Source organism: Leisingera sp. CC-HEC096 (genome assembly GCF_059429235.1).
This window is the reverse complement of sequence record NZ_JCAIJS010000001.1, coordinates 2983346-3037324: the sequence shown is the minus strand read 5'-3', so window position 1 is coordinate 3037324 and position 53979 is coordinate 2983346. Positions and strand designations below refer to the sequence as shown.

The 53979-nt window shown below is 62.9% G+C and carries 60 protein-coding genes (2 of these 60 only partly in view); 38 read left to right on the top strand and 22 right to left on the bottom strand.

Annotation, left to right across the window (positions count from 1 at the left end):
- Nucleotides 1-517 carry the 5' portion of a metallophosphoesterase family protein gene (locus AC5STI_RS14615; protein ID WP_495447175.1) on the bottom strand. 212 nt of this gene lie to the left of the window's left edge, so 517 of the gene's 729 nt are visible here — the first part of the coding sequence; its start codon is at nucleotides 515-517; its stop codon lies off the left edge, out of view.
- 155 nt (nucleotides 518-672) lie between these two features.
- On the opposite strand from AC5STI_RS14615, the gene AC5STI_RS14610 reads away from it, so the two are divergent.
- The gene (locus AC5STI_RS14610) at nucleotides 673-1071 is read left to right on the top strand and encodes a hypothetical protein (protein WP_495447174.1); all 399 of its coding nucleotides are present in this window, start codon (nucleotides 673-675) and stop codon (nucleotides 1069-1071) included.
- Between the two features lie 52 nt (nucleotides 1072-1123).
- Here AC5STI_RS14610 and serA read toward each other — a convergent pair whose 3' ends face one another.
- Both serA and AC5STI_RS14600 read right to left on the bottom strand, forming a co-directional pair.
- A complete protein-coding gene (gene serA, locus AC5STI_RS14605) occupies nucleotides 1124-2719 on the bottom strand; it encodes a phosphoglycerate dehydrogenase (protein ID WP_475048895.1) in 1596 nt (531 codons plus the stop codon).
- 97 nt (nucleotides 2720-2816) lie between these two features.
- Nucleotides 2817-3971 carry a phosphoserine transaminase gene (locus AC5STI_RS14600; protein ID WP_495447173.1) on the bottom strand — a complete coding sequence of 385 codons (1155 nt, stop codon included), beginning with the start codon at nucleotides 3969-3971 and terminating at the stop codon, nucleotides 2817-2819.
- Nucleotides 3972-4250: 279 nt separating this feature from the next.
- On the opposite strand from AC5STI_RS14600, the gene serB reads away from it, so the two are divergent.
- The 4 genes from serB to AC5STI_RS14580 all read left to right on the top strand — a co-directional run bounded on the left by serB (nucleotide 4251) and on the right by AC5STI_RS14580 (nucleotide 6516).
- The gene (serB, locus tag AC5STI_RS14595) at nucleotides 4251-5126 is read left to right on the top strand and encodes a phosphoserine phosphatase SerB (protein ID WP_495447172.1); all 876 of its coding nucleotides are present in this window, start codon (nucleotides 4251-4253) and stop codon (nucleotides 5124-5126) included.
- A 264-nt stretch (nucleotides 5127-5390) separates the two neighbouring features.
- Complete coding sequence (locus AC5STI_RS14590) at nucleotides 5391-5711, top strand: ArsR/SmtB family transcription factor (protein ID WP_495447171.1); 321 nt, start codon at nucleotides 5391-5393, stop codon at nucleotides 5709-5711.
- A 13-nt stretch (nucleotides 5712-5724) separates the two neighbouring features.
- Nucleotides 5725-6162 carry an SRPBCC family protein gene (locus AC5STI_RS14585; RefSeq protein WP_475048885.1) on the top strand — a complete coding sequence of 146 codons (438 nt, stop codon included), beginning with the start codon at nucleotides 5725-5727 and terminating at the stop codon, nucleotides 6160-6162.
- Between the two features lie 33 nt (nucleotides 6163-6195).
- Nucleotides 6196-6516 carry a YciI family protein gene (locus AC5STI_RS14580; protein WP_475048882.1) on the top strand — a complete coding sequence of 107 codons (321 nt, stop codon included), beginning with the start codon at nucleotides 6196-6198 and terminating at the stop codon, nucleotides 6514-6516.
- 63 nt (nucleotides 6517-6579) lie between these two features.
- Here AC5STI_RS14580 and AC5STI_RS14575 read toward each other — a convergent pair whose 3' ends face one another.
- The gene (locus AC5STI_RS14575; RefSeq protein WP_495447170.1) at nucleotides 6580-7578 is read right to left on the bottom strand and encodes an asparaginase; all 999 of its coding nucleotides are present in this window, start codon (nucleotides 7576-7578) and stop codon (nucleotides 6580-6582) included.
- A 181-nt stretch (nucleotides 7579-7759) separates the two neighbouring features.
- Between AC5STI_RS14575 and AC5STI_RS14570 the strand changes: the two genes are divergently transcribed.
- From AC5STI_RS14570 to rlmN, 3 genes are all read left to right on the top strand, one after another.
- Entirely contained in the window at nucleotides 7760-8290 is a 531-nt protein-coding gene (locus AC5STI_RS14570; protein WP_475048877.1) for an invasion associated locus B family protein, read from the top strand.
- 100 nt (nucleotides 8291-8390) lie between these two features.
- Nucleotides 8391-8786 (top strand): lysozyme inhibitor LprI family protein, encoded by a 396-nt coding sequence (locus tag AC5STI_RS14565; RefSeq protein WP_475048874.1) that lies wholly within the window; start codon nucleotides 8391-8393, stop codon nucleotides 8784-8786.
- Nucleotides 8787-8895: 109 nt separating this feature from the next.
- Nucleotides 8896-10083, top strand: a complete 1188-nt coding sequence (gene rlmN, locus AC5STI_RS14560) for a dual-specificity RNA methyltransferase RlmN (RefSeq protein ID WP_495447169.1) — start codon at nucleotides 8896-8898, stop codon at nucleotides 10081-10083.
- Between the two features lie 40 nt (nucleotides 10084-10123).
- Here the strand turns inward: rlmN and AC5STI_RS14555 are convergent, their stop codons facing one another.
- Nucleotides 10124-11365: a zinc-dependent metalloprotease family protein gene (locus AC5STI_RS14555; RefSeq protein ID WP_495447168.1), complete on the bottom strand. Its 1242-nt coding sequence runs from the start codon at nucleotides 11363-11365 to the stop codon at nucleotides 10124-10126.
- 333 nt (nucleotides 11366-11698) lie between these two features.
- Here AC5STI_RS14555 and AC5STI_RS14550 point away from each other — a divergent pair, with 333 nt between their 5' ends.
- Complete coding sequence (locus tag AC5STI_RS14550) at nucleotides 11699-11908, top strand: hypothetical protein (RefSeq protein WP_495447167.1); 210 nt, start codon at nucleotides 11699-11701, stop codon at nucleotides 11906-11908.
- Between the two features lie 31 nt (nucleotides 11909-11939).
- Here AC5STI_RS14550 and AC5STI_RS14545 read toward each other — a convergent pair whose 3' ends face one another.
- On the bottom strand, nucleotides 11940-12788 hold the full coding sequence (locus AC5STI_RS14545) for an LOG family protein (protein WP_495447166.1): 849 nt from the start codon (nucleotides 12786-12788) through the stop codon (nucleotides 11940-11942).
- Between the two features lie 147 nt (nucleotides 12789-12935).
- Between AC5STI_RS14545 and AC5STI_RS14540 the strand changes: the two genes are divergently transcribed.
- From AC5STI_RS14540 to AC5STI_RS14525, 4 genes are all read left to right on the top strand, one after another.
- A complete protein-coding gene (locus AC5STI_RS14540) occupies nucleotides 12936-13856 on the top strand; it encodes a threonine/serine dehydratase (RefSeq protein WP_495447165.1) in 921 nt (306 codons plus the stop codon).
- 38 nt (nucleotides 13857-13894) lie between these two features.
- Entirely contained in the window at nucleotides 13895-14494 is a 600-nt protein-coding gene (locus AC5STI_RS14535) for a GntR family transcriptional regulator (RefSeq protein WP_495447164.1), read from the top strand.
- A gap of 118 nt (nucleotides 14495-14612) precedes the next feature.
- Complete coding sequence (gene dapD / locus AC5STI_RS14530) at nucleotides 14613-15440, top strand: 2,3,4,5-tetrahydropyridine-2,6-dicarboxylate N-succinyltransferase (RefSeq protein ID WP_475048857.1); 828 nt, start codon at nucleotides 14613-14615, stop codon at nucleotides 15438-15440.
- 242 nt (nucleotides 15441-15682) lie between these two features.
- The gene (locus tag AC5STI_RS14525; protein WP_495447163.1) at nucleotides 15683-17050 is read left to right on the top strand and encodes a formimidoylglutamate deiminase; all 1368 of its coding nucleotides are present in this window, start codon (nucleotides 15683-15685) and stop codon (nucleotides 17048-17050) included.
- Here AC5STI_RS14525 and AC5STI_RS14520 read toward each other — a convergent pair.
- Entirely contained in the window at nucleotides 17047-17580 is a 534-nt protein-coding gene (locus tag AC5STI_RS14520; protein ID WP_495447162.1) for a HutD/Ves family protein, read from the bottom strand. The genes AC5STI_RS14525 and AC5STI_RS14520 overlap by 4 nt on opposite strands.
- A gap of 136 nt (nucleotides 17581-17716) precedes the next feature.
- On the opposite strand from AC5STI_RS14520, the gene AC5STI_RS14515 reads away from it, so the two are divergent.
- The gene (locus tag AC5STI_RS14515) at nucleotides 17717-18064 is read left to right on the top strand and encodes a DUF8846 family protein (protein WP_495447771.1); all 348 of its coding nucleotides are present in this window, start codon (nucleotides 17717-17719) and stop codon (nucleotides 18062-18064) included.
- Nucleotides 18065-18073: 9 nt separating this feature from the next.
- Here the strand turns inward: AC5STI_RS14515 and AC5STI_RS14510 are convergent, their stop codons facing one another.
- Nucleotides 18074-19129 (bottom strand): transporter substrate-binding domain-containing protein, encoded by a 1056-nt coding sequence (locus AC5STI_RS14510; RefSeq protein WP_475048848.1) that lies wholly within the window; start codon nucleotides 19127-19129, stop codon nucleotides 18074-18076.
- A gap of 276 nt (nucleotides 19130-19405) precedes the next feature.
- On the opposite strand from AC5STI_RS14510, the gene dapE reads away from it, so the two are divergent.
- From dapE to rnr, 3 genes are read left to right on the top strand one after another with little or no spacing between them, the layout of a single operon-like run.
- Entirely contained in the window at nucleotides 19406-20557 is a 1152-nt protein-coding gene (gene dapE / locus AC5STI_RS14505; protein ID WP_495447161.1) for a succinyl-diaminopimelate desuccinylase, read from the top strand.
- A gap of 6 nt (nucleotides 20558-20563) precedes the next feature.
- Nucleotides 20564-21244 (top strand): TIGR04282 family arsenosugar biosynthesis glycosyltransferase, encoded by a 681-nt coding sequence (locus AC5STI_RS14500; RefSeq protein ID WP_495447160.1) that lies wholly within the window; start codon nucleotides 20564-20566, stop codon nucleotides 21242-21244.
- 55 nt (nucleotides 21245-21299) lie between these two features.
- Complete coding sequence (gene rnr, locus AC5STI_RS14495; RefSeq protein ID WP_495447159.1) at nucleotides 21300-23573, top strand: ribonuclease R; 2274 nt, start codon at nucleotides 21300-21302, stop codon at nucleotides 23571-23573.
- Between the two features lie 34 nt (nucleotides 23574-23607).
- Here rnr and AC5STI_RS14490 read toward each other — a convergent pair whose 3' ends face one another.
- Both AC5STI_RS14490 and AC5STI_RS14485 read right to left on the bottom strand, forming a co-directional pair.
- Complete coding sequence (locus AC5STI_RS14490; protein ID WP_495447158.1) at nucleotides 23608-24030, bottom strand: DUF1801 domain-containing protein; 423 nt, start codon at nucleotides 24028-24030, stop codon at nucleotides 23608-23610.
- Complete coding sequence (locus tag AC5STI_RS14485; protein ID WP_495447157.1) at nucleotides 24027-24725, bottom strand: glutathione S-transferase family protein; 699 nt, start codon at nucleotides 24723-24725, stop codon at nucleotides 24027-24029. Before AC5STI_RS14485 ends, AC5STI_RS14490 begins: the two co-directional genes overlap by 4 nt.
- A gap of 84 nt (nucleotides 24726-24809) precedes the next feature.
- Between AC5STI_RS14485 and AC5STI_RS14480 the strand changes: the two genes are divergently transcribed.
- Together AC5STI_RS14480 and AC5STI_RS14475 are read left to right on the top strand one after the other, a co-directional pair.
- Complete coding sequence (locus tag AC5STI_RS14480; protein ID WP_495447156.1) at nucleotides 24810-25526, top strand: helix-turn-helix transcriptional regulator; 717 nt, start codon at nucleotides 24810-24812, stop codon at nucleotides 25524-25526.
- Between the two features lie 62 nt (nucleotides 25527-25588).
- Nucleotides 25589-26920: a lytic murein transglycosylase gene (locus tag AC5STI_RS14475; RefSeq protein ID WP_495447155.1), complete on the top strand. Its 1332-nt coding sequence runs from the start codon at nucleotides 25589-25591 to the stop codon at nucleotides 26918-26920.
- 130 nt (nucleotides 26921-27050) lie between these two features.
- Here AC5STI_RS14475 and AC5STI_RS14470 read toward each other — a convergent pair whose 3' ends face one another.
- From AC5STI_RS14470 to AC5STI_RS14445, 6 genes are all read right to left on the bottom strand, one after another.
- A complete protein-coding gene (locus AC5STI_RS14470) occupies nucleotides 27051-28226 on the bottom strand; it encodes an ABC transporter permease (RefSeq protein WP_490399475.1) in 1176 nt (391 codons plus the stop codon).
- Nucleotides 28227-28231: 5 nt separating this feature from the next.
- A complete protein-coding gene (locus AC5STI_RS14465) occupies nucleotides 28232-29860 on the bottom strand; it encodes an ABC transporter permease (RefSeq protein ID WP_490399474.1) in 1629 nt (542 codons plus the stop codon).
- An 84-nt stretch (nucleotides 29861-29944) separates the two neighbouring features.
- Nucleotides 29945-31045: an extracellular solute-binding protein gene (locus AC5STI_RS14460; protein WP_475048817.1), complete on the bottom strand. Its 1101-nt coding sequence runs from the start codon at nucleotides 31043-31045 to the stop codon at nucleotides 29945-29947.
- A gap of 77 nt (nucleotides 31046-31122) precedes the next feature.
- Nucleotides 31123-32223, bottom strand: a complete 1101-nt coding sequence (locus tag AC5STI_RS14455; protein ID WP_495447154.1) for an ABC transporter ATP-binding protein — start codon at nucleotides 32221-32223, stop codon at nucleotides 31123-31125.
- Nucleotides 32224-32590: 367 nt separating this feature from the next.
- Nucleotides 32591-33985, bottom strand: coding sequence for an aspartate aminotransferase family protein (locus AC5STI_RS14450; RefSeq protein WP_495447153.1), 1395 nt, complete (start codon nucleotides 33983-33985; stop codon nucleotides 32591-32593).
- Between the two features lie 66 nt (nucleotides 33986-34051).
- Nucleotides 34052-34738, bottom strand: coding sequence for a GntR family transcriptional regulator (locus AC5STI_RS14445; RefSeq protein WP_475048809.1), 687 nt, complete (start codon nucleotides 34736-34738; stop codon nucleotides 34052-34054).
- Between the two features lie 141 nt (nucleotides 34739-34879).
- On the opposite strand from AC5STI_RS14445, the gene AC5STI_RS14440 reads away from it, so the two are divergent.
- The 5 genes from AC5STI_RS14440 (at nucleotide 34880) to AC5STI_RS14420 (ending at nucleotide 40225) form a co-directional block, all read left to right on the top strand.
- Complete coding sequence (locus AC5STI_RS14440; protein ID WP_475048806.1) at nucleotides 34880-35968, top strand: polyamine ABC transporter substrate-binding protein; 1089 nt, start codon at nucleotides 34880-34882, stop codon at nucleotides 35966-35968.
- A 117-nt stretch (nucleotides 35969-36085) separates the two neighbouring features.
- A complete protein-coding gene (locus tag AC5STI_RS14435; RefSeq protein WP_475048803.1) occupies nucleotides 36086-37213 on the top strand; it encodes an ABC transporter ATP-binding protein in 1128 nt (375 codons plus the stop codon).
- Nucleotides 37213-38094, top strand: a complete 882-nt coding sequence (locus AC5STI_RS14430; RefSeq protein ID WP_475053067.1) for an ABC transporter permease subunit — start codon at nucleotides 37213-37215, stop codon at nucleotides 38092-38094. The genes AC5STI_RS14435 and AC5STI_RS14430 overlap by 1 nt, the downstream gene beginning before the upstream one ends.
- The gene (locus AC5STI_RS14425; protein ID WP_495447152.1) at nucleotides 38091-38906 is read left to right on the top strand and encodes an ABC transporter permease; all 816 of its coding nucleotides are present in this window, start codon (nucleotides 38091-38093) and stop codon (nucleotides 38904-38906) included. Before AC5STI_RS14430 ends, AC5STI_RS14425 begins: the two co-directional genes overlap by 4 nt.
- A complete protein-coding gene (locus AC5STI_RS14420; RefSeq protein ID WP_495447151.1) occupies nucleotides 38906-40225 on the top strand; it encodes an NAD(P)/FAD-dependent oxidoreductase in 1320 nt (439 codons plus the stop codon). Before AC5STI_RS14425 ends, AC5STI_RS14420 begins: the two co-directional genes overlap by 1 nt.
- Here the strand turns inward: AC5STI_RS14420 and AC5STI_RS14415 are convergent.
- The 3 genes from AC5STI_RS14415 to fliK form a co-directional block, all read right to left on the bottom strand.
- The gene (locus AC5STI_RS14415; RefSeq protein ID WP_495447150.1) at nucleotides 40198-41013 is read right to left on the bottom strand and encodes a phosphotransferase; all 816 of its coding nucleotides are present in this window, start codon (nucleotides 41011-41013) and stop codon (nucleotides 40198-40200) included. The genes AC5STI_RS14420 and AC5STI_RS14415 overlap by 28 nt on opposite strands.
- Before the next feature lie 109 nt (nucleotides 41014-41122).
- Nucleotides 41123-41800, bottom strand: coding sequence for a FlgD immunoglobulin-like domain containing protein (locus AC5STI_RS14410; RefSeq protein WP_495447149.1), 678 nt, complete (start codon nucleotides 41798-41800; stop codon nucleotides 41123-41125).
- Nucleotides 41801-41804: 4 nt separating this feature from the next.
- Entirely contained in the window at nucleotides 41805-43559 is a 1755-nt protein-coding gene (gene fliK / locus AC5STI_RS14405) for a flagellar hook-length control protein FliK (protein ID WP_495447148.1), read from the bottom strand.
- A gap of 127 nt (nucleotides 43560-43686) precedes the next feature.
- Here fliK and AC5STI_RS14400 point away from each other — a divergent pair, with 127 nt between their 5' ends.
- From AC5STI_RS14400 to flbT, 5 genes are all read left to right on the top strand, one after another.
- Nucleotides 43687-43980: a rod-binding protein gene (locus AC5STI_RS14400; protein ID WP_475048791.1), complete on the top strand. Its 294-nt coding sequence runs from the start codon at nucleotides 43687-43689 to the stop codon at nucleotides 43978-43980.
- The gene (locus AC5STI_RS14395) at nucleotides 43973-44332 is read left to right on the top strand and encodes a flagellar biosynthesis protein FlgN (protein ID WP_475048789.1); all 360 of its coding nucleotides are present in this window, start codon (nucleotides 43973-43975) and stop codon (nucleotides 44330-44332) included. The genes AC5STI_RS14400 and AC5STI_RS14395 overlap by 8 nt, the downstream gene beginning before the upstream one ends.
- 202 nt (nucleotides 44333-44534) lie before the next feature.
- On the top strand, nucleotides 44535-45344 hold the full coding sequence (locus tag AC5STI_RS14390; protein ID WP_495447147.1) for a flagellin: 810 nt from the start codon (nucleotides 44535-44537) through the stop codon (nucleotides 45342-45344).
- A gap of 78 nt (nucleotides 45345-45422) precedes the next feature.
- Nucleotides 45423-45794, top strand: coding sequence for a flagellar biosynthesis regulator FlaF (gene flaF, locus AC5STI_RS14385; protein WP_475048783.1), 372 nt, complete (start codon nucleotides 45423-45425; stop codon nucleotides 45792-45794).
- A gap of 2 nt (nucleotides 45795-45796) precedes the next feature.
- On the top strand, nucleotides 45797-46201 hold the full coding sequence (gene flbT, locus AC5STI_RS14380; protein ID WP_027235787.1) for a flagellar biosynthesis repressor FlbT: 405 nt from the start codon (nucleotides 45797-45799) through the stop codon (nucleotides 46199-46201).
- Between the two features lie 881 nt (nucleotides 46202-47082).
- Here the strand turns inward: flbT and AC5STI_RS14375 are convergent.
- The gene (locus AC5STI_RS14375; RefSeq protein WP_490399466.1) at nucleotides 47083-48411 is read right to left on the bottom strand and encodes a FliI/YscN family ATPase; all 1329 of its coding nucleotides are present in this window, start codon (nucleotides 48409-48411) and stop codon (nucleotides 47083-47085) included.
- 88 nt (nucleotides 48412-48499) lie between these two features.
- Here AC5STI_RS14375 and AC5STI_RS14370 point away from each other — a divergent pair, with 88 nt between their 5' ends.
- From AC5STI_RS14370 to AC5STI_RS14330, 9 genes are read left to right on the top strand one after another with little or no spacing between them, the layout of a single operon-like run.
- Nucleotides 48500-48889 carry a FlgB family protein gene (locus AC5STI_RS14370; RefSeq protein WP_475053061.1) on the top strand — a complete coding sequence of 130 codons (390 nt, stop codon included), beginning with the start codon at nucleotides 48500-48502 and terminating at the stop codon, nucleotides 48887-48889.
- A 13-nt stretch (nucleotides 48890-48902) separates the two neighbouring features.
- Entirely contained in the window at nucleotides 48903-49295 is a 393-nt protein-coding gene (gene flgC / locus AC5STI_RS14365; RefSeq protein WP_475048779.1) for a flagellar basal body rod protein FlgC, read from the top strand.
- A gap of 22 nt (nucleotides 49296-49317) precedes the next feature.
- A complete protein-coding gene (gene fliE, locus AC5STI_RS14360) occupies nucleotides 49318-49614 on the top strand; it encodes a flagellar hook-basal body complex protein FliE (RefSeq protein ID WP_475048777.1) in 297 nt (98 codons plus the stop codon).
- Nucleotides 49615-49617: 3 nt separating this feature from the next.
- Nucleotides 49618-49890, top strand: a complete 273-nt coding sequence (locus tag AC5STI_RS14355) for a flagellar biosynthetic protein FliQ (RefSeq protein ID WP_475048774.1) — start codon at nucleotides 49618-49620, stop codon at nucleotides 49888-49890.
- Nucleotides 49890-50606 (top strand): flagellar hook-basal body complex protein, encoded by a 717-nt coding sequence (locus tag AC5STI_RS14350; protein WP_495447146.1) that lies wholly within the window; start codon nucleotides 49890-49892, stop codon nucleotides 50604-50606. The genes AC5STI_RS14355 and AC5STI_RS14350 overlap by 1 nt, the downstream gene beginning before the upstream one ends.
- Nucleotides 50607-50616: 10 nt before the next feature.
- Complete coding sequence (gene flgG, locus AC5STI_RS14345; RefSeq protein ID WP_475048769.1) at nucleotides 50617-51402, top strand: flagellar basal-body rod protein FlgG; 786 nt, start codon at nucleotides 50617-50619, stop codon at nucleotides 51400-51402.
- A complete protein-coding gene (flgA, locus tag AC5STI_RS14340; RefSeq protein WP_490399465.1) occupies nucleotides 51402-51824 on the top strand; it encodes a flagellar basal body P-ring formation chaperone FlgA in 423 nt (140 codons plus the stop codon). Before flgG ends, flgA begins: the two co-directional genes overlap by 1 nt.
- Nucleotides 51824-52564 (top strand): flagellar basal body L-ring protein FlgH, encoded by a 741-nt coding sequence (gene flgH, locus AC5STI_RS14335; RefSeq protein ID WP_475048764.1) that lies wholly within the window; start codon nucleotides 51824-51826, stop codon nucleotides 52562-52564. The genes flgA and flgH overlap by 1 nt, the downstream gene beginning before the upstream one ends.
- A gap of 8 nt (nucleotides 52565-52572) precedes the next feature.
- A complete protein-coding gene (locus tag AC5STI_RS14330) occupies nucleotides 52573-53070 on the top strand; it encodes a flagellar basal body-associated FliL family protein (RefSeq protein WP_495447145.1) in 498 nt (165 codons plus the stop codon).
- Between the two features lie 82 nt (nucleotides 53071-53152).
- Here AC5STI_RS14330 and AC5STI_RS14325 read toward each other — a convergent pair whose 3' ends face one another.
- Nucleotides 53153-53551 (bottom strand): hypothetical protein, encoded by a 399-nt coding sequence (locus AC5STI_RS14325; RefSeq protein ID WP_495447144.1) that lies wholly within the window; start codon nucleotides 53549-53551, stop codon nucleotides 53153-53155.
- Nucleotides 53548-53979 carry the 3' portion of a flagellar type III secretion system protein FlhB gene (gene flhB, locus AC5STI_RS14320; protein WP_475048755.1) on the bottom strand. Its footprint extends 657 nt past the window's final position, so the window shows 432 of its 1089 coding nt (coding positions 658-1089); the start codon falls outside the window, past its right edge; its stop codon occupies nucleotides 53548-53550. The genes AC5STI_RS14325 and flhB overlap by 4 nt, the downstream gene beginning before the upstream one ends.

Genomic DNA, 53979 nt, shown 5'->3' with positions numbered 1-53979 from the left:
CCAGTTCGTCCTCATGCTGCTGGGCAAGCGGCACTCCGGGACGTATCCCGGCGTGCACAAAGGCTAGCTCCGGCGTCTCGTGCAGGGCAGGAAGGCTGCGCAGGAATTCGGCGTGCGGCGCCGGTATCACTTCCTTGGCTCTGGCGTGCAGATCGTCGAGCCGGGTGCGGTCTTCGAATGTCAGCCCGTAGCTGGCCAAGGTCTCAACTCCGCCGATCCGCTCATGCAGCCAATGGTAGCCGATCAGGAGATGCGGATCGTGGCGGGGCGTCTCCTCCAGGAACCATTCGAACATCCGGTCGTGGTTGCCTTTTAGGCAGATCCAGTCCCGGCCCTGCTCCTGGCCGGCCATCAGCCGCTCGATTACTCCGCGGCTATCGGGGCCGCGGTCGGTATAGTCGCCAAGGAAGACGATGCGGGCATCCTCGCCGCCGTCGGCTTTGATCCGCTGCAGAGCGGCATCCAGCATCTCCAGCTGGCCGTGAATGTCGCCGATGGCGTAGAGGGGGGCGGTCATGGCGGCTCCTTGCTGCGGGCTGTGGCGGATTGATGGCGCATTGCGGCGGCAGGCTCAACCCCGGGAAAAACAGGCGGGCGGCTGGCAATCCGGCACCAGTGCCGCATTTTATCCGGCAGGACAGATGCAGACAGTCAGAGCCGGGAGGGTTGATCATGGTCGGAGTTGCGCGGTGGTTCATGCTGGCGGCGGTGGTGTCGGCGCTCGGCGGCATGGTCTGGGGCATTCAGATGTCGGCAAGCCAGGACCACCTCTTGTCGCCGGCGCATGGGCATCTGAACCTGCTCGGGTGGGTCAGCTGTTCGATTTATGCGTTCTATTACCACCTGCTGCCGGCCGCGGCCGGGGGCGTGCTGCCGCGGCTGCACCTGGGCACGGCGCTGCTGGCGCTGGCGTTGCTGGTGCCGGGCATTCCGCTGGCCATTCTGGAGCGGGGTGAGGTGCTGGCGCAGGCTGGATCGGCAACGGCGCTGCTGTCGATGCTGATCTTTACCGCGGTTGTGCTGCGGCACCGGCCGGACAAAGCGGTGTTCGCGCGTCAGAAGGGGCATTGAAAGAAGCCCCCGCGGCAGTGGCGGGGGCTTCTGCAGACTTGTACCGGGACGTTTAGACGACGTCGAACTCCAGCGGCTTGATCTGGTTGAACAGGCCGGTTTCGGCAAGCTTGGCGCGGATTTCGGCCGGGACGGGCTCATCCACGTAGAGCAGCGCGATGGCCTCGCCGCCGGCCTCGGAGCGGCCCAGGGTGAAGTTGGCGATGTTGACGCCGTTGTCGCCCAGGGTATGGCCCAGGGTGCCGATGATGCCGGGCACGTCCTCGTTGGTGGTGTAGAGCATGTGCGCGCCCACATCCGCCTCGATGTTGATGCCCTTGATCTGGATGAACCGCGGCTTGCCGTCGGAGAACACGGTGCCCGCCACCGAGCGCTCGCGCTTGGAGGTGACGGCGGTCACCTTGATGTAGCCGTCGAAAGCGCCGGATTTGTCCTGGTTGGTGGTGGAGATCTGGATCCCGCGCTCCTTGGCGACCACCGGGGCGGAGACAAGGTTCACCTCGGGGTTTGCGCGCTTCATGATGCCTGCGACCACGGCGCAGTTCAGCGCGTCCAGGTTCATGCCGGCCGCGACACCGTCATAGAGGATGTTGATCGCCTTGATCGGCTCATCCGTCATCTGGCCGACGAAGCTGCCCAGGTGGTCGGCCAGCTTGATCCAGGGGCCCATGACCTTGGCTTCCTCGGCGGTGACCGAGGGCATGTTGAGCGCGTTCTCGACCGCGCCGGTCAGAAGGTAGTTGGACATCTGCTCGGCCACCTGCAGGGCGACGTTTTCCTGCGCCTCGGTGGTGGCGGCGCCCAGGTGCGGGGTGCAGACCACGTTGGGCAAGCCGAACAGGGCGTTTTCCTTGGCCGGTTCTTCCGAGAACACGTCGAAGGCGGCGCCTGCCACATGGCCGGAGGTCAGGAGTTCCGCCAGTGCGGCCTCATCCACCAGACCGCCGCGGGCGCAGTTGATGATGCGGACGCCCTTCTTGGTCTTCTCCAGGTTTTCCTTGGACAGGATGTTGCGGGTCTGGTCGGTCAGCGGCACGTGCAGGGTAATGAAATCGGCGCGGGCCAGCAGCTCGTCCAGCTCCACCTTTTCGACGCCCATCTTGTCGGCTTTCTCGGTGCTCAGGTAGGGGTCATAGGCCACCACCTTCATCTTGAGGCCGCGGGCGCGGTCGCAGACGATGCCGCCGATGTTGCCGGCGCCGATCACGCCCAGGGTCTTGGCGGTCAGCTCGGTGCCCATGAACTTGGACTTTTCCCACTTGCCGGCATGGGTGGAGGCGGAGGCCTCCGGCAGCTGGCGGGCGACCGCGAACATCATCGCAATCGCGTGTTCGGCGGTGGTGATCATGTTGCCGAACGGCGTGTTCATCACAATGACGCCGCGCTTGGAGGCGGCTTCCTTGTCGATGTTGTCGGTGCCGATGCCGGCGCGGCCGATCACCTTGAGGTTATCGGCGTTCTCCAGGATCTTTTCCGTCACCTTGGTGGCAGAGCGGATGGCGAGGCCGTCGTACTGGCCGATGATTTCCGCCAGTTTTTCCTTGTCCTTGCCCACGTCGGGCAGGAAGTCGACGTCAATGCCGCGGTCGCGGAAGATCTGGACGGCGGCCTCGGACAGCTTGTCGGAGATGAGAACTTTGGGAGCCATGGCTTAGGGTCCTTATGAATGTCCCGGGGCGGTGGGCGGAATCGCCCACCCTACGGTGTTTGCTCTGGGCAGGGTGGGCAATTTGCCCACCGCCTGTTCAAGCGGCCTCGGTTTGGGCCGCGATCTCGGCCTCAAAGGCCCATTTGATCCAGGGCATCAGCGCTGCCACGTCGGTGGCTTCCACCGTGCCGCCGCACCAGATGCGCAGGCCCGGAGGCGCGTCGCGGTAAGCACCAATGTCATAGGCCACGCCTTCGGCTTCCAGACGCTTGGCCACGGCCTTGGCAAACGCGGCGCCGTCCTGGATGCGTTCGTCGGTGAACTTGAGGCAGACCGAGGTGTTGGAGCGGTATTCCGGCTGTTCCGCCAGGAAGGCGATCCAGGGGTTGTCCTGCACGAAGCTTTGCACCGCGGCCAAGTTGGCATAGGCGCGTTCGCGCAGGCCTTCCATGCCGCCGACGGAGCGGGCCCAATCGAGCGCCAGCAGGTAATCCTCCACCGCCAGCATCGAAGGGGTGTTGATGGTCGCGCCCTGGAAGATGCCGTCGATCAGCTTGCCGCCCTTGGTCAGGCGGAAGATCTTCGGCAGCGGCCAGGCGGGGGTGTAGCTTTCCAGCCGTTCCACCGCGCGGGGGCTGAGGATGATCATGCCATGCGCCGCTTCGCCGCCCAGAACCTTCTGCCAGGAGAAGGTGGTCACATCCAGCTTGTCCCAGGGCAGATGCTGGGCAAAAGCGGCAGAGGTCGCGTCGCAGATGGTGAGCCCTTCGCGGTCCGCCGGGATCCAGTCGCCGTTGGGCACCCGCACGCCGGAGGTGGTGCCGTTCCAGGTGAAGACAACGTCATTGGTGAAGTCGACAGTGGCGAGGTCGACAATCTGGCCGTAGTCGGCGGTTTTGACGGTGGCGTCCAGCTTGAGCTGCTTCACCGCGTCGGTGACCCAGCCGGAGCCGAAGCTTTCCCAGGCCAGCATCTCGGTGCCGCGAGCGCCCAAGAGGTTCCACATTGCCATTTCCACCGCGCCGGTGTCCGACGCTGGTACGATGCCGATCTTGTAGTCTGCCGGGATATTCAGGATCTCGCGGGTGCCTTCGATCGCCGCCTTCAGCTTCTCCTTGCCCACCGCAGCACGGTGCGAGCGGCCCAGCGGCGCGCCGGCGAGTTTTGACAGGTCGAAGACGGGAGGTTTGGCGCAGGGGCCCGAGGAAAAACGCGGATTGGCCGGCCGCGATGCCGGTTGTGCAATAGCCATCAATGCTACCCTTCCAGATAAGCGCCCCTCGTTGGGGAGGGGTGTCCCGGGTACAGAGCTAGGCTGCTGCAGCGCGGCACGCAACAGAAATATTGAAATTTTGCGGCTGTTCATTCGTTTTTTGCGACATGATTTTCCACCATCGGAAACAGCCGCTCTGAAATGGCAAAATGGGCCGCTCCTTATGATCACCCCGGATTTGAACAGGTTCTTGCCGTCTGGCCGATGCCCCGGCGGCCCGCTATGACAAGGGAAATCCTGACGAAACGGAGCCCGCCGATGTTTGTTGCCAGCCTGCTTTGCAATCCCGCCAGCCCGGTGCTGGAACCCGCCCTGCCCGAATCGCTGCGCAATGCCTGGGGCGGCGGCGAGGCCATCTGGCTGGCGCCGGGCGTGGCGGCCGAGTTCACGCTGGAGCAGATGCCGGACAACCGCTGGCAGGTCTGGGAGGATCTGCAGCAGATGGGGGTGGATCTGGTGATCCAGCCGGCGGAGGGGCGCAAGAAGAAGATGCTGCTGGCCGACATGGACTCGACCATGATCCAGCAGGAATGCATTGATGAGCTGGCCGAGGAGGCGGGCGTCGGCACACGCGTGAAGGAGATCACCGCGCGGGCGATGAATGGCGAGCTGGATTTCGAGGGCGCGCTGGTCGAGCGGGTCGGTCTGCTGCAGGGGCTGCCGGAGACGGTGATCACCAAGGTTCTGAACGAGCGCATCACCCTGATGCCCGGCGGCAAGCAGCTGCTGGCGGTGATGAAGGCAAATGGCGCTTATACGGCGCTGGTCTCGGGCGGGTTCACGGCGTTTACCGCACGTGTGGCGGCGGAGCTGGGCTTTGACGAGAACCGCGCCAATACGCTGCTGGCGGCAGACGGCAGGCTGACCGGCGAAGCGGCGCGGCCGATTTTGGGCCGCGAGGCCAAGGTGGAGGCGCTGGAGCAGATCACCGCCCGGCTGGGAATTGCTGAAGCGGATGTGATTGCCGTGGGCGACGGCGCCAATGATCTGGGGATGCTGAAACGCGCAGGCGCCGGTGTTGCGCTGCACGCAAAGCCTTCGGTGGCGGCGGAATGCGATATCCGCATCAACCACGGCGACCTGACAGCGCTGCTGTTCATCCAGGGCTACACCCGGAACGACTTCCAAGGCTGAGAACGCTCCCCGGGTCAGAGTCCGGGGAGCTCCCGCGCCCGCAGGAGCGGCTGCTGGCGCAGCCGCCCCTTGGCGGCCTTGGGCCCGGCGCTGCGCATTTGCGCAGCGCCGGGCCCAACGGGAGGAGCCTGTTCGCAGAACAGGCTGTCGACGGGCGGGAGACCATCCTGCCCAAGAAGGGCAAACGGCCCGCGGTTTCAGGCGTCTCTGGTGAGGATCAAATTAACGCTTCCATTATTTAACGATAATGTTAATAATAGGAGCATGACTCCGCTTCTGAAATCTTTTGCCGCCCTGTCGGACGAAACCCGCCTGTCGATTGTCGACCAGCTGATCACCCAGGGCGAGCTGCCTGCGGGCGATCTGGCGCCGGGGGCGGGCATTTCGGCGCCTGCCATCTCGCGCCACCTGAAGGTGCTGCGCGAGGCCGGACTGGTGCGCCAGCGCGCTGACGGTACCCGGCGGCTCTATTCTGCCCGGCCCGAGGGCCTCAGGATGATTGCCGAGTGGACCCAATCCCGCAGAGCGTTCTGGGACGGAAGCCTGGACCGTCTGCAGGCGGCTTTGATGGAGGACGGCACCTGATGGAGAAAACGGCATGAGCGACCTGCAGCTGCAACGGATCTTCCCGGTCAGCCCGGAGAAGCTGTTCGATTGGGTGACCACTCCGGACAAGCTGCTGAAATGGTGGGGGCCGGAGGGAGTCAGCATTCCAGAGCATGACTTGGACCTCAGCCGCACCGGCCCGTGGTATTCGGTCATGCAGAACAGCGACGGGCAGCGGTTCCATGTTTCCGGCCAGGTGACCCATGTGGATGTGCCGAAATCCGTCGGCTTCACCTGGGCCTGGCACGAGGAGGACGGCAGCCGCGGCGCCGAGAGCCATGTGACCTTCACCATCGCCGCTGCCGGGGATGGCGCCATGCTGCTAGTCGATCACCGGGATCTAAGCGACGACGAGATCGCCGCACGCCATGAAGAAGGCTGGACCTCGACCCTGCGCAAGCTGGAGGCTCAGCTGACGGCAATCACCTGACGCACATTTCATCGCAACCAAGGGAGAAGACCAATGCCAGAGTTCATTTTTGTTTATCACGGCGGCAAAACCCCGGAGAGCGAGGAGGAAGGCGCCAAGGTGATGGAGGCCTGGAAGAGCTGGATGGGCTCGATGGGCGATGCGCTGAAAGTGCCGGGCGCGCCGGTGGGCATGTCCAAGACCGTCAGCGCCGGCGGCGTGGCGGACAATGGCGGTGCAAATCCGGTCTCGGGCTATTCGGTTGTGCAGGCGTCCAGCCAGGACGCGGCCTGCGAGATGGCCAAGGGCTGCCCGATGGTGGCAGACGGCAGCGGCTCTGTCGAAGTCGCCGAGATCATCGAGATGGAGATGTAAGGAAACGCCCCGGTGCAGAGCCGGGGCGTTTGATTCCGGAACAGCAACTCCGCCGCCTTGCTTTTAGAACAGCAGCTCCGCTGCCGGGCGGATGGACCCGCATTCCAGCCCGCGGCGGCTGTAGAGAGTCTTGTTCATGTATTTACGGGTTTCCGGGTGCTCTGCCTCCAGCACGCCAAGGCTGACCATCAGCGCGGCAATGGCGCATTCGCTGGCGCGGGTAGTGCCATCTGTGATCTTCAACGCGACGCCCAGCTTCTGTTCCGGCAGAATGGCGATGAACACCGCCTCGGCGCCGGTCTTGATCGCCACCTTGCCGCCCATCGCGCGCATCAGGTTGGTGCAGCAGCGGGTTTCGCCAGCCACCAGTTCCGGATGCGCGGTCATTGCCGCGACCAGCTGCTGCGCCGCTTCTGAGGCGCGGTCGGAGCGGTCCGCGGCGCTGGCAAACCAGGCCATGGAACGGGCCAGGCCCGTGACAGTGGTGGCAAAGTTCGGTGCCGAGCAGCCGTCGATGCCATAGCCGGGACTATCCTGGCCGGTGGTTTCCTCAAACGCAGCAAGACAGGCCTGCTGCACCGGGTGATCCACCTCGATGTATTCCGCACCTGCGCCCAGGTACTGCGTCAGGGTCAGGAAGCCCGCGTGTTTGCCGGAGCAGTTGTTGTGCACCTGGCAGGGGCTGCTGTCGGACTTGATCAGCTCGTTGCGGGCCGGAATGTCATCCGGCAGCTGCGGGCCGCAGCGGAAATCGTCGTCCCTAAGCCCCAGCTGATCGAGCCAGCTGTTCACCCGGTCCGTGTGGATGTGCGCGCCGTTGTGAGAAGCGCAGGCCAGCGCCAGCTGCTCGGACGTCAGGCCATAGCGCGCGGCGGCGCCGGAAGTGATCAGCGGCAGCGCCTGGATCATCTTGGCGGAGCTGCGCGGATAGATCACCGCACCGGGGTCGCCCCAGCTGCGCACCACCTGGCCTGACGCATCGCAAATGACGGCATGGCCCAGGTGCAGGCTTTCCAGCAGCGGGCCGCGCCAGACTTCGGCCATGGGCACAGGTTTCGGCATGATGTCTCCCCTCATGTTTTGTTGGCGAAATCCTGCCAAAACGCACTTTCGCCCGTGGTGCTTGTTACGTTAGTGTGGTTGTGTAGCGCAAGCGAGGGGATCGGGACCAGACAGCGGATGAAACGCTGCGGGCCCTTTGCTTGGTTTTGAGGTATAGAGAACAGTCTTGGAGTCGGGACAAATGGCATTGAAACTCGCCCGCGTGGCTGCGGGCCTGTGTCTGGCAGCATTGGCAACCACCGCATCTGCGCAGGAAACTTCGAAGAACCGCGTCGCCGCCAAGGTCGACTGGAGCGTGTTCGAAGGCGATAACCCTAGCGAGTGTTGGGGTGTCTCGGCACCGAAGGAAACGGTGAACACCCGCGACGGCCGTGTGGTGGCGGTGCGCCGCAGCGAGATCCAGCTGTTTGTCACCTTCCGCGAGAATGCCACCCCCAAGGGTGAAGTGAGCTTTACCGGCGGCTATCCGTTTGCGCCGGGCTCCACCGTCAACATGGCGATCGGCGACTCTGAGTTCGAACTGTTCACCGAGGGCGAATGGGCGTGGCCCGCGACCCCTGCGGATGACGCCAAGATCATCACCGCGATGAAGCGCGGCGCCGATGCGGTGCTGACCGCACGTTCGGCCCGCGGCACCCAGACCAAGGACACCTTCTCGCTGTTGGGCTTCACCGCCGCGGTGGAAGACGCCGAGAAACGCTGCAGCAAGTAAACCTTGCCCGCACGGCATTCCTGTAAACCCCGGCCGGCGCCGGGGTTTTCTTGTTTGAAAGCCGCGGGGCGCGTAGCATGGGAGGCAGGAGGTGCCTGCCATGCCGAAGTTTGCCATTCTCCCGTTCACTTGCCTTGCAGTTGCGCTGCTTGCCCTGCCCGCCCATGCCAATCCGGCACTGGAATGCGGCGACGGCAGCCAGGAGGAAGTCGGCTCCTGCGTCGCCGATGACGAGGAGGGCGTGGAAGCGGCGCTCTTCAACGCGCTGGAAGCCGCCATGGTCGCGGCTGCGGAGCGCGACAATATCAATGGCGGGACAGCGGTCGAGGCTGCGCTGATGCAGAGCCAGACCGCCTGGGAGGCGTTCCGGACTGCCCATTGCGCCTTTGCCGGCGAAGCCCATGACGTGCGCGAGGATGCCGGGATTGCAACCCGGGCCTGCTGGACCACCCTGGGCCGGGCACGGGTAGCGGAGCTGGTGCGCTTCGCCAGATAAGCACGGCCTGGCAAAGCGCCGGAAAAACTTGTTCCGAGGATTCCTTTTGATCTTCGGTCAGAATCCTATATAGAGCCGCATCCGCCCATCAGCATCGAGTTCGAAAGCCATGACCGCCAGCGCGCCGATCACCCAAGACGTATTGACCCTGCCCCGCAAGGATCCCGAGGGCGGCAAGATCAATCTTGTCGGCCTGACCCGCGAGCGGATGCGCGAGGTGCTGATCGAACACGGCACGCCGGAGAAGCAGGCCAAGATGCGGGTCGGCCAGATCTGGCAATGGATCTACCAGTGGGGCAAGCGCGACTTTGCCGAGATGACCAACCTCGCCAAAGCTTACCGCGCGCAGCTGGCGGAAACGTTTGAAATCCGCGTCCCGGAAGTGGTGAGCAAGCAGGTGTCCACGGATGGCACCCGCAAGTATCTGGTGCGCATTGCCGGCGGGCATGAGGTTGAGGTGGTCTATATCCCCGAGGATGACCGCGGCACCCTGTGCATTTCCTCCCAAGTGGGTTGCACCCTGACCTGCTCCTTCTGCCACACCGGCACCCAGAAGCTGGTGCGCAACCTGACCCCCGCGGAGATTGTCGGCCAGGTGATGATGGCGCGCGACGATCTGGATGAATGGCCAGTGCCGGGCGCACCGAAGGAAGAAACCCGGCTGCTGTCCAACATCGTGCTGATGGGCATGGGCGAGCCGCTTTATAACTTCGACAACGTGCGCGACGCGATGAAGATTGCGATGGACCCGGAAGGCATCTCCCTAAGCCGCCGCCGGATCACGCTGTCGACCTCGGGTGTGGTGCCGGAAATTGCGCGGACGGCACAGGAAATCGGCTGCCTGCTGGCAATTTCTTTCCACGCCACCACCAACGAAACCCGCGACGTTCTGGTGCCGATCAACAAGCGCTGGAACATCGACGAGCTGCTGCAGGCGCTGGCGGATTACCCCAAGGCGTCAAACTCGGAGCGGATCACTTTTGAGTACGTGATGCTTGACGGGGTGAACGACTCGGATGAGGACGCGCACCGCCTGATCGACCATATCAAGCGCTATAACATCCCGGCCAAAATCAACCTGATTCCGTTCAACGAATGGCCGGGCAGCCCTTACAAGCGATCCTCGAACAACCGGATCCGGGCCTTTGCCAATATCGTTTATCAGGCAGGTTACGCATCACCGATCCGCAAGACCCGCGGCGATGACATCATGGCGGCGTGCGGCCAGCTGAAATCGGCGACAGAACGCGCCCGCAAGAGCCGCAAGCAGATCGAGGCTGAAGCCGGGATGAAATGAGCCTGGCCCGGACCCCCGCGCGGCAGGGGCCCGGTCTGCATCAGGTGAAAAGAAAGTGGTCTTCGGTGAGCGTGCCGGTGAACCCGGTAAGCTCGATCTCGATGTAACCGTAATAGCTGATCTGCGTGCTGCCGCCGCTTTGAGTGATCACCAGATCGCTGAACTCGTCCACGGCGGTGTTGGAAAACTCGATCCTGTCGGCGCCCCGCCCAAAGTCTGTAATCACTTCCTGTTCGTAGTAATCAGCCGATACAAACACAAAAGTGTCGGCGTGCTTGCCACCGGTCAGCTGGTCCGATCCGTCGCCACCGATCAGGCGGTCCCGGCCCCTGCCGCCGATGAGCGCATCATCACCACTCCCCCCTGAGAGCGTATCCCGGCCGCCGCCGCCGACCAGCTTGTCCGCTTCGTTTGTGCTGCCGGAATAGACCCCGTCATCCATGCCGCCGATCAGGACATCGGAGTCCTTACCGCCGATCAGCGTATCCTCGCCGTAGCCGCCGGTAAGGGTGTCCAGACCGGTGCCGCCGACCAGCTTGTCATCTGCCTCGCGGCCAATCAGCGTGTCATTTCCGCCGCGGCCCAAAATCTTGGTATTCTGGCCAACTGCCAAAACGGTTTCAGCGGCAGCGCTGGTGTCGATCACGACCTTGCCGCTGGACTTAACCTGCACGCTCCACTCTGCCACGTCCGCGCTGCCGCCGTAGATATGCTGCAGCGCCTGCAGGTCAAAGGTGCCCAGCTCTGTCACGTTGTACCCGGCATAAGTGTAGGTCATCACGGTGTTTTCCTGAGTGTCCAGGTGACCTGCCAGGGTGGGGTCGCCGTCATGCGGATGCTTCAACCCAAGCGCATGGCCGATTTCGTGCAGAACAGTCTCATAGCCGTAGGATCCAGGCATCATGTTGCTGCTTTGAATCGCCAGGCGGCCCTCGTTTGTTGAGTAGCTGCTGGCCCAGGGCAGATCCGCCCACCCTGCCGCCGAACCGCCGTCATAGCCGAAGACATTGATCATGGCGGGGCCGTCTGTCTCGGCGAAGATCACACCGGACGCTTCCTCGAACTCGGCCAGGGCCCGGCGGAAGTAGTCCCGCTGCTCGCTGTTAAACGACCAATACCTGGACGCCCCGTAAGGGTCGCTGCCTGCATCACCCAAGTCACTGCTGCTGGTGAAGCTGTAGGTTACAACAGTATTGGTTCCCAGGCCTGTCACGCTGTTCCAGCGGAAATTGCTGTTGGACGTGTACGCCAGTAGCGCCGTGTAGTCTGTAACTTCGGTCATCAAGCCTCTCCACTGTTCCACCGCCGGCAACTTTTTGTTTGGAATTGTGGCCAGGATTGGCCCGCTTCCGGGCGAAATCCGTTCCTTCCGGCAGTGTTCACTTTAGTTTGCACAACCGCGGCTGCATTTCAGTGAAAATCACACGCTGTGCTGCCGCCCGGAACTGCGGAACAAGGGCGGCCACCCGCAGGCGAGATGCTGCCGCAAGCTCTCTGTTGCCGGAAAGCACCAGTCAGCTGCCGCCCAATTTTTTCCCCAGACCGGCTCGAATTCCGCCATTTGCCGGGGACAGTTTCCAAATCATGGACAAATGTTTTGAAAGGTAATCATCTTATGGCACCGTCGGACAAACAGGCCCCGCCCGTTGACCCCAGCGTTCTGGAACTGATCCGCAGCGAGCGGCAAAAGGCGCTCAGCCCGCGGGAGTGGAAATTTCGCCTGCGCGGCTATGGATATGCTGTGAAAACCGTGGAAGGGACGCCGGTTCTCACCCGGCTGACCACCGGTGACGAAATCGGCACGCTGCCGCCGGAACTGGCCTGAGCCCGGCAACAGCGAAGGTCAGCAAGCGCGCTCAGCGCTCACGCCCGGGAAGGGAATCGCGCGGCGGCGCGGGCTCCCAATTGTCGATGATCTGCACCGCTTCCTGCGCTGTGTCGACAACACGGAACAGGTCCAGATCCTGATCCGAAATGGTGCCGGCATCGGCCAGCGCCTCCCAGTTGATTATCCTGTCCCAGAATTCCTTGCCGAACAGCAGGAAGGGCACCCGTTCCATCCGGCCGGTCTGGATCAGGGTCAGGCTCTCGAACAGCTCATCCAATGTGCCAAAGCCGCCCGGGAACACGCTGATCGCCCGCGCCCGCATCAGGAAGTGCATCTTGCGGATCGCGAAATAGTGGAAGTTGAAGCTGAGGTCCGGCGTCACATAGCCGTTGGGCGCCTGCTCATGCGGCAGCACGATCGACAGGCCGATGGAATGGCCGCCCGCATCCTGAGCGCCGCGGTTGCCGGCTTCCATCACACCGGGGCCGCCGCCAGTCACCACAACATTCTGCCGTCCGCCGCTCTGCTTTGACTTTTCCGTCATCAGCCGCGCGAATTCACGCGCCTCATCATAGAAATGCGACAGATCGGCCAGCGTCTGGGTGCGCGCCTGATCCTTGTGTTCCGGGTCCGGGATGCGGGCGCCGCCGAACATCACGATGGTGCTTTCGATACCGCGTTCGTTCAGCATCAGCTCCGGTTTCAGCAGTTCCAGCTGCAGACGCACCGGGCGCAGTTCCTCGCGGTACATGAAATCCTGGTCGGCGAACGCCAGACGGTAGGCAGGCGACCGTGTCTGCGGCGTGGCGGGCACATGCTCAGCCCGGTTCCGGTCGGTATGGGCATCGCTGAAACGGCTGTGGCGGTCTTCGGTCATGGGTAATCCAGGTAAAAATAACAGGACCTTCTTTGTAACCCTCCTTGGCCGTTAGCGCCAATCAAGAATGCATCAGAACGTGCCATTCCGCTTGCGTCCGGGTCCGGCGCGGCTAAGGTTCCGGCGCAGCAGGCAGGAGGGCACCGCATGGACTGGCAGAGGGAAATCACCGCAGCGGCAGAGCGCATCCGCCCCCATGTGCAGCGCACCCCGGTGATGCAGACGCAGGGCTTCGGGCTGCCGTTTCCGGTGGAGCTGAAGCTGGAGCACATGCAGCACACCGGCAGCTTCAAGGCCCGCGGCGCCTTCAACACGCTGCTGAGCCAGGAGGTGCCCGCGGCCGGGCTGGTTGCGGCCTCGGGCGGCAATCACGGCGCTGCTGCGGCCTATGCCGCGCACCAACTGGGGCACAAGGCGCGGATCTACGTGCCGGAGATGGCGGGACCCGCCAAGATTGCCCTGATCGAGCGCACCGGTGCCGACCTGCAGGTGGTGCCCGGCGCCTATGCAAATGCGCTGGAACAGGCGCAGGCTTACGAACAGGAAACCGGCGCCATGCAGGTGCACGCCTATGACGCGCCTGCCACCGTTGCGGGCCAGGGCACCTGTTTTGCGGAATGGCAGGCCCAGGGGCTAGAGGCCGATACCCTGCTGATCGCCGTCGGCGGTGGCGGCCTGATCGGCGGCGCACTGGCCTGGTTCCAACGCGCCCGGAAGATTGTCGCGGTGGAGCCGGAAACCTCCTGCGCGCTGAACGCGGCGCTGGCGGCCGGGCAGCCTGTCGACGTGGAGGTCTCCGGTGTGGCCGCCAACGCGTTGGGCGCCAAACGCATCGGCAGCATCTGCTTTGAGCTTGCGCCAACGCAGGGCATCACCTCTCTGACTGTGCCGGACAGCGCCATTACCGAAGCCCAGACGGCGCTCTGGCGCGAGCGGCGGATCCTGGTCGAACCTGCCGGCGCAACGGCGCTGGCGGCGCTGATGTGCGGCGTCTACCGGCCGGCACCGGGCGAGCAGGTGGCGGTGCTGATCTGCGGAGGCAACATCGCCCCGGATCCGCTGGGATAATCCTTGCGGGCCGAGAGCCGCCCCGGTATCGCCATTACATGTCTGCAACCATTGCCGATACGATCTACCAGGCGCTGAGCGAGCGCATCATCACCGGCAGCCTGCCTGCCGGGGAAAAGCTGCGCCAGGACCATATCGCCCGCGAGTTCGAGGCCAGCCACGTGCCAGTGCGCGAGGCGCTCTTGCGGCTGGAGGCGCATGGGCTGGCCAAATCCGAACCCCGCCGCGGCACAAGGGTCAGCGCGCTGGACCCGTCGGAGATCCGCGAAGTGATCGAGATGCGGGTGGCGCTGGAGGTGCTGGCCCTCACCCACGCCTTCGCCCGCCTGACTGCTGAGGATATCGAGGCCGCCGAGGCCGCCCGGCTGGCCTGCGACGCGGCAGAGGACATGGCCAGCTGGGAACGCCTGAACCGCGCCTTTCACCGGGTGATCCTGGCGCCCTGCGCGATGCCGCGGCTCTTGTCCTCGATCGACGATCTGCATATCGCCGCCGCCCGGCACCTGTTCGCAAACTGGCAGCACCAGTGGACCCGCCGGGTGGACGCCGACCACGCCGCCATTGTCAGCGCGATGACCCGCCGCGATCCCGCCGCCGCCTGCGAAATCCTGCGCCGCCACCTGCGCCGGGTGCGCTGAGCCGCTGGAACCCGGCAAAACGCCGTCGGGGGCGGCAATTTGGACGCAATCCGGACATGACCTGCAGTCAGATTGCCGCTATGAAGCTGCGACTCAAACCGATGCCGGAGGAACCCCCATGTCCAACGCCCAGCTGGAAGCAGCGATCGAAGCCGCCTGGGAGGCGCGCGACACCATCACCCCCGCCACCACCGGCGAACAGCGTGAAGCCATCGAAGACACCCTGAATGCGCTCGATTCAGGCAAACTGCGGGTAGCCGAGAAGCTGGAGAGCGGCGATTGGCATGTGAACCAGTGGGCCAAGAAGGCGGTGCTCTTGGGCTTCCGCATCAAGGACATGGAAATCCAGGAAGGCGGCCCGCAGGCCGGCGGCTGGTGGGACAAGGTCGACAGCAAATTTGCCGGCTGGGGCGAAGCAGACTGGAAATCCGCAGGCTTCCGCGCGGTGCCCAACTGCGTCGTCCGCAAATCCGCCTACATCGCGCCCGGTGCAGTGCTGATGCCCTCCTTCGTGAACCTCGGCGCCTACGTCGATGAGGGCACCATGGTCGACACCTGGGCCACCGTCGGCTCCTGCGCCCAGATCGGCAAGAACGTGCACCTGTCCGGCGGTGTCGGCATCGGCGGCGTGCTGGAACCGATGCAGGCAGGCCCCACCATCATCGAGGACAACTGCTTCATCGGCGCCCGTTCCGAGGTGGTCGAAGGCTGCATCGTGCGCGAAGGCTCGGTTCTGGGCATGGGCGTGTTCATCGGCAAGTCGACCAAGATCGTCGACCGCGAGACCGGCGAAGTGATGTACGGCGAAGTGCCGCCCTACTCCGTGGTTGTGGCGGGCTCTATGCCATCGAAAAACAACATCAGCCTCTACTGCGCGGTGATCGTGAAGCGCGTTGACGAGAAGACCCGCTCCAAAACCGGCATCAACGAACTGCTGCGCGACTGATCTGTGCCGCACTTCCGAACGACAGGAACGCGCCCTATCCGGGGCGCGTTTTTTTATTGGGGCTTTGCCCCAAACCCCAGGATATTTTTAGCCAGATGAAGACTGGATCCTCTATTCATCTGGCCTGGAAATATCCCGGGGTGAGGCCGCCAGGCCGAGGGGCAGCGCCCCTCCTGTGCAAAACCCTTGCCGCGCAATAAGCCTGCCGCTAATAGTATTACATCTACACATAAGAGGGTCATATGCAGACCATATTTGCCCAGCGCGCCCGCTTGCCCGAGAGGTGGGCAGAAAACATCCGGCTGACGGTTGAGGCCGGACGGATCTCCTCCCTGGAAACCGGTGCCACGCCGCAGGCAGGCGATAGGCGGGCGGACGTGCTGCTGCCATCGCTGGGCAATCTTCATTCCCACAGCTTCCAGCGCGCGATGGCCGGCATGACGGAATACCGCGCCGCCGGGAAGGACAGCTTCTGGACCTGGCGCGAGCTGATGTACCGCTTCATGGACCGCATCACTCCGGAACAGTACGAGGCCATCGCGGCGCTGGTGTTCATGGAAATGCTGGAATCCGGTTATGCCTCGGTGGGGGAGTTCCACTATGTCCACCACCAGCCGGGCGGCGGGCATTTCGCATCGATGACCGAGCTCAGCGAACGGGTGTTTGCCGCTGCCAGGCAGACCGGCATCGGCCTCACCCATTTGCCGGTGCTTTACACCTATGGCGGGGCTGAAAAACAGGCTCTGAACGGGGGACAGCAGCGGTTTGGCAATTCGGTTGCGGAATTTTCCGAGCTCGTCGCCCGCGCCCGGGACATTGCCGCACGGGACTTGCCCGAGGATGCCAGCGTTGGCATTGCGCCGCACTCTCTGCGTGCCACTTGCCCCGAGGATCTGGCGGAAGTGCTGCAGATCCAGAACGGGCTGCCGGTGCATATCCATATCGCCGAACAGCCCAAGGAAGTGGCAGATATCAGCGATTGGCTGGGGGCGCGGCCAGTTGAATGGCTGCTGGAGAACGCTCCCGTGGATGGAAAATGGTGCCTGATCCACGCCACCCATATGACCAGTGCCGAGACCATCGGCATGGCCCGCTCCGGCGCCGTTGCGGGTCTCTGCCCGATCACCGAGGCCAACCTGGGCGACGGGCCGTTCAACGGGGTGGAATACTTGGAACACAAGGGGGCGTTCGGGGTCGGATCAGACTCTAACGTGCGGATTTCGCTGCCGGAAGAGCTGCGGACGCTGGAATATTCCCAGCGGCTGCGCGACCTGGCGCGCAATGTGCTGTTGCCGGGCGAGGGCTCGGTGGGCGAGACGCTGTACCTGGGCGCGGCCAAAGGCGGGGCGCAGGCCATGGGGCGCGATGCCGGGCGGATCGAGGAAGGCGCGCTGGCGGATCTGGTGGCGATTGACAGCGGCGCGCCCGCTCTTTGCGCACTTAAGCCGGAGCAGCTGCTGGACGGCCTCTGCTTTGCCGCGGGCGATGACACTGTGACAGACGTTTGGAGTGCCGGCCGCCATGTCGTGCAGCAGGGCCGCCACATCGCGCGGGACAGCGTGGTTGCAGGCTACAAGATGGCCGTCAAAGAGCTTCTGAGCAGTCTCTAAACAGGCAGAAACCGCACCTGGATAACAGCGCCGCCGCCGGTGACCAGCGCGCCGGCGGCGCCCTCAGTCACGATACCCTCTCCGGGGCCAAGACGGTCTGTGCCTGCCATGTCCAGGCTGCCGGAGACCACGAACAGCACTTGCCGGCTCTCCGCATCCGGAACCGGGCCCTCCGCCAGAACTCTGGGGTCTGCCGTCACTTGTGCCGGGTCGTAGATCACGTTGAACGCCCTGCAGGGCCCGTCGCGCAAGCGGCAGTCCAAATCCGCTCCGCCATCGAAGCACAGGGGCTGCAGCGGCCGGGCCTCCAGCCGAGTGCGGCCGTCCGACAGGGTGTGGCCGGCGCCTTCGACAATGCAATGGATGCGAGCGAGACCCGGAAAGGCGGAAAACGGGCCGCTTTGGGCGATATCCGCGAGGCTCAGGCGCCAGACCATCCGGTCGTCTTCGTTGTGCACGGCCAGTTCGCGGGTCACGCCGCCACCGTTCTTCCACGGCACGGCCCGGGCAGTGAGAGCGGAGATGCGCATCGGGCTGTCCTTTTGCCATTCGGATAAGCCCAGCCATAAAGCGGAGAGGTGAAATACCGCAAGCCTTCCGTTTCCCGATCATTCCACCCGCGCTATTTGATTGACCATCCCCCTGCCCCGGCGTTATGGCGGCGGCATGGAAAAGAAGAAACCCTCCCGCCAGCAAGTCTATACCCTGCTTGTCCAGATCGGCCGCAAGGACGGGGACGGCCTGCCCGACGGCGCCACCGGTGCGGCGCTGATGATCTACGCCTCCGGCGTGGACGAGGCCGAGGCGGTGCGCGAGACCGTGGCGATCCTCAAACAGGCCGATACCGCGCCGCTGGATGTCACCGGATACGGCACGCTGGAAGAGCGCGAAACCGAAGGCCACGAGATTGGTGACGAGGAACGTGCGCTGATGCAGCGGGCGCTGGAGGAAAACGCGGTAATCGTTGCGCAGATGAATCCGTTCTTCGACGGCGAGGAGCCGGTATTTCACTAACGGCAGGCCTCAGTTCTGGCTGCCGAACCATTTGCGGTAAAGGGCGTCATAGCTGCCGTCCTCCTGCATCGCCAGCAGTGCCTGGTTGACCTCCTCCACCAGCGGCGAGCCGGCCGGGAACACCAGGCCGTAGTTTTCGCGCAGGAAGGGCTGGCCGATGGTCTCACCAAAGCGGTGGCCGCCCTGCTGGACGTAGTAATTCAGCACAGGCGCATCGAAGACCACCGCCGTCACATCGCCGCGCTCGAACCCTGCCAGCATGTCCTCCAACCCGGCATAGGCGGAGTAGTCGATCTCGCGCCGGTTCAGGAACCCGGCGGCAGTGGAGCCTTCGATGGTGCCCACGGACTTGCCGTACAGATCGTTCACCGAATTGACCGAGCCGCTGATCGCCTCCACCGTCATCACCGCGGTGATCTTGGCGACAAAGACCGAGACGATGAACAGCGAAGACACCACCAGCACCACGCCGAACATGCGGCCCACGGGCGTGCGCGGCACCCGTTCCTCGAAACCGCCGTTCACCACCAGGTTCAGCGCCCACCAGAAGGAGGGAAACCACGCCTCTTTCAAGGGGCGGTCGAAATAGGGCTGGGCGCGGCGCTCGAAGGCCCACATCACCATACCGCCGCCGAACAGCAGCAGGAAGGCGATGCCGATGGCCGCGGCCAGGTCCCACGACAGCAGCGCCCGCAGCAGCGACGGCTGGCGGATTTCATCGGCCTGCACCATGATCTGGAGACCGCTTTCGAAAATCGGATGGCTGAAGTCCATCACCACTTCGCGCGAGGCGGTGATCGAGATATTGGCGGCGGCCAGGTCGGCCTCGCCGCTGCGCACCCCGTCCAGCATGTCCGAGAAACTGCCGGTGCGGCTGATGCGGTACTCCCAATCCAGACGTTCTGCCAGGACCTTGAGGAGCTCCAGCGAAAAACCGGTGTCGCGCCCCTCCTCCACCATCGAAAACGGCGGCCGGGTGACGGTATTCACCGTAAGGACCTGCGCAGACAGCAGTTGCCCCCACAGCAGGAAAATGGCAGCGGTGATCAGGCGGAGGTACAGCACGGGAACGCTCGGATGGGCCTCTTGGAAGGTTTTAACGTCCTTAGGCGGTTCGCCTTTTTCACGCAAGCGCCTTGGCGCGAACGGTCTAAAGGGTGTTGCACAGGCGTACAGGCACAGCAGTGCGGCCTGCTTGCGCCGGGACCTAGCAGACGCGCCGGTTGGGTAAACCCTTGCACGACCGCAGCTTAAGCGCCGTGCCCGTTGGCGCTGGCGTGAATTGCACCGCCTGCCGATCCGCGCTAGGCGTGTGGCCAACCGATCTTCAGGAGCCATACGATGCCGCAGACCGATCCCGCCCGCCTGACCGCCGATCTGATCCGCTGCCCTTCGGTCACGCCGGCAGAAGGCGGCGCGCTGGTGCTGCTGGAAAACCTGCTGAGCAGCGCCGGATTTGAGTGCACCCGCACCGACCGCGGAGACGTCTCCAACCTGTTCGCCCGCTGGGGCGCCAAGGGGCACGCCAAGACCTTCGGCTTCAATGGCCATACCGATGTGGTGCCCTTGGGGGATGAGGCCGCCTGGACCATGCCGCCCTTTGGCGCGGAGGAGAAAGACGGCTTTATGTACGGCCGCGGTGCCACCGACATGAAATCGGGGGTAGCCGCCTTTGCCGCTGCCGCCATTGATTTCGTCAAGGAAACGCCGCCGGACGGGTCCATCATCCTGACCATCACCGGCGACGAGGAAGGCGATGCGGTGGACGGCACCACCGCGCTGCTGGACTACATGGAGCGCGAAGGCGAGCAGATGTCGGTTTGCCTGGTGGGCGAACCCACCTGCCCCAACGAGATGGGTGAGATGATCAAGATCGGCCGCCGCGGATCGCTCACCGCCTGGTTCACGGTGACCGGTGTGCAGGGGCATTCTGCTTATCCGCACCGGGCCAACAACCCGCTGAACGCAATGGCGCGCCTGATGGACCGGCTGGCCAGCCATGAGCTGGACCAGGGCACCGAGCATTTCGACGCCTCCACCCTGGCCGTCGTCACCATCGACACCGGCAACACAGCCACCAACGTGATCCCGGCACAAAGCCGCGCCACCGTGAACATCCGGTTCAACGACGCCCATTCCGGCGCCAGCCTGACGGATTGGCTGCAGGATGAGGCGGACAAGGTCGCCGCGGAGTTCGGGCTGGAGATCGGGATGAAGGTGAAGATCTCCGGCGAGAGCTTCATCACCCCGCCCGGCGCACTGTCGGATCTGGTCGCACAGGCGGTGGAGGCGGAGACGGGGCGCAAGCCGGAGCTGTCCACCACCGGCGGCACCTCGGACGCGCGCTTCGTTAAGAACCACTGCCCGGTGGTGGAGTTCGGACTGGTCGGCAAGACGATGCATCAGGTGGACGAGCGGGTCGAGGTCACGCAGATTCATCAGCTGAAGACCATCTATGCCCGCATCCTGCAGGACTATTTTGCCAAGGCGTGACTTCACGTGAAACGCACCCTGGTGATCATGGTCAAGGAGCCGCGGCCGGGACGGGTGAAGACCCGCTTGGGCCGGGATATCGGCGTGATCCCGGCCACTTGGTGGTTCCGGCATCAATCCGCCCGGCTGATCCGGCGTCTGCACGACCCACGCTGGCAGATCGTGCTGGCGGTGGCCCCGGACCGGGCAGTGAGCTCAAAGGCCTGGCCCGCTGACATGCCACGCTTGCCGCAAGGCAGCGGCGACCTCGGGCAGCGGATGAAGCGGATGCTCATAACAGCTTCAGGTATTCAACCGTCTGGCTCGGCCGCAGGCCGGGCCGCGCCCGACCCTCCCCCTGGGAGAGCGCTTACGCACCCGCCCAAGGTCAGGCGCGCCCCTACACATGTCAGCTCCCCCGTCTGCCTGATCGGTGCCGATATCCCCGGCATCACCCGCGCCCATATCGCCCGCGCCTTTGCCGCGCTTGGCGATCATGACGCGGTCTTTGGCCCCGCAGATGACGGCGGCTACTGGCTGGTGGGCGCCAAACATCCCGCTCGTCTGCCCAATGGCCTGTTCGGCAATGTCCGCTGGTCCACTGAACACGCGCTGGCCGACACGCTGCGGACCCTGCCCGGCTGGCGCATCGCCCTGACCGATACCCTGCGCGACGTCGACACCGGCGCCGATCTGCCGCCGCGCTGACTGCTCTGCACGCTTTTCATCATGACGCCGCCCCGCCGCCGTGCTACGCGAAGGTATGAGCCGTATTCCCTCCAAGGCCGAAATCCTCGACTGGATCTCCGCCAACCCGACCCATACCTCCAAGCGCGACATCGCCAAGGCCTTTGGCATCAAGGGCGCGGACCGCATCGACCTCAAGCGCATCCTCAAGGAGCTGGAGGCGGAAGGGCATTTGCAGAAGCGCAAGAAAACCTACCGCGACCCGGACCAGCTGCCGCCGGTGACGGTGCTGCAGGTGAAGGCGCCGAACGAGGATGGCGACCTGTACGGGCGTCCGCTGGAATGGCATGGCGAGGGCGTGGAGCCGATCATTCTGATCCTGCCCAAGGCCTCCGACCCGGCCCTGGGCGAAGGCGACAAGATCCTGGTGAAGCTGCAAGCGGTGCCGGATCAGGACCACAACTTCGAGGCCCGGCTGATCCGCCGGATTGGAACCAACGCAAAACGGGTGCTGGGAATCTTCCGCGCAGGGTCCGAGGGCGGGCGGATCGTGCCGATCGACAAAGCCGCATCATCCGAATGGATGGTGGCCCCGGATGCCATCAATGGCGCCAAGGACGGGGAGCTGGTCGAGGCGGAACAGGCCGGCCCCAAGGGCCGCCTGGGCCTGCCGCGCGCCCGCATCGTGGAACGGCTGGGCGACCCCGCCGCACCCAAGGCGGTGTCGCTGATCGCCATTCATCAGCACGGCATTCCCGACCACTTCCCCGACAAGGTGATGGCAGAGGCCGACGCGGCCAAGCCGATGGGCCTGAAAGGCCGCGAGGATCTGCGCGAGCTGCCGCTGGTCACCATCGACCCGGCGGACGCGCGCGACCATGACGACGCCTGCTATGCCCATGCCGATGACGATCCCAAGAACCCGGGCGGCCATGTGATCTGGGTGGCGATTGCCGATGTTGCGGCCTATGTGCGCCCGGGCTCGGCACTCGACCGCGAGGCGCGCAAGCGCGGCAACTCCAGCTATTTCCCCGACCGGGTGGTGCCGATGCTGCCGGACCGGCTGTCGGGCGATCTGTGCTCCTTGCACGAAGGGGTGCCGCGCGCCTGTATTGCCGTGCGGATGCAGGTGGATGCCGAGGGCAACAAGCTGTCGCACACGTTCGTGCGCGGGCTGATGCGCTCTGCCGCCTCGCTGAATTACGCCGAAGTGCAGGAGGCACAGGACGGCAGCCCGAACGACAAGACCGCGCCGCTGCTGGACGATGTGATCAAGCCGCTGTTTGCCGCATATAAGGCTTTAACAAGGGCAAGAGCCGCGCGCGAGCCGCTGGATCTGGACCTGCCGGAACGCAAGATCGTGCTGGATGACGACGGCCATGTCACCTCGGTCGCCTTCCGCGACCGGCTGGATGCGCACAAGCTGATCGAGGAGTTCATGATCCTCGCCAATGTTGCCGCTGCCGAGACGCTGATCCAGAAACGCTCGCCGCTGCTGTTCCGGGTGCATGAGGAACCGGCGCCCGAGAAGCTGGAGGCGCTGCGGGAAACCGCGCGCGCGGCCGGGCTCAACCTGGCCAAGGGGCAGGTGCTGCAGACCCGGCATCTGAATGCGCTGCTCAATCACGCGGCGGGCACGGATGATGCGGAGCTGATCAACATCTCCACCCTGCGGTCGATGCAGCAGGCCTATTACAACCCGGAGAACTTCGGCCACTTCGGCCTGGCGCTGCGCAACTACGCGCATTTCACCTCGCCGATCCGCCGCTATGCCGACCTGATCGTGCACCGCTCGCTGGTCTCGGCCCATGGCTGGGGGGATGACGGCCTGACGGAGGAGGAGATCGAACGGCTGGAGGAGACCGCCACCCATATCTCCGACACTGAGCGGCGCTCGATGATTGCGGAGCGGGACACCACCGACCGCTACCTCGCCTCCTACCTGAGCGAGCGGGTCGGCAATGAGTTCGAGGGCCGGATCAGCGGCATCGCGCGCTTCGGCGCCTTTGTGAAGCTGGATGAGACCGGCGCCGACGGGCTGGTTCCGGTGCGCTCAATCGGGCGGGAGTTCTTTCATTTCGACCCGCAGGCCGGCACGCTGTCCGGGTCCGACACCGGTTTGACCATTGCGATCGGCCAGCGGGTGACAGTACGGCTGACCCAGGCCGCGCCGGTGACCGGCGGGCTGGAGCTGGAACTGCTGGCGCTGGAGGATGCGCCAATGCCATCCGGAGGCGGTCAGCGCGGCCGCCGCAGCCCGGCAGGCCGGACCGTGAAACGCAAGGCGGCCAAATCCAAGCTCAAGGCCGCCAAGGTCAAGCGCAAAGTGGAACGCAAGCGGCGGAAATAAGCGGCTGTCCCCGCGGGGACAGCTTTCCACTTTGTCAGGCCGGCACCTGTAGCGGCGGGCGGATGCGGTAGGTCAGCGCTCGCTTGATCAGCCAGCCGTGGCGGATCGGCTCCACCTCCTGCGGATCATTGAACAGCACCGCGCGGGTGCCCTCGAACCGGTCCCAGGCTGGGAAGGCCGCAGCGAATTCCCGGATCAGCCGGCTTTGGCAATGCACAAACAGGGCAAAGCGCGCGCCCTTGGGTATGCCTAGCCGGATTGTGGATCCGGTCTTGCTGTCGGGTGTGAGGTAGGAAGGCTGGCCCCAGCGCAACGCCTCCTCGACCCGTCCTGCCTCTGGCGTTTGCGCGGCGGTGTCGAAGATCAGCTGCCGCAGCGCCAGCAGGCCTGCGCGGGCCTGCCGGTCCGGCACATCAAATGCGGCCTCGATGTCCGGGCTGGCAAAGGGCGGGATCATGGCAGCGGCACCGTTTCAAACACCCGGTTAACATAAGGCTTGAGCACCGCGTCGTCGAGAATGCGGGAGACCAGCGCCGTGCGGACCGGGGTTGTCCCCATCGCCTGCAGCATGGAGGCGACGCTGAAATCGGCGCTGGAAACCTGCGCTCCAAACAGGAAATCCTGCCCCTTCAGCAATGCGGCGATGGCCTGCAGGTCCTGATCCACACGCTGGTTCCGTTCCTCCTCGCTGAACCGCGCGGTACCCTGGAACACCAGCCCTTTGTGCACCGAGCGGCGGATGGCGCCGGTGACCGGGCGGCGGATCAGGGCGGGGATTTCATGGAAGTACTTGTCGCGGATCGTGGGCCAGACCGCGTCATTGTCCCAGCGGTCGCGCACCACGTGGAAATAGAGCGTGTCCTCCGCCATCCGGATCAGCATTTGGGCCTGCGCTCGGTCCCGCGCGCCGAGGGCAGAGTCGAAGTCGGTGCCCTGCTGCTCCAGCCAGGCGCGGATGGCGCTGCTGTCCGGCACCAGCCCGCCGGGGGTGCGCAGCACCGGCAGCTTGCGGTGCGGCATCCCGCGCGGGTCGTTCAGGTCTTCGCGGGTCCAGCTTTGGCCGGAAAAGGCTAGTAATAGAGCCGCTTTGACGCAAAACGGGCTGAGGCTGAAGACGGCGCCGTTGCGGGGGTAGGTCAGTAGGGTCAGCATGGGAGCCTCCTGTCGTTTCGGGTTGCAGGCAGCCTAGATCCGCATGGTGACAAAAACTGTCATCAGGCGTAGACAGAATAGGCTATGTCCCGCACCCACCGCCTCTTCCAGCTGATGCAGGCCCTGCGCCTGGGGCCCGGCCCGCACACCGCGGCAGAGCTGGGCCGCGACCTGGGCGTCTCCGCCCGCAGCATCCACCGCGACATTGCCACCCTGCGCGAGATGGGAGCGGTGATTGATGGCGAGGCGGGCTATGGCTTTACCCTGGTCGAGGACAATGCGCTGCCGCCGATGGGATTCCGCGACACTGAGCTTGAGGCGCTGGTGCTGGGCCTGCGCGAAGTCGAGCTGATCGGCGATCCTGAACTGGCCACCGCGGCCTCGGAAGCATTGCGCAAGCTGCAGGCGCGGCTGCCGCCCCGGCAGGCGCACCGGCTGCGCCATGCGGTGCTGGCGCCCTACCGGTTCGAGCGCCCCGTGCCGCCCGCGATTTCGGCGCAGGACCTGCGGCAGGCGGCCTGGGACGAGGTGGAAGTGCGCTTTGGCTATACCGACGGCTATGGCGCGGTGACTGAGCGGCAGGTGAAACCGCTGAGCGTGGTCTATTTCGACCGCTCCACCGTGCTGATTGCCTGGTGCGGACTGCGCGACGCGGTGCGGGTGTTCCGGCTGGACCGGATGCGGGAGCTCGAGGTCACAGGACAAAGCTTCCGCCCGCACCGGGTGCCGATGCTGCGGGACGCGCTGGAACAATTCCGCCAGGAGCACCGGCAAGCGGCGGCCCGCACATGCGAAGACTGACCTCTTTACCCGGGCTCCGCCGCCGCTAGACTGGCAGAGAGCAGTATATAATGAGGTGCATCATGCGCAGATGGGTTGCAGTGTCCCTGGTGGCAGGCGGGGCCATGGCGGCAGAGGCCGCACCGGACAATTCCCTGAGGCCCAACCAGCGGCCGGAAGCGGTCAAGCTGGAGGGACAGGATGGAAGTTTTCAGCTGGCGTCGGCGGCCACGGCCATGAGACCCGCAGCGCGTCCAGCTGCCCTGAAGCAAGTGGAGCCGGAACCGGCTGCGGCAGAGCTGAATTTCCAGGGCTGGATCCAGGGGTTCCGGGACCGCGCCCTGGCCCAAGGCATCACCGCGCCGGTGCTGGACAGCGCCTTTGCCGGGGTCAGCTATGACCCGGAAGTGATCCGGCGCGACCGTAACCAATCGGAGTTCACCAAGACGATCTGGGAGTACCTGGACAGTGCGGCCTCGGAGCTGCGGGTGAAAAACGGCAAGGCAGCGGTGCGCAAGCATCAGGCGCGGCTTGAGCAGATCGAAGCCAAATACGGCGTCGAGCAAGAGATCGTGGTGGCGGTCTGGGGGCTGGAGAGCAGCTATGGCACCTTCCGCGGCAAGATGGACGTAATCCGCTCGCTGGCAACCCTGGCCTTTGACGGGCGGCGCGGCGCGTTCTTTGAGGGCCAGCTGGTTGCAGCGCTGAAGATCCTGCAGGCGGGCGATGTTGCCGCCCGCAAGATGACCGGCAGCTGGGCCGGGGCCATGGGGCACACCCAGTTCATCCCGACCTCCTATCTGGATTACGCGGTGGACTTCACTGGTGATGGCAAGCGCGACATCTGGTCGGACAACCCGGCCGACGCTCTGGCCTCAACCGCGGCATACCTCAAGCAGTTTGGCTGGGTGAAAGGCCAGCCCTGGGGGGTGGAAGTGACCCTGCCCAAGGGGTTTGACTACACGCTGGCCGACCGCGACATCGAAAGGCTGCCTTCGGAATGGGCGGCCCTTGGCATCAAGGGGCTGGACGGGCGCGCGGTGCGCGATCACGGTAAGGCTTCGATCCTGCTGCCGGCGGGCAGCGCGGGGGCGGCCTTCATGATCTTCCAGAACTTTGCCGTGCTGGAGCGCTACAACACCGCGGACGCCTATGTGATCGGGGTCGGGCATCTGGCCGACCGGATCAAGGGCGGCGCGCCGATCCAGAGCAGCTGGCCGCGCAGCGACCGGGCGCTGACCCGGGCGGAGCGGGAGGAACTGCAGCAGCGGCTGACCGCAGCCGGGTTCGATACCGAGGGAGTCGACGGCCGGATCGGGCCCAAGACGATCGGCGCGGTGCGCGCTTATCAGGTGGCCAGCGGGCTGACACCGGACGGGTATGCCTCGCCCCGGCTGTTGCGGCGGCTGCGGTAAAGACGACGCGGGGGGCCAGCCCCCTCTTGGCCTGACGGCCAATTCACCCCCGGGATATTTTCAGCCAGATGAACAATGGAAAGGCCCCGCAATGCGGGGCCTTCTATGTTCAGCCGCCAGTGACTGACAATCAGGTGGGGGACATTCCGCGCAGGCGCTCGGAGCGGCGGCGCAGCATCTCGACCGTGGTCAGAAGCGCGATAGAGATGACCACCAGAATCGTCGCCACCGCCAAGATGGTGGGCGAGATCTGTTCACGCAGGCCGATGAACATCTGCCACGGCAGCGTCTTCTGGCCGGCGGAGCCGACGAAGAGCACCACCACCACCTCGTCGAAGGAGGTGATGAAGGCAAACAAGCCGCCGGAGATCACGCCCGGCAGGATCAGCGGCATCTGCACCCGGAAGAAGGTGGTGACAGGCCCGGCACCCATGTTGGCGGCCGCGCGGGTGAGCGAGCGGTCGAAGCCCACCAGGGTCGCAGTCACGGTGATGATTACGAAGGGGATGCCCAGTGCCGCATGCGCCAGCACCACGCCGAAGTAGGTGCCCTGCAGGCCGATCCGGCTGTAGAAGAAGTACATGCCCGCGGCCGAGATGATCAGCGGAACGATCATCGGCGAGATCAGGATCGCCATGATTGCGCGGCGGAACGGCACATGCGGCTGGCTGAGGCCAATTGCCGCCAGGGTGCCGAAACCCACCGACAGCAGTGTCGCCATCGGCGCGATCTTCACCGAATTCCACAGCGCCTGTTGCCAGTCGTCATTGGTGAAGAAGTCGCGGTAGTGCTTGAGCGAATAGCCTTCAGGGTCGAAGCGCAGCATTTCCGGGGTGAAGGTGAAGAAGTCCTGAGCGTTGAAGCTGAGCGGCATCACCACCAGGATCGGCGTGATCAGGAAGACAAAGATCACCCCGCAGATCACCCGGAAGGTATAGTGCCACAGCACCTGGCCCGGAGTGAGGTACGGCGCCAGGTGGGCGCGGTAGCGCGAGGTGGCGATCCAGAACACGAACCAGCCGGCGAACCAGCCGAACAGCGCGCCGATCACCGCGGCGACGAGGCCGCCAAGCACGAAGCCTGCCGCTGCGAAGACCGCAATGAGCAGCCAGCGCAGCGGGGTTTCCTTGTCCGTCATGCCGGCAAAGACAAAGCCGATCACGCCCAGCAGTGCCGCGCCGATCAGCACCCCCAGCAGGCCGGAGCCCTGGGCGGTGCCGACGAAGAGGCCGAAGAAGGCCCCCGCGGCGGCGGCAGTGGCTGCAGTGAAGCCGGGGGTTTGGTTTTCAACAGGTGTCAAAGCCATTTCGGTTATCCCAGTTTCACGTTGTCGATGCCGACGATCTTGTCATAGGCCCAGTATAGCCCCAGGACGATCACCAGCAGGATGGTGCCAAGCGCGGCCGCGAGACCCCAGTTCAGCGACTGCGAGATGTGGAAGGCAATCCGGTTGGAGATGAAGACACCCTTGGTGCCGCCGACCAGTTCCGGCGTGATGTAGTAGCCGATGGCCAGGATGAAGACGAGGATCGAGCCCGCGCCAATGCCCGGAACCGACTGCGGGAAATAGACCCGCCAGAAGGCCGTCCAGTTGGTGGCGCCCAGCGATTTCGCCGCCCGCAGGTAGGAAGGGTTGATGGTCTGCATCACCGAATACATCGGCAGGATCATAAACGGCAGCAGGATGTGGGTCATTGCCACGATGGTGCCGAACTGGTTGTTAATCATCACCAGACGGTCGCTGTCACTGACCAGACCCAGCCAGACCAGCGTGTCGTTGATCACGCCTTGCTGCTGCAGCATCACCTTCCAGGCAGAGGTCCGCACCAGAAGCGAAGTCCAGAACGGCAGCAGCACCAGGATCATCAAGAGGTTCGCAGTACGCGACGGCAGGTTCGCCAGGATCCAGGCCACCGGGTAGCCGAGCACGATGCAGCTGCAGGTGATTGCCAGCGACATGATCAGCGTGCGCATGAACAGGGTGCCGTAGATGCGCTCGTCCTCGGGGCGCAATTCCGGGCCGTCCGGGCTTTTCTGCAGGTCGGCGGCGTTCAGGAAGTAGCCATTGGTGTATTTGCCCGCATAAGTCTTGAGCGTGCGCCAGACCTCCGGATCGGCCCAGTCCTTGTCCATTTTGACAAAGGCGTCGCGGGCGGATTCGGTTTCCATCTGGCCGGATTCGATCAGTGCCGCGGCGTCTTGCAGCAGGCGCTGCGCGTCGCCGCTGAAAGCCTGCGCGGCCTGCGGGTTGGCCGCCAGGTCGGAATGCAGGGCCATGTAGACCGGTGCCCAGGGCTCTTCCTCGGTCGGGCTGTCGTTATCCTCTTCCTGGATGGTGCGCGCAAACCTCAGATAAGCGTCGCTGGCCTTGGGCAGCGCCTCGCGGGCGGTTTCCGACAGTTGGAAGGGCGGTTCAGCCTCGCCGTCCGCGCGGCTGGCCAGCCAGTCCGGGTCGGCAAACACCGATACGAAGGTCTGCGGCTCTTCCCAAGCGGGATCGAGGGTTTCAAATTGCTTCAGGTAACCCTCGCCCACGTCATCGACGCGGCGGCCCGCCTTGCGGAACAGCGAGGAGATGCCCGGTGTTTCATAGTTCAGGCGGGTGCCGACGCGGGTGTGCTGTTTGCGCTCGGCGGCCACGACGAGGTCGTAAGCAAGTGCCTCATAAACCGCGTCAGGGGGCGTTTCGCCGCTGTCGGCGTCCCAGTCCTGCACCGCCACCACGGTCTGCGGAAGGGTGTCCTGCACGATGCGGTTCTCGACCGAGCGGAACAGCATGTCCGCAATCGGGAGAATGAAGGTCAGCAGGACAAAGAGCAGAAGCGGCGCAATCAGCAGCAGCGCGCGGATCTTCTGCATCCGGAGGGCCCGGGCGAGGCTGCGCTTTAGCGGCGTGCCGTCGGCGGCCAATACCGGACCGGATTGGGTGATGTCACTCATGGGGTTCCCCGTCGGGTCTTTTATTTTGTGGGGCGGGGGCCTGCGCGTGGCGGCCCCCGCCGGGCCTCTCATCACGAGGTCAGATTACTTGGCCAGCCAAGCCTGGAACTTGGCGTCCAGATCATCGCGGTTGTCGGCCCACCATTCGTAGTCATAGGTGTGGACGTTGCCCGCGTTTGCCGGATCGGTCGGCATGTGCGGCGCCATGTCGATGCCCAGTTCGGCGTGCTTGCCGACCAGCGGTGCCGAGGAGGCGCGCGCCGGGCCATAGGAGATGTAGGCGGCCTGGTCAGCCAGACGCTGGGTGTCGGTGGCGAACTTCAGGAAGTCCATCACGCGCGCCTTGCGGTCTGCGGGCAGGCCTGCCGGGATCACCCAGCCGTCGAGGTCAAAGGACTGCATGTCCCAGAGCATGCCGATCGGCTGGTTCTGCTCGGCGATTGCCGAGAACAGGCGGCCGTTGAAGGTCGAGCCCATCACCACTTCGCCATCGGCCAGCAGCTGCGGGGTTTCGGCGCCCGCGGTCCACCAGACCACCTGGTCCTTGATGGTGTCGAGCTTGGCCAGCGCCTGGTCAACACCTTCGTCGGTGCCCAGCACGTCATAGATCTCGTCCTTGGCCACGCCGTCGCAGTACAGCGCCCATTCCATGTTGTCGATCGGACGCTTCTGCAGCGAGCGCTTGCCCGGGTACTTTTCGGTGTCGAAAATCGCGCAGACCGAGTCCGGCTGGTCGATCAGGTCAGTGCGGTAGCCGAAGGTGGTCGAATAGACGATCTGCGGCACGAAGCAATCGCTGACGATCAGGTCGCCGAAATCTTCGGACGCCGGGGTGCCGTCGGGTGCAGCAGCCAGAACTTCGTCATGGTCGATTTCTTCCGCCAGGCCTTCGTCGCACAGGCGCATGGAGTCGGAGGCCACGGCATCCACCAGATCCCAGGTCACGTTGCCGGCTTCGTTCATCGCGCGGATTTTGGCCACGGCCTCGGCCGAGCTTTCGTCCCAGATGATTTTCACGTCGGGGTTTTGTGCCAGGTAGGGCTCGACGTAGGCCTTGTGCTGGCTGGCCTGGTAGGCACCGCCCCAGGACACCAAAGTCAGCTCATTGGCCATTTCCTCGGCAAAGGCCGAAGGGGCGCAAAGGGCAGTGGTCACCGCCAGTGCAGACATTTTGCTGAGTTTCATAGAGAGTCTCTCCTTGTTGAAATTCACAGATGTGAAGCCCCCGATCGTTATTCTGCCGGGGGTTCGGCGCGCGCGGATCAGGCGTCCAGCGCGCGGCAGTCTTCCGGCAGCCAGCCGATTTCGATCTGCTGACCGGGCTGCAGCCGGATTTGGTCCGGGGCGTTCCGGGTCTTGATGATGAATTCATCATTGCCGGCCACCCGCAGACGGGTGCGGAAGATGTCGCCCATGTAAATGAACTCCAGCACTTCCGCCTTAAGTGTATGGACGCCTTCCTGAAGGCGGTCCTTGTTGTATTCCACGCGTTCGGGACGAATGGAAACGCGGGTGCGCTCGCCCGGCTGGGAAACGTTGACCGGCTTGCAGTCGATCAGCTCGCCATCGTCCAGCTGGACCAGCGCAATACCGTTGTTGATTTCCTTGACGGTGCCCTCGAGCGTGTTGTTTTCGCCGATAAACTGAGCAACGAAGCTGTTTTCCGGGCTTTCGTACAGCTGGTCCGGCGGCGCGATCTGCTGGATGCGGCCGTCATCGAACACGGCAACCCGGTCCGACATCGTCAGCGCCTCGGTCTGGTCGTGGGTCACATAGACCACGGTGATGCCGAGGCGGTGCGCCAGGTGGGTAATTTCAAACTGCATCTTCTCGCGCAGCTGCTTGTCAAGCGCGCCAAGCGGTTCGTCCATCAGCACCAGCTCGGGCTCAAACACCAGTGCGCGGGCCAGGGCAATCCGCTGCTGCTGGCCGCCGGACAGCTGGGCCGGGCGGCGGCCGCCGAATGCGCCCATCTCCACCATGTCCAGTGCCCGCTTCACCTTCTCCTCGCGCTCGGACTTGCCCATGTTGCGGACTTCCAGCGGGAAGGAGAGGTTTTCCGCAATCGTCATATGCGGAAACAGGGCGTAGTTCTGGAACACCATGCCGATGCCGCGTTTGTGCGGCGGGATGTTGTTGATCGAGGTCCCGTCCAGACGGATGTCGCCATGAGTCGCGGTCTCAAACCCGGCCAGCATCATCAGGCAGGTGGTTTTCCCGGACCCCGACGGGCCAAGCATTGTCAGAAATTCGCCCTTGGGCATGGTGAGGTTAAGATCTTTGACAACGAGATTTTCGCCATCGTAGCTCTTTTGGACGCGTTCGAATTCAACGAACGCATCAACGTTTGACGCATCAGCCAAAGCAGGCTCCCCGTAGTTTTGTCATCCGGCAGATTTTCTCTGCGCTTGTTCGAAGTTAATCACACCAAAGCTATCAAGCGCTAGGTATGAAAAAAATATTCTTTCAATGGCGGAGGTACGAAATTCATACTTCGGCACCCACCCGCTGCAGGTAAGAATATCCTTACGGAACCCTAGTCCTGTTCCGCAAGACAGGATCGGACTTTTTGCGACACCCTTCGGATATTTTGCGCCGCGCCCTGCAATTCACCGGTCCGAAAACGACGCTTTCCAGACCCTCACCGAAGGAAACGGCCCGGCAGACAAGCTGCCGGGCCGTGATGAGTCGCTGACTGAACCGGCGCGGCCACGGCGCCAGGGAAGAGAATCAGGCGCTGTGGAGCAGGTCCTGCGCCTTCAGTTCGGCATAGCATTCATCCAGCGATTTGGTGGCACGCTCGATCAGCACGTCGATCTGCTCCGGCGTGATAACCAGCGGCGGCGAGATGATCATCCGGTCGCCCACGTGGCGCATCACCAGATTGTTGGCAAAACAGCGCTCGCGGCAGATGTAGCCGACAGTGCCCGCCTCTGATGCAAACGCGGCGCGGGCTTCCTTGTTCGGCGTCAGGGCGATGGAGCCCATCATGCCGACGATCTTGGCTTCACCGACCAGCGGGTGATCGGTCAGCGCTTCCCATTTCTGCTTGAGATACGGTGCCGCCACATCGCGCACGTGGCCGAGGATGTTCTCCTCTTCCAGGATGCGCAGGTTTTCCAGTGCCACTGCTGCAGCCACCGGGTGGCCGGAATAGGTGTAGCCGTGATTGAATTCATCACCCGCGATCACGGAGGCAATCTCGTCGCTGACGATGGAGCCGCCGATCGGCGCATAGCCGGAGCTGAGGCCCTTGGCGATGGTCATGATGTCGGGGCGGATGTTCAGGGTTTCGCTGCCGAACCAGTTGCCGGTGCGCCCGAAGCCGCAGATCACCTCATCCGCGATAAGCAAGATCTCGTACTTGTCACAGATGCGCTGAATTTCCGGCCAGTAGCTCTCCGGCGGCACGATGACACCGCCGGCACCCTGCACCGGCTCGGCGATGAAGGCGGCGACGCGGTCTTCACCCAGCTCCAGAATCGCCTCTTCCAGTTCACGGGCGCGCTGCAGGCCGAACTCCTCCGGCGGCATGTCTCCGCCCTCGGCCCACCAGTTGGGCTGGTTGATATGGTGAATGTCCGGGATCGGCATACCGCCCTGTGCGTGCATGCCGCTCATCCCGCCCAGGGAGCCGCTGCCGACCGAGGAGCCGTGGTATGCATTCTTGCGGCTGATGATCACGGACTTAGACGGCTTGCCCTTCAGCGCCCAGTAATGGCGCACCATGCGGATGTTGGTGTCGTTGGCCTCGGAGCCGGACCCTGCAAAGAACACATTGTTCAAATCACCCGGTGCCAGCTCGGCGATTTTCGCCGCCAGGGCAATCGCCGGCACGTGTGTGGTCTGGAAGAAAGTGTTGTAATAGGGCAGCTCGCGCATCTGGCGGGCGGCAACCTCGGCCAGCTCCTCACGGCCATAGCCGATGTTGACGCACCACAGGCCAGCCATCGCATCGAGGATCTGATGGCCTTCGCTGTCGGTCAAATGCACGCCGTCTGCACGGGTAATGATGCGGGCGCCCTTCTGCGACAGTTCGCCGTTGGCGGTGAACGGGTGCATGTGATGGGCCGCGTCCAGCGCCTGCAGCTCGGCCGTCGGCATGTGGTTGGTGATCACGGTCATGAGACTCGCTCCTGAGAATAACTGATTGGCCCCAGAATATGATCAAATTCTCAAGTGTCAATCGAATCAGTTAGCGCCCTGCAGCCCCTGAACCACATGCTCCATTCCTTCATAGACATCCCGCTCCATCGCCAGAGCAGCCATTTCCGGGTCCTTCCGCCGCAGCGCGTCGAGAATGTCCTTGTGCCGGTCCGGAAAGCTCTGAGTGCCAAGCCGCCCGCTGACCACCCGCAGAGAGGGGCCGAAGCGCAGCCACAGGCGGTCGGCGATGTCGCTGAGAATTGGCGCATTGGCATGCGCGTAGAGCGCTGTGTGAAAGCTGTAGTTCTGCACAAGATAGCCCGCGACATCACCAGTTGCGATGGCCTTGTCGAGCGCATTGTCGATTGCCGCCAACTCCTCGATATCCGCCGGGCAGACTTGCTGTGTGGCACGGCGTGCGAGTTCGCATTCTATTGTTTTTCTGGCAAAAATAAGCTCTTCCAGATCTTCGGGCCCCAGCAGAGGCACTGACACGCGGCGGTTGCCCTGGAACATCAGCGCCCCGTCCGAGATCAGCCGCCGGATCGCCTCGCGCACCGGGGTCATTCCCGCCTCCAGCGTCTCCACCAGGCCTTGGATCGTCACCGCCTGGCCGGGCACCAGTTCGCCGAACAGAATTTGCGCCCTGAGCTTTTGATAAACGATCTCATGCGCGGGCAGTTTCGCCGGGTTTTCCTGCGCCGTTGCGGGTGGCGAAGTCGTCTCTGTCACCTGGGGGTTTCCTCCTCGATTTTGGCCAGCTTGCACCATCCTGAGCCAAGTGAAAACATAAAGAGTATTGCCGAACGCGGCAAAACTTGATCAAATCCATTTACAGCCGGACCCTGAAGCCGGCACCACAGGGAGAAATTCATGACACTGAAAACGATGACCATGACCGCCGTCATTGCCCTCGGCTCGGCTGCCGCAGCCGCGGCGGAAGAGGTTCGCGTCTACAATTGGTCCGATTACATTGATGAAAGCCTGCTGGAAAAGTTCGAAGCCGAAACCGGCATCGACCTGATCTACGACGTCTTTGACAGCAACGAGGTTCTGGAGACCAAGATGCTGGCGGGCGGCTCAGGCTATGACGTGGTGGTGCCGACGGGCTCTTTCCTCGCGCGCCAGATCCAGGCCGGCGCGTTCCAGAAGCTGGACATGTCCAAGCTGACCAACAAGGGCAACATGTGGGACGCGATCGAGGAGCGCACCGCGCGCTATGATCCCGGCAACGAGTTTTCAATCAACTACATGTGGGGCACGACTGGCATCGGCGTGAATACCGCCAAGGTCAAGGAAGTGCTGGGCGAGGACGCCCCCATCGACTCGCTGGAGCTGGTGTTCAACCCGGAAAACATGGAAAAGCTGGCAAGCTGCGGTGTGCATTTCCTGGATGCCCCTGACGAGATGATCCCGGCAGCCCTGAAGTATATCGGCGAAGACCCCAACAGCATGGATGCTGACGTTGTGGCAAAAGCCGAGCCGGTCCTGATGGCCGTACGCCCCTATGTCACCAAGTTCCACAGCTCCGAATACATCAACGCCTTGGCCAATGGCGATATCTGCGTGGCCTTCGGCTGGTCCGGAGACATCCTGCAGGCGCGTGACCGCGCGGACGAAGCGGATAACGGTGTAGAGATCGAATTCAACGCCCCCAAAGAAGGCGCGCTGATGTGGTTCGACCAAATGGCGATCCCGGTCGATGCCCCGAACCCCGAGGGCGCGCACAAGTTCCTGAACTTCATTATGGACGCACAGAACATGGCGACGGCGTCCAACTATGTCTATTACGCCAACGGCAACAAGGCGTCTCAGGAGTTGTTGGAAGAGGATGTGATCGGCGATCCGGCGATCTACCCCAATGAAGAAACCGTCAAGAACCTGTACATCAAGGAAGGCTACCCGCCGAAGGTTCAGCGCAAGGCCACCCGCATGTGGACCAAGGTCAAATCCGGCACCTGATCTGCCGCACATGACCCGCGGGGCGCGCATTTGCCGCCCCGCAAACCCTGACGCGCCTGGTTTCCCTCGCGCGGCCAACCAATACATCCGCGCGACACTTCGCAGAAGAGGCCCGGCTTGACTGCTTCCGTATTCGAACCCTGGAACGATCCTGAGGCTAAGCCCCTGATCCACTTCCAGAACGTCACCAAGCGATTTGGTGAGTTCACTGCCATCGACAATCTGACCATCGACATCTACGAGCGGGAGTTCTACGCGCTTCTGGGACCGTCAGGCTGCGGCAAGACCACGCTGATGCGGATGCTGGCCGGCTTTGAAACGCCGACCGAGGGGAAGATTTTCCTGGCGGGTCAGGATATTGCCCCGGTACCCCCCAACAAGCGCGCCGTGAACATGATGTTTCAGTCCTATGCGCTGTTCCCGCATCTGTCGATCTGGGAGAACATCGCCTTTGGTCTGAAGCGCGAGGGGATGCCCAAGCACGATATCAACGACCGGGTCGAGGAGATGCTGCGGCTGACACGGCTGGAAAAATTCGCCCGCCGCAAACCGCATCAGATCTCCGGAGGCCAGCGGCAGCGGGTGGCGCTGGCGCGGTCGCTGGCGAAGGCGCCGAAGCTGCTGCTGCTGGACGAGCCGCTGGGCGCGCTCGACAAGAAGCTGCGCCAGGACACCCAGTTCGAGCTGATGGACATTCAGGAAAAGACCGGCACCACCTTTGTGATCGTGACCCACGACCAGGAAGAGGCGATGACAGTTGCTTCCCGCGTGGCGGTTATGGATCACGGCAAGATTGTTCAGGTGGCCACACCGGACCGGATCTATGAAACGCCGAACTCGGTCTATGTCGCTGACTTCATTGGCGATGTGAACCTGATCGAAGGCACCGCCAAGCCCAATGGCGGCGGCACCTATGCAATGTCCTGGCACGAGGGCCAGCCGCCGCTCAACGTGCAGTCTGCGAACGGATTCTCTGATGGCCAGAAATGCCATCTGGCGATCCGGCCGGAGAAGGTCTCGATCAGCTCTGAGAAGCCGGCCGCGGCGGACAATTCTGTGCAGGGCCGCATCCTCGACATCGCTTATCTTGGCAATATCTCCACCTATCACGTTGAGCTCCCGACCGGCGCGGTGATCAAGGCGCAGACCGCCAACACCCGCCGCATCGCCCGCCGCGATTTCACCTGGGAAGACACTGTCTGGCTGTCCTGGACCGCCACGGCAGGCGTTCTGCTGGCAGAATGATGCGCCGTTTTGTTCTGATCGCCATCCCCTATGTCTGGCTTCTGGCGCTGTTCCTGGTGCCGTTTGCCATCGTCCTGAAAATCTCACTGTCGGACGCGGCGGTTGCCCGCCCGCCTTATTTCCCTCAGTTCGATTGGGCCGAAGGGATTGCCGCCTTCCTCGCAGAACTCGATTTCGAGAATTTCGTCTGGCTGACCGAGGATGACCTCTATTGGAAGGCGTACCTCAGCTCCCTGAAGATCGCGGCGGTTTCTACCTTCTTCACCTTGCTGGCGGGGTATCCGATTGCGTACGGCATGGCGCGGGCGCCGGAGGAATGGCGGCCAACGCTGATGATGCTGGTGATCCTGCCGTTCTGGACGTCCTTCCTGATCCGCGTCTACGCGTGGATGGGTATTCTGTCCAACGAAGGTTTCCTCAACCAGTTCCTGATGTGGACCGGGGTGATTTCTGAGCCGCTGACGATCCTCAACACTAACTCCGCAGTTTATATCGGTATCGTCTACACCTACCTGCCGTTCATGATCCTGCCAGTCTATTCGGCGCTTGAAAGGCTGGACGGTTCGCTGATCGAAGCCGCCGAGGACCTCGGCTGCTCGCGCTTCACCGCCTTTTGGCTGGTGACGGTGCCGTTGTCGAAAAACGGCATCATTGCCGGCAGTTTCCTCGTCTTCATCCCGGTTCTGGGTGAGTTCGTGATCCCCTCGCTTCTTGGCGGTTCGGACACGCTGATGATCGGCAAAGTGCTGTGGGAAGAGTTCTTTTCCAACCGAGACTGGCCGGTGGCGTCCGCCGTGGCAGTGGTTCTGCTGCTGCTGCTCATCATTCCGATCGTGCTGTTCCAGCGCAATCAGCAGAAACAGCAGGAGGCAGAGCAATGAACCGTATGAGCTGGTTTAACGCCGTATCGCTGACCCTAGGGTTTGCCTTCCTCTACATCCCGATGGTGATTCTGATCATCTTCAGCTTCAACGAAAGCAAGCTGGTCACCGTATGGGCGGGTTTTTCAACCAAGTGGTACGGCGAGCTGCTGCAGAACGAGGCGTTCCTGAATGCGGCTTGGGTGACCATCAAGGTGGCCGTGTTCTCCTCCACCATGGCAACCGTGCTGGGCACCATTGCAGCCTACGTCCTGGTGCGCGGCGGGCGGTTCATGGGTCGGACGCTGTTTTCCGGCATGATCTATGCGCCGCTGGTGATGCCCGAAGTGATCACCGGCCTGTCGCTGCTCCTTTTGTTCATCGGCATCGGCCTGGATCGCGGCGTGTTCACCATCGTGCTGGCCCACACCACATTCTCCATGTGTTATGTGTCGGTGGTGGTGTCCTCCCGTCTGGTGAGCTTTGACCGCTCGCTGGAGGAAGCCGCGCTGGATCTCGGCTGCTCGCCGGCGGAGGCCTTCCGCCTGGTGACCCTGCCGATCATTGCCCCTGCAGTGATTTCCGGCTGGCTCTTGGCCTTCACCCTGTCGCTTGATGATCTGGTGATTGCCTCCTTCACCTCCGGCCCCTCGGCCACCACCCTGCCGATCAAGATCTTCTCTGCCGTGCGTCTGGGCGTCAGCCCTGAGATCAACGCGCTGTCGACGATCATGATCAGCATCGTCACTATCGGCGTCATCACTGCCTCGCTGGTAACCAAGCACCAGGTGGCGCGTCAGAAACGGGAGGAACAGGCCGCGGTGCGCGCCTGATGCGCAGGATCTTCTCGGATTACGCCTATGGTCCCGGCCCGCGCAGCAACTGCTGGTGGGACGAGACCATCGCAGCACCAGACTGGCCGGTGCTGCAGGGGGAGGGGTCCGCCGATGTGGCGATCATCGGCGGCGGCTTTACCGGTGTGTCAGCGGCCCTGCATCTGGCGGAAAGCGGCTTGTCCGTCGCGGTGCTGGAGGCTGAAACTCCCGGCTGGGGCGCCTCTGGCCGCAACGGCGGGTTCTGCTGTCTTGGCGGGTCCAAACTCTCCGGCTATGCCATGCGCCGCCTGTTTGGAAAACCGGCTGCAGATACCTATGACGCCGGCGAAGAAGCTGCCGTGCATCTGGTGCGGGAGCTGCTTCAGACCCATGGCATAGATGCCGACACGCATTCGGACGGGGAAACCCAGCTGGCGCACAGCGAAAAGGCCGCACGCGGCCTGCGGGCACAGGCCGAAACCATGCGCGCGGCAGGAGAGGAGCCGGATTTCCTGACCCGGGAGCAACTGGCGAACAGAGGGCTGAACGGCAATTTCTATGCAGCGCTGACAACGCCGGCGGGCTTTGCCCTGAACCCGCGGAAATACCTGTTCGGCCTGGCCAAAGCCGCGCAACGCGCCGGGGCCAATCTGTATCAGCGCAGTGCGGCCCAGTCGGTGCAGCAGGACCGCGGCGGATACAGAATAGAGACAAAACAAGGTTGTTTGCGGGCCTCCAAGGTCATTATCGCCACCAATGGCTACTCCTCCGAGGACCTTCCCGGCTGGCTGGCCGGACGGTATATGCCTGCACAGTCCACCGTCATGGTGACCCGTCCGCTGACGGAGGCCGAGCTGCAAGCGCAGGGCTGGGTCTCGCATCAGATGGCCTATGACACCCGCAACCTGCTGCATTATTTCAGGCTGATGCCGGACAGGCGTTTCCTGTTCGGGATGCGCGGCGGGCTGCTGGCCTCGCCCCGGGCCGAGGCCGCGATCCGGCGCAAACTGCGGCGGGATTTCGAGGCTATGTTCCCGGCGTGGCATGCTGTGGAAACCACCCATTGCTGGTCCGGCATGGTCTGCCTGTCCCGAAATCTGGTTCCCTACGTCGGGCCGGTTCCAGAAATGCCGGGCATGTATGCGGGCCTTTGCTATCACGGCAACGGTGTTGCCATGGGCAGCTATGCCGGGCGGTTGCTGAGCGATCTGGTGCAAGGACAGATGCCGGACCTCCCCTATTCTCCCGTGATGCAGAAAATGGCACGCTTCCCCTTGGGCCGTGCCCGCCGGGTCCTGATGCCACCTGCCTATGCGCTGCTTGGCCTGATGGACTGAAGCGCCGCGCGCTCCAGCTCATACGCCTGCCGGTCCCTTCCGCCGCCGCGTTCGGCCCGCCACATGCAGTAGGCCGCCATACGCCAATGGAACCAGGGTTTCAGCGCCAGAACCCGGCCGGCAATCCGCGGATCCGGGTAGGCCTCAAGAAAGCTGTCCTCCTCCGCCTTCGACAAGGGCGCTCCCCGATACATCAGCTGCATGGCGGGTGACAGGAACAGTGCAAGATCCTCCGCCGGGTCACCGATCTGCGGGCATTGCCAGTCGATCAGCGTCAGCGTGCCGTCATGCGCCAGCAGGTTGCCAGGCACCGGGTCGCCGTGGATCAGCACCGGCTGCGGCAGCGGCGGAACCTGCCCCAGAGGTCGCAATTCCGCGAGCTGATCCCGGTCCCGGCAGTTTTTCAGAATCTCAAAGGTCTGGATCTCGAGCGCCGCGCTGCCGTTCACGCCCTGCGGTAACCCTGGTGGCGGCGCCAGATCGTGCAGACGCCCCAGCAGTTGCGCAACGTGGCCTGTATCCTGCTGCCAGGGGCTGCCGTTGACATGGGCATAGCCCAGCCACCTGCGTCCTTCGAAAACACCAGACTGCACCAGCGGCGGAACCATCCCGGTTCCCGACAGTGCCGTCAGCACCGCGATTTCCCGTGCCGGGTCATTGGCGAACAACGGGTTGCTGCCATCCGCCGCGAACAGCTTGATCACCAGCCCGCCCGCCCGCCAGACGTAGTTCGAACGCCCCCCGGCCAGCCGCCGGGGCGCGGGAACATGCAGGCCCGTTGCGGACAAATGCGCAAAGAGGCGGGCTTCGAACGTGTCAGGCAGCGGTTGCAGGGCGGTCTCCGGTGTTATGCCGCCCTGTTCTTAGCCAGTTTTATTGCCTGCGGATACTGCCGGATCACCCTTGCGGATCGCGAAGAGCGCTGACCGAAGACGCCAGGACCACAGAACCGCCTTCGGTAATCAGGCCCACATCGCCGCCTTGCATCCGGGTTTCGTTCACCTTGAAATAGATCTCGGCATATTCCTGCAGAATGAGTTCGTCGTCCTTCCTGCTCTCGATAACGAACTTGTATTCCCCTGTCTCCAGCGGGTTGCCGTCGTCATCCAGCCCCTTCCACTGGTACGGCTCGGCCGAAACCGGCAGAGTGACACGCTGCACCTCGGTGCCGTTGGCGTCCTCTACGACCAAAGTCACCGAGTCAGCGGCAGCAGCCGGATTGGGCGCAATGGTGATCTCATTGCCGCCGTCGAAATAACCCGGCGCCACGCCCCGCGCCTCCATCCCGACCCAGCCGGACAGCGCCGCCATGTTGGCCAGACCAAGCTGGGATTGCAGCCCTTCCAGCAAGGTGTTGCTCTTGGTCTGCTGCTCTACCATCGAGAATTGCGCCAGCTGGGCGGCATATTCGGTCGAATCGAGCGGCTCCAGCGGATCCTGATTGGTCGCCTGCGCCGTCAGCATTTTCACGAAGGTTTCAAAATCGGACGTCAGCCCGGAGGTCTGCTGGGAAGCCGCCGGCTGAAGGGTGGATTGTGCTGCGGTGCTGCCCGCGGAAGTGACTGCTGTTGTCATGTGATCAGACCCTCATATCCACGCCGGTTTCACCCAGCCGGAGGTTTTGCGTAATAGTGGCGGCGCCATCCGACGCGTCGGCGCTGTTCGTTCCTGCGCCGCCAGCAGCTGAACCGGTGCCGCCATCGGCGTCATCCGCGGACTGGCCGCCTGTTTGGCCGCCGCTGAATTCAAAGGAAATGTCGTCATAGCCCATGCGGCGGAATTCCTCCGCCAGTTCATGGATATGCCGGCGCATCAGGTCGCCGGTCTCCGGACGCTCGGTTTGAATGATCATCGTGATGCCCGTCTCGCTAGCCACCACGCGCATTTTCACGTGGCCCAGTTCCTGCGGGTTCAGCGAAACTTCAACTTTCTGCTCGCCTTTGGCCGCAAAAGCCTCAGCCAGCTGCGCCGCTACCATGCGCGGCGTCTCCGGCCGGTGAACCGTGCCTGTGCCGATGGAGGCCTCCGTGAGCAATTGCGTCAGCCCCGGAACCTCACCGGACAGTCCAAACGCGCCTGGCGCCAAGTCCTCGGACCCGGACAGCAGTTCCGTACCAAGCGAAGCGGTGCCGAGCCCGCCGGCCATCAGCGGTTGAAGAATGGCAGTGGCCGGCTGGAGCGGCTGCGGCGCTGTCATAGCCGGGGACGAGCGGATTTCCCCGCCCTTGAACGCGCCGGAAGTCAACCTGCCACTCTCAGCCGCCTCAGCATCCGAAGGGGCTTCGCTGGTAATCACTGCTGATTCTGTTTCAGCTTTCAGCCCCGCCGCCTTTAGCGCAGTTTGGCCAGCTGCAGCTGCCTGCATGATGCCTGGCGCAACTGGCGTGCCCGAATTTACCGATCCGTCAGGCCGTGCGGACGTTTGCTGGCCGTCTGCCTGCAGGACTTGAGACTTGATATCCGCAGTTGCGAAGACAGGATGTGCCTGAGCCGCCGCTCCGGCTGTTCCTCCCTGTGCGGGGGCTACGCTGGATTGCTGCCCCCCAGCTTGGGGTTGAGCGTGAGCAATACCAACTGCTTTGACCGGCGCTTCCAGGGGAACGCGGGCGGTACCAGCAGCCTCTGTTGCTCCTTCGACCCGCGGATTCGCAGAGGTGATACTGCGCTCAGCTGAATTGCTGCCAAGGACAGCTTCCGCCTGAAAAGATCCAGAAGCCTGGGTTTGAGCGGATCCTTCGTTTGTGACGATCCGGCCACCGTTTTCAGCCGCCTGGTTTTCTCCCAGTGCGGAACTGCCTGCCGGTTTTGCCCCGGCAGATACGGATACGGAAAGCTGTGCCTCATCACTGTGTCCGCCAGACAAGCGACCGGCGCCAGAGGGAAGATCAACCCTGCCTGGGTGTTCACCGCCTTCTGCGTCAGCTGCGGAGGCAGGGCGAGCTTGCCCATCCTCATCAGGACCGATGGCAGGCCGCTCCACGACATTTGCAACCGGGGCTTCTGAAGCATCAAAGTTCGCAGTATCAACCGCCGGATCTACCTCCACTTCGGTTTCGGAATGCCCGGCTTCGGTCTTTGTAAGTTCCGCCGCCTCATCCAATTCGGCTTCAGACCCTTTTGAGTGGGCGGTGTCTGATTCGGCTTTGGCGCTCGTCTCAGCCGGCTCGCCCTTGCCTGGAACGGTTTCACCAGCCTGATTTTCACGCCCTGGCTGGGACGCAACATGATCGGCAAAGCTATTGGAATTGGTAGATTTTCTGGATGACTCCCCGGTCGCGGCCGGCGTCTTGCCAACAGAACCGGCTTCAAAGCCAAGGATTGAATTCATCATCATGATTGTCTTCCGGACATTCTATCTCGACCCGGACAGACTTATCCCAAAGCGGTTACGGCAATTTTAACCGGTTCCGGCGCAGTTTTAGAAAATCGATGAAATTCGACGTTAAACCGGAGAACCGGACATGCCAGATCTATTGCCCACCCCGCTGCAGACTGCATCTGCAGCTTCCAAAGCACGGCCTGCAGCCAGCGATCCGCTGCGAGAGGCTGCTATCGAGCTGGAAGCCTCCTTTCTTGCGCAAATGCTGAAATCCGCAGGCCTTGGCGAATCCCGCGAAGGGTTTGGCGGCGGCGCAGGCGAAGACCAGTTTTCCAGCTTTCTCATCCGCGAACAAGCCAATCAGATCGCCCGCTCCGGCGGCATCGGTCTGGCCGAATCGCTTTATCACGCATTGAAGGAGACCCAAGGTGAGTGACTCGAAACCGCAAAAGCTCATTGATGAGCTGGATCAAATCCTCGACCGCGAACGCGCCGCATTGATGGCAGGAGAGCTGCCCAAACTGGAAGAGCTCCTCGCCAAGAAGGAAAAGGTGATCGGCAAGCTGAATTCCGTTTCAGAACTGGAACGCGAGTCTCTGGCGCAGGTTCAGACCAAGGTAACCCGCAATCAGCAGCTCTTGGACAGCGCGATGGACGGTATCCGGTCGGTTGCCGCCCGCATGGCCGAACTGCGCCGAATCCGGAAAGGTCTGGACGTTTATGACCAGGCCGGACGCAGGAACCGCTATGGCACGCGCGGCGGAGCAAAGCTGGAAAAACGTGCCTGATGCAATTTTGGGAAAATTCTAAAAAACCAAATGCCGGTATTAGCACTCCCTTAGCAACTCCTGCGCCAAAGTCGCTTTGCACCTCATGAGGGGTGGCGCGGAAGCCGGACGGCGGAACGCACAGTCAGAAAGACGTCAATCAACGCCCCGCCGGGGCACAGAATACCGGGGCTAAAGCGCCCCACAGCTAAAGGAAAAAGCTATGACCAGCATTCTGACCAACAACGGCGCAATGGTTGCTTTGCAGACTCTGAAGACTGTGAACAACGATCTGGAAGAAACCCAAAACCAGATCTCGACCGGTAAAGAAGTCGGCAGCGCTAAGGACAATTCGGCTGTTTGGGCGATCTCCAAGTCGATGGAATCGGACATCCAGGCGTATGAAGCCGTGGGTGATGCGCTCGACTTTGGTGAAGCCACTGTGGCTGTTGCCTCCTCCGGCATGGAGCAGATCGTCGAAACCCTGAAGGAAATGCGTGAGCTGGTGGTGTCCGGCGTTTCCGAGAACGTGGACCACGCCAAGATCGAAGGCGACCTGGCGAAGAAGCGTGAACAGATCGACTCCATCATCTCGTCCGCGTCCTTCAACGGCGCCAACCTGCTGGACACTTCCGGTGCAACGCAGCTGAATGTTCTGGGCGGCTTGGATCCGGCCAACGACATCATTCAGGTCAATCACATTGACGCTGCCACCAGCATCTCCGGCGCTATGGGGAACACCCTCACCTCGACCAACGCCACTACCATTCTGGGTGAGATCGGGACTGCGCTGACCTTTGCGATCGACAGCGCCGCTCAGCTGGGTGCGGATAGCAACCGTCTTTCCGACCAGAGCTCTTTTGTGTCCAAGCTGAACGACTCGCTGAAATCCGGCGTCAGCACCATGAGCGACACCAACATGGAAGAGGCGTCCGCCCGGTTGAAGGCCCTGCAGACCCAGCAGCAGCTGGCGGTGCAGTCGCTGACCATTGCGAACCAGGCGCCGTCCACCTTGCAGCAGCTGTTCCGTTAACAATCCCTACCGGGGCGCGCATAGCGCCCCGGTCTTCCCCTCTCAGAGAATCTGAAGAATAATACGTTAGGAAAACACGTGAATGCCCTTCTGAAGGCGAAGAGTGCCTATTCGGCGGCAAATGCCCCGACCCGGACAGCAAAAAACTTTGAATACGAGGTGGTTACCCGCGTTACCCGCCGGTTGATCACGGCTGCGCAGAAAGGCGGCGATGAGTTTAATGAACTTGCTCAGGCATTGAACGACAACCGCAAGCTTTGGTCGATTTTCACGGCGGATCTCGCAATGAAAAGCAACCCCTTGCCGGATGATCTCAAGCGGAATCTCTTCGAATTGGCGGAATTCACGAGACAACACACCAGCAAAGTGCTTCAGCGCAAGGCCAATGTGCGGCCCCTGGTGGAAATCAATACGGCCATCCTGCGTGGCCTCCGCAGCGGAGCTTCCTGAATATGAGCGGACTTGTCCTGAAACTCGCCCCCAAGGAGCGTGTCCTTGTAAATGGCGCGGTGATTGAGAACGGCGACCGCCGCAGCCGCCTGTCCATTGTAACCCCGGATGCCAACATCCTGCGCCTGCGCGATGCCATCCACCCCGAAGAGGCCAATACGCCGGTGCGCCGTGTATGTTATGCCGCGCAGCTTATCCTTTCCGGCGACGCCGACCCGGAGGAAGAGCGTCTGCCAATGCTGCGCCGGATCGAAGAGCTGAGCCAGGTCTTCACTGACCCCGACAGCCGCGCCTCTCTGGCAGAGGCAACTGACGCCCTGATCGGTAACAACCACTACCGGTGCCTGAAGGCGCTGCGCACGTTGCTGGCACGTGAAGACCGGCTGTTCGCGGTTCGCCCGTCCTGATCCTTGCAGCCCGTCCTGCCAGACACAGGTAATGCGGGCTGAAGCTTACCCCAGGCCACGTACGGCAAACAGTTATCAATGTCCAAGCAGGATGCAATCCTGCCGCGCGTGTCCGATCGCGTTCTGAATAACATCGGCCATGTCCAAAGCGCCGGGGACCAGATCAGCGGTCCCCGGCGTTTTTGCTGCGTGCAAGGCAGGTTTGGCCTGAAAGGTGAAAACTCCTACGCAGCTTTAAGGATCAAATCTCTCCGGTGAGTGACGCTGCCTATAAGCCAATGGCAAAGTGCACAATCTGTGCCCGTTCCGGACATCCCGCAACGGTGTTCGAATTGGCTCGGTACTGTAGATAAGAACTGACGAAGCCAAGCCAGTGCTCAATCCGGTCGTCACTAGCCAGGTGCAACACTGCCAAGCGGTCAGGAACTGGATCATCCGTAGCAGGCTGCAATGTGCGCCAGACGAGAATTATCCAGCCTAGGGGAAGTCAGCACGCAAAGGAATTGCAAAAAGATGAAACTTCATCTGTCAGCCCGCCTTGCGTGGACATTGGGAAACTGTGCCGGGGCCGCCGCCGAGACCGGGCTAAACCGGCTCCCGCCGGCGGTTGGGCATCTTTGGGGAAACGCCGCAAGCGCTACTCGAGACCGATTACACTACCTAAGATTGTGGTGTGGAGAGAGAGTATGAAGAGCTAGTCAAAACCATTTCGATCCGGGAAAAGCCGTCGGCTTCGAGGAAAGCAATTCCTCAGCTTAAACAGCTTCTCCGCTACTGGCATGCTGGTCAGCCTGTCCCGCAGCCCCGCCGTCTGAAAGCGACGCCACGGCAATGGCGCCAGACGCCGCTTTCATCAGGCTCCTTGAAACAAGAATTGGCCGTCAGCGCCCTGCCTTTGCGCGCCGCAGCAGCAGAAGCAGACGATTGAAACTGCTGGTGATCCCCTCCGGGTCCTCGCGGCCAAAGAAGGCATCCAGTTCGGGCCAAAGCTTGACCGCCTGATCCAGCACAGCGTCGTTGCCTTCTGCGTAAAGCCCGGCCCGGATCATCACCTCGGATTGCTCATAGGCGCCCAGGAATTTGCGCACCTGCTGGATTGCCTCGTTTTCATCGGGCGTGGCCGCGGCTGGCAGGCTGCGGGAGACCGAGCGAGAGACGTCGATCGCCGGGAAGCGGCCGCGCTCGGCGATTTCCCGGCTCAGGACGATATGCCCGTCCAGCACCCCGCGCAGGATATCGGCGATCGGCTCGTCCATGTCGGAGCCCGCCACCAGAACGCTGAAAACGGCGGTGATATCGCCCTGACCCTCGCCGCCAGGGCCAGCGCGTTCGCACAATCCGGTGATCAGCGGAGTCACCGAGGGCGGGTAGCCGCGCAATGCAGGCGCCTCTCCCGAAGCGGCGGAGATTTCCCGGTGCGCCTCGGCAAAGCGGGTCACAGAGTCGGCCAGGAACAGCACATTTTTGCCCTGGTCGCGGAAGTGCTCCGCCACCGTCATGGCAGCCCAGGCACAGCGGCGCCGGACCAGTGCCGACTGATCGGAGGTTGCGGCCACCACCACGGCCCGGCGCATGCCTTCGGGACCCAGGACATCCTCGACAAAGTGATTCACTTCGCGGCCGCGCTCACCGATCAGAGCCATCACTACAACATCGGCTTCCATGTACCGCGCCAACTTGGCCAGGAGAGAGGATTTCCCCACCCCGGAACCTGCAAACAAGCCAACACGCTGGCCGCGCACAACCGGAAGAATCGTGTTCAGCAGTGCATGGCCAGTGGCCAGCCGCTCTCCCATGGCCCGCCGTCCGGCGGCCTTGGGCGGCGGCGCCATCAGGTTCCTCGGAGCCGACCCCGGCAGCATCGGGCGGCCGTCCAATGGCTCACCAAAGGGATCAATCACCCGGCCAATCCAGTGATCGCTGGGCGCGAACTCCGGCGAAGGATGCAGCAGAACCGCATCGCCGATTGCTGCGCCATCGGGAGCCCGGTCAGGCAACATACTGATATTATTACCGCTAATCTTGAGAACTTCGCCGTGCAGCTCATCATTTGGGCCACGGCGCAGCACCAGCCGGTCACCGATCCTGGCAGCAGACGCCAGACCGCTGACTTCGATCTCCCCGCCCGAGATTCCCGTCACCCTGCCCATCTGCGTCGCCAGGTGCTTACTGGCGATTTGACGGGTCAGTGCTTGCAGCTCTGCTTTCATTGCGGCGCTCTCCATTGGTGTCCTGAAAACAATTTCTAAAGGAATCGGGGTTAAGCCTTGATTGAAATCGATCAAGGGAGAAGCCCTGGTGTTCACAGAACTGAACGTATTCAAAATTGCCTATTCCATGGCAACCCATGCCGGCAAGCGCCAGGCATTGGTATCCCAGAATATCGCCAACGCCGATACGCCCGGTTACCAAGCCAAGGACATAAAGCCCTTCAAAGAAGTATTCGCAGCCGGTGCCCGCCCGAACAGCATGATCGCGTCCCGCGGCAGCCATTTGCACGGCACCGCCAGCAGCGGGATGGATTGGGCTGTCATAGCCGACGAAACCGGCAGCGACCCCAACGGCAATTCGGTGTCCGTGGAGACCGAGCTGCTGAAGGGCGTTGATACGGAACGCCAGCACAAGCGTGCTATGGCCATCTACAAGTCCTCCATGAATATCCTGCGCGCCAGCCTGGGCAAAACCTGAGGAGGCATGACAGATGAGTGAATTTTCCAAAGCCCTTTCCGTCACCGCCAGCGGTCTCAAGGCGCAAGCCGCACGCCTGCGCCATGTGTCGGAAAACATCTCTAATGCCGACACGCCGGGGTACCGCCGCAAGGCAGTGCCGTTCGAATCGGTGCGCGAGCTGCAGACGGAGGTGGAACATGTACGCACCGGCCGGGTCACCCTGGACCGCAGCGAGTTGGAGAAGGTCTACGATCCTTCGCATCCGCTGGCCGACGAGAGCGGGCATTTCGAAGGCTCAAACGTCGATCTGATGATCGAAGTTGCAGACGCCCGCGAAGCCCAGCGCAGCTATGAGGCGAACCTCAAGATGTTCGAGCAGACCCGCTCGATGTCGGCCTCGCTCATGGAACTTTTGAGACGTTAACTGAAATTTTTGGAGATCCAGAATGGATATTCGCAGCCTTTCCGCCGCTAGCGGCTATGCCGCCGCCCGCCCGGCCACCAAAGCCGATCCCACGCACGAAGGCAGTGGTGCCGGCGCCCATTTGAAGCAGAGTTTCGAGAACTTCGCAGCAACCTTGCAGAACAGTGAACAGGTGTCGGTGCAGGCAATGACCTCGCAGGCAGACCCGCATGCATTGGTGCAGGCACTGGCACAGACTGAACTGGCAGTCGAAACCGCGGTCACCGTGCGCAACAAGGTCGTTGAGGCTTATCAGGAAATCCTGAGGATGCCGGTCTAAGCCATGATGAGCGAAAGCCTCTTCTATGACACGCTGCGCCAAGCGCTGTGGGCCGCTGTCACCATGTCGACGCCAATCCTGGTCGTCGCGCTGGTGGTCGGTCTGGCCATCGGTCTGTTCCAGGCCCTTACGTCAGTGCAGGAAATGACGCTGACCTTTGTGCCTAAGCTGACAGCGATCCTGGTCGTGTTCTGGATGACTATGGGCTTCATGACCCAAACACTTGTGGCCTTCTTCGACGGCCACGTTGTTCCGATGATTGCCGGAGGCTCGTAATGGGAACCACAGGCTACACCACCATTTCACGCCAGTCGGGCCTGATGCGGGAAATGCGCGTCATTGCCAACAACATCGCCAACTCCGCCACGACCGGCTACCGCCAGGAAGGGCTGATCTTTTCGGAATTCGTGCAGACCTCACCCGGCGAACCGTCGTTGTCGATGTCGCGCGCCAACATCTTCAACACCTCGATGCAGCAGGGCCAGCTGACCCAGACGGGCGGGACCTTCGATTTTGCCATCGAAGGGGACGGCTTTTTCATGGTCGAGACCCCGAAAGGGGAACGGCTGACCCGCTCCGGCGCCTTTTCCTCCAACGCCGCCGGCGATCTGGTGACAATGGACGGCTACCGGGTTCTGGATGCTGGCCGTGCGCCGGTCTTCGTGCCGCCGGATGCCGGCAAGATCGAAGTGGGTGCAGATGGATCGCTGAGCGCAAACGGACGCCTGCTGGGACAGTTAGGATTGTTCCAACCGGTTGAGAAGCACACGCTGGTGCGCGAGGACGGCGTGATGTTCCGTGTTGAGGGCGACATTGAGGAGAACTTCGACTCGAAAGTTCTGCAGGGCTTTCTGGAAGGATCCAACGTCAACGCGATTTCCGAAGTCAGCCGGATGATCGAAGTGCAGCGCGCCTATGAGATGGGCCAGAGCTTTCTGCAAGCGGAGGACGAACGCATCCGCAACGCCATCAAAAACCTGATCAAGTCCTAGGAGAATCCAGATGCGTGCCTTGAAGATCGCCGCGACCGGCATGAGCGCCCAGCAACTGCGGGTGGAGACCATCTCCAACAACCTCGCAAACATGAACACCACTGCCTACAACGCCCGCCGCGCCGAGTTCGCCGATCTGCACTACCAGCAGATCTCCCGCGCCGGAACCGTGAACGCGTCGGACGGAACCGTGCTGCCAACCGGCGTGCAGGTTGGCCTCGGTGTACGCCCCGCAGCTGTTTCGGTGCACCTGGCGCAGGGCGCGCTGCAGCAGACCAACAACGACCTGGATATTGCCATCGATGGCAAAGGCTACCTGGAGGTGACCCTGCCCTCCGGTCAATCCGCCTATACCCGCGACGGCGCGCTGAAACGCTCGGCCGAGGGGCTGATCGTAACCTCCGACGGTTTCGCCGTGTCGCCGGAAGTCACGATTCCAGACGACGCCACCAGCATTTCGATTAACGCCGAGGGCGAAGTCTACGGGTACTTCTCGGATTCTCCCGAAGGCCAGCTTCTGGGTCAGTTCACTCTGGCCGGGTTCACAAACCCCAAAGGGCTCGAGGCGATCGGCGGCAACCTGTTCACCGAAACCGAAGCCTCAGGCGCCGCCACTGTCTCCACCGCTGGTGAAGACGGGCTTGGCACCCTGCGCCAAGGGTACCTTGAGGGCAGCTCGGTGGATGCAGTGCGCGAGGTGACGGAGCTTATCGAAGCCCAGCGCGGTTATGAAATGAACGCCAAGGTCATCTCGGCTGTCGACCAGATGATGGGTGCAACCACACAGGTGCGCTGATGAAACTCGCTCTTGCCTGCCTCACTGCTGCCGCGCTGTGCGCGCCGCCCGCTTGGGCGGACTACCTGATCCCGCTGCGCACAATCCGCGCCAAGGAGATCGTGAACACCGAAGATCTGGCACTCAAGAAGGGCGAGATCCTGGGCGCACTGTCGGACCCCGCAGAGGTCGCAGGCATGGAAGCACGCGTCGCGCTTTATGCCGGACGGCCCTTGCGGCCCGGCGATATCGGCCCGCCGGCCATCATTGAACGTAACGACCTGGTCACCCTGATTTTCCGTCAGGGCGTGCTGACTATTGCGGCGGAGGGGCGTGCCTTGGGGCGCGGCGCCGCTGGCGAAGCCGTCCGGGTCATGAATCTCTCTTCCCGCACCACCGTCACCGGCCGGATCAAGCAAGACGGCTCCGTCGAGGTAAACTGATGACTATGAAACTTTCCCCCGTCAAACCACTGCTCTTCGGGCTGGCTCTCTTGGGCGCCTGCGGCCGGATGGACCACTTGGGCAAGCCGCCCAGCTTCACTCCCGCCAATGAAACGCCGGAACATGTGGCGATGCTCTACCAAGGATTGCCCGCACAAACCCAGAACCGGCGCACCGTCGACGGGTCATCCCTGTGGAGCGGTTCGCAGCAATCGCTGCTGGGCGACCGCCGCGCCATCAAGCGGGGCGACATCCTGACGGTTGTGATCGAAATCGACGAAGAAGCGGAGATCTCCAACGACACCCAGCGGTCGCGGTCGGGGTCCGAAAGCCTGAATATGCCGCAATTGCTGGGCCTGCCGCAGAGGCTGGACCGGAAGCTCCCGGAAGGCGCAACCTCGGCAGACGCGGTGGAGCTGGGCAGCTCAAGTGCGGCCGGAGGCAAGGGATCCGTTAAACGCAGCGAAAAACTGGAGCTGCGGGTGGCGGCAACTGTCGTCGACGTGCTGCCCAACGGGGTTCTGGCGATCAGCGGCACCCAGGAGCTGCGGGTGAACTTCGAACTGCGCGAACTGCTGGTGACCGGTTATGTCCGGCCCCAGGACATTAGCCGTCAGAATGAAATCACTTATGACAAGATCGCTTCGGCACGAGTCTCTTATGGCGGCCGCGGCCAGATCACCGATGTTCAGCAGCCACGCTACGGCCAGCAGCTGCTTGACGCTGTCCTGCCATTCTGAGGGTTGCTATGCTGTCAAAACTCCTGCCAGTCATCCTGCTGATCCTCGGAACCGGAGGAGGCATCGGTGCCGGCATCTTGCTGATGCCCGCGCCAGAAGAAGAGCATGCTGCCGAGGCTGGCGCCACCGAAAAGCCCGCTGAAGAAGCCGAAGACGACGCCGCCGAAGAAAGCGAAGAAACCCAGCGCGAATACATTAAGATTACCAATCAGTTCGTCGTGCCAGTTGTGGAGCGCGACCAACTGACCTCGCTGGTGGTGCTGTCGTTGAGCCTGGAGGCCAAACAAGGCACTGACGAAAAAGTTCGCGCCTTGGAGCCGAAACTGCGCGATGTGTTCCTGCAAGTCCTCTTCGACCACGCCAACATGGGCGGCTTCCGTGGAGCGTTCACCCGGTCAGATGTGCTGGAGCCTCTACGCACCGCACTGCGGGAAGCCGCACAAAAGCATCTCGGTAAAAACGTCTATGATGTTCTGATTATGGAGATATCCCGGCAGGACGTCTGACCCCGGCTCTGTAGCTAAAAAACGAAATGGCCGGCCTTTTTGTGGGCCGGCCATTTTTTTTGCAAAGGGAAAACCGGAGGTATCAGTTCTCGAGCAGCCGCGCCATCAGCGCCTTGGCCTTTTCCGCCTTGTGCCTCTTGTGTTCGTCGGCGGCCATGGTCTCAACCGCATGCTTGCGCCCAAAAGCCTTGCGCAGCTGATCCATGCTCCGCAGTTTTTGCGCAGTGGCTTTGGCCAGTTCCTGGTTCAGCTCCCGCCGGGCGCGTGTGTGCCAGCCCTGCCAAAGAAGGTCCGCCCCCAACGCCTTCATCGCTTGATCGCCATCGGCGTACTCGCGCGCGGCCTGAACCTGATCATTCAGCTTGGCCAGCTGGCCGCGCAGCTGAGCCTCCCGGGCCAGAACTGGCTGAATTCTGGCGTGTTCCTGCATGTATTGCGCAGCGGTCACTGCTGCCATCTGATCCAGCATCTTCTGCTTCATGTAACCTGTCCTTTGGCACGCTGGCGCATCTCTTCGGCAAAGCGGATCGCCGCAGCGACAGGCGCATAGTGTTCTTCCAGAATCTCATCCCCGATCTCGATTGCCGCGTGCAGTGCCCGCGCGGTCGGCGGGTCGCTGTGGATCGGGATCGCATTTTCATTGGCAACACGCCGGATCGCCGCGGCAATTTCGTCGACACCCTTCGCAACACAGACCGGTGCGGCACCGGGCTCCCGGCTCCATTGCAGAGCAACCGCATAGTGCGTCGGGTTGACGATCACCACATCGGCCTTTGGCACATCGGCCAGCATCTGCCCCATCGCAATCTGCTGGCCGCGCTGGCGCCGCTGGCTTTTCATGTGCGGGTCACCTTCTGCGTCCTTCATCTCGTCCTGGATTTCCTTGCGCGACATCATGTTCTTGCGGCG

What these genes read in the sequence shown, in the direction of transcription:
- rnr (WP_495447159.1), top strand. Translation starts at nt 21,300, where the DNA reads ATGAGCCGTATTCCCTCCAAGGCCGAAATCCTCGACTGGATCTCCGCC.
- AC5STI_RS14570 (WP_475048877.1), top strand. Translation starts at nt 7,760, where the DNA reads ATGGCATTGAAACTCGCCCGCGTGGCTGCGGGCCTGTGTCTGGCAGCA.
- AC5STI_RS14355 (WP_475048774.1), top strand. Translation starts at nt 49,618, where the DNA reads ATGATGAGCGAAAGCCTCTTCTATGACACGCTGCGCCAAGCGCTGTGG.
- flgC (WP_475048779.1), top strand. Translation starts at nt 48,903, where the DNA reads ATGAGTGAATTTTCCAAAGCCCTTTCCGTCACCGCCAGCGGTCTCAAG.
- rlmN (WP_495447169.1), top strand. Translation starts at nt 8,896, where the DNA reads ATGACCGCCAGCGCGCCGATCACCCAAGACGTATTGACCCTGCCCCGC.
- AC5STI_RS14550 (WP_495447167.1), top strand. Translation starts at nt 11,699, where the DNA reads ATGGCACCGTCGGACAAACAGGCCCCGCCCGTTGACCCCAGCGTTCTG.
- AC5STI_RS14540 (WP_495447165.1), top strand. Translation starts at nt 12,936, where the DNA reads ATGGACTGGCAGAGGGAAATCACCGCAGCGGCAGAGCGCATCCGCCCC.
- AC5STI_RS14465 (WP_490399474.1), bottom strand. Translation starts at nt 29,860, where the DNA reads ATGAGTGACATCACCCAATCCGGTCCGGTATTGGCCGCCGACGGCACG.
- dapE (WP_495447161.1), top strand. Translation starts at nt 19,406, where the DNA reads ATGCCGCAGACCGATCCCGCCCGCCTGACCGCCGATCTGATCCGCTGC.
- flbT (WP_027235787.1), top strand. Translation starts at nt 45,797, where the DNA reads ATGAGCGGACTTGTCCTGAAACTCGCCCCCAAGGAGCGTGTCCTTGTA.
- AC5STI_RS14515 (WP_495447771.1), top strand. Translation starts at nt 17,717, where the DNA reads ATGGAAAAGAAGAAACCCTCCCGCCAGCAAGTCTATACCCTGCTTGTC.
- flgH (WP_475048764.1), top strand. Translation starts at nt 51,824, where the DNA reads ATGACTATGAAACTTTCCCCCGTCAAACCACTGCTCTTCGGGCTGGCT.
- AC5STI_RS14330 (WP_495447145.1), top strand. Translation starts at nt 52,573, where the DNA reads ATGCTGTCAAAACTCCTGCCAGTCATCCTGCTGATCCTCGGAACCGGA.
- flgG (WP_475048769.1), top strand. Translation starts at nt 50,617, where the DNA reads ATGCGTGCCTTGAAGATCGCCGCGACCGGCATGAGCGCCCAGCAACTG.
- AC5STI_RS14425 (WP_495447152.1), top strand. Translation starts at nt 38,091, where the DNA reads ATGAACCGTATGAGCTGGTTTAACGCCGTATCGCTGACCCTAGGGTTT.
- AC5STI_RS14460 (WP_475048817.1), bottom strand. Translation starts at nt 31,045, where the DNA reads ATGAAACTCAGCAAAATGTCTGCACTGGCGGTGACCACTGCCCTTTGC.
- AC5STI_RS14450 (WP_495447153.1), bottom strand. Translation starts at nt 33,985, where the DNA reads ATGACCGTGATCACCAACCACATGCCGACGGCCGAGCTGCAGGCGCTG.
- AC5STI_RS14430 (WP_475053067.1), top strand. Translation starts at nt 37,213, where the DNA reads ATGCGCCGTTTTGTTCTGATCGCCATCCCCTATGTCTGGCTTCTGGCG.
- AC5STI_RS14580 (WP_475048882.1), top strand. Translation starts at nt 6,196, where the DNA reads ATGCCAGAGTTCATTTTTGTTTATCACGGCGGCAAAACCCCGGAGAGC.
- AC5STI_RS14545 (WP_495447166.1), bottom strand. Translation starts at nt 12,788, where the DNA reads ATGACCGAAGACCGCCACAGCCGTTTCAGCGATGCCCATACCGACCGG.
- AC5STI_RS14400 (WP_475048791.1), top strand. Translation starts at nt 43,687, where the DNA reads ATGCCAGATCTATTGCCCACCCCGCTGCAGACTGCATCTGCAGCTTCC.
- AC5STI_RS14610 (WP_495447174.1), top strand. Translation starts at nt 673, where the DNA reads ATGGTCGGAGTTGCGCGGTGGTTCATGCTGGCGGCGGTGGTGTCGGCG.
- AC5STI_RS14590 (WP_495447171.1), top strand. Translation starts at nt 5,391, where the DNA reads ATGACTCCGCTTCTGAAATCTTTTGCCGCCCTGTCGGACGAAACCCGC.
- dapD (WP_475048857.1), top strand. Translation starts at nt 14,613, where the DNA reads ATGTCCAACGCCCAGCTGGAAGCAGCGATCGAAGCCGCCTGGGAGGCG.
- fliK (WP_495447148.1), bottom strand. Translation starts at nt 43,559, where the DNA reads ATGATGATGAATTCAATCCTTGGCTTTGAAGCCGGTTCTGTTGGCAAG.
- AC5STI_RS14480 (WP_495447156.1), top strand. Translation starts at nt 24,810, where the DNA reads ATGTCCCGCACCCACCGCCTCTTCCAGCTGATGCAGGCCCTGCGCCTG.
- AC5STI_RS14575 (WP_495447170.1), bottom strand. Translation starts at nt 7,578, where the DNA reads ATGCCGAAACCTGTGCCCATGGCCGAAGTCTGGCGCGGCCCGCTGCTG.
- AC5STI_RS14600 (WP_495447173.1), bottom strand. Translation starts at nt 3,971, where the DNA reads ATGGCTATTGCACAACCGGCATCGCGGCCGGCCAATCCGCGTTTTTCC.
- fliE (WP_475048777.1), top strand. Translation starts at nt 49,318, where the DNA reads ATGGATATTCGCAGCCTTTCCGCCGCTAGCGGCTATGCCGCCGCCCGC.
- AC5STI_RS14535 (WP_495447164.1), top strand. Translation starts at nt 13,895, where the DNA reads ATGTCTGCAACCATTGCCGATACGATCTACCAGGCGCTGAGCGAGCGC.
- AC5STI_RS14565 (WP_475048874.1), top strand. Translation starts at nt 8,391, where the DNA reads ATGCCGAAGTTTGCCATTCTCCCGTTCACTTGCCTTGCAGTTGCGCTG.
- flgA (WP_490399465.1), top strand. Translation starts at nt 51,402, where the DNA reads ATGAAACTCGCTCTTGCCTGCCTCACTGCTGCCGCGCTGTGCGCGCCG.
- AC5STI_RS14520 (WP_495447162.1), bottom strand. Translation starts at nt 17,580, where the DNA reads ATGCGCATCTCCGCTCTCACTGCCCGGGCCGTGCCGTGGAAGAACGGT.
- AC5STI_RS14490 (WP_495447158.1), bottom strand. Translation starts at nt 24,030, where the DNA reads ATGATCCCGCCCTTTGCCAGCCCGGACATCGAGGCCGCATTTGATGTG.
- AC5STI_RS14525 (WP_495447163.1), top strand. Translation starts at nt 15,683, where the DNA reads ATGCAGACCATATTTGCCCAGCGCGCCCGCTTGCCCGAGAGGTGGGCA.
- AC5STI_RS14410 (WP_495447149.1), bottom strand. Translation starts at nt 41,800, where the DNA reads ATGACAACAGCAGTCACTTCCGCGGGCAGCACCGCAGCACAATCCACC.
- AC5STI_RS14585 (WP_475048885.1), top strand. Translation starts at nt 5,725, where the DNA reads ATGAGCGACCTGCAGCTGCAACGGATCTTCCCGGTCAGCCCGGAGAAG.
- AC5STI_RS14375 (WP_490399466.1), bottom strand. Translation starts at nt 48,411, where the DNA reads ATGAAAGCAGAGCTGCAAGCACTGACCCGTCAAATCGCCAGTAAGCAC.
- serA (WP_475048895.1), bottom strand. Translation starts at nt 2,719, where the DNA reads ATGGCTCCCAAAGTTCTCATCTCCGACAAGCTGTCCGAGGCCGCCGTC.
- AC5STI_RS14475 (WP_495447155.1), top strand. Translation starts at nt 25,589, where the DNA reads ATGCGCAGATGGGTTGCAGTGTCCCTGGTGGCAGGCGGGGCCATGGCG.
- AC5STI_RS14555 (WP_495447168.1), bottom strand. Translation starts at nt 11,365, where the DNA reads ATGACCGAAGTTACAGACTACACGGCGCTACTGGCGTACACGTCCAAC.
- serB (WP_495447172.1), top strand. Translation starts at nt 4,251, where the DNA reads ATGTTTGTTGCCAGCCTGCTTTGCAATCCCGCCAGCCCGGTGCTGGAA.
- AC5STI_RS14420 (WP_495447151.1), top strand. Translation starts at nt 38,906, where the DNA reads ATGCGCAGGATCTTCTCGGATTACGCCTATGGTCCCGGCCCGCGCAGC.
- AC5STI_RS14390 (WP_495447147.1), top strand. Translation starts at nt 44,535, where the DNA reads ATGACCAGCATTCTGACCAACAACGGCGCAATGGTTGCTTTGCAGACT.
- AC5STI_RS14350 (WP_495447146.1), top strand. Translation starts at nt 49,890, where the DNA reads ATGGGAACCACAGGCTACACCACCATTTCACGCCAGTCGGGCCTGATG.
- AC5STI_RS14470 (WP_490399475.1), bottom strand. Translation starts at nt 28,226, where the DNA reads ATGGCTTTGACACCTGTTGAAAACCAAACCCCCGGCTTCACTGCAGCC.
- AC5STI_RS14325 (WP_495447144.1), bottom strand. Translation starts at nt 53,551, where the DNA reads ATGAAGCAGAAGATGCTGGATCAGATGGCAGCAGTGACCGCTGCGCAA.
- AC5STI_RS14440 (WP_475048806.1), top strand. Translation starts at nt 34,880, where the DNA reads ATGACACTGAAAACGATGACCATGACCGCCGTCATTGCCCTCGGCTCG.
- AC5STI_RS14485 (WP_495447157.1), bottom strand. Translation starts at nt 24,725, where the DNA reads ATGCTGACCCTACTGACCTACCCCCGCAACGGCGCCGTCTTCAGCCTC.